The following is a 57,671-nucleotide window of genomic DNA, read 5'->3' on the forward strand; positions in this document are numbered from 1 at the left end:
TTTCATCTCTTCACTGATATTAATTTCTTGAATCCGTTCTATTTCTGCCACAACTTATTCACTCCCCGCTCTACCGACAACACTGTCCGGTTATACGTCCAAGTTAGCCTGATTCGCGAATTCTTGAATAAAGTCACGTCGTGGTTCTACCCTGTCTCCCATTAACATCTCAAACACCTGGTCTGCGTCCATCGCATCCTGAAGAGAAACTTGAAGCAGCGTACGGCTTTCCGGGTCCATTGTCGTTTCCCACAGCTGAGCCGCATTCATTTCACCCAAACCTTTGTAACGCTGCACTTCAACTTTTCCTTTCCCTTCCATCTCTTTGACAATTTCTTCTTTCATGCGGTCATTGTAGGCATAGCGGACTGTTTTTCCCTGCACAATCTTATACAGGGGCGGCTGGGCGATGTAGACATAACCCTCTTCAATGAGTGGACGCATATACCGGTAAAAGAAGGTGAGCAAAAGTGTGCGAATATGCGCCCCGTCTACATCGGCATCTGTCATGATGATGATTTTGTGATAGCGGGCCTTGTCGATATTAAAATCATCGGCAATCCCGGTTCCCAGCGCAGTGATGATGGTACGGATCTCATCATTGGACAGCGCCTTATCCAGTCTGGCTTTCTCCACATTGATAATTTTACCCTTTAAGGGAAGAATCGCTTGAAACATACGGTCCCGCCCTTGTTTGGCCGTACCGCCGGCGGAATCCCCCTCAACAATATACAACTCGCTGTCAGCCGCGATCTTGGAAGTACAATCAGCCAATTTCCCAGGCAGGGAGCTGACCTCCAGCGCATTTTTCCTCCGTGTTAATTCACGCGCTTTGCGGGCTGCTTCTCTTGCCCTGGCGGCCATGACGGCTTTTCCGATCACTTTTTTCGCCACAGCCGGGTTTTCCTCCAAAAAGATTTGCAAGTGCTCGGAAAATAGTTGCTCTGTCGCCGTCCTGGCTTCACTGTTCCCAAGCTTGGTCTTGGTTTGCCCTTCAAACTGAGGGTCGGGAATTTTGACACTGATAATGGCCGTCAAACCTTCGCGGACATCATCTCCAGTCAGATTGCTGTCATTGTCTTTAAGCAGATTGTTACGGCGTGCATAATCGTTGATCACACGTGTTAATGCTGATTTAAAGCCTGATTCGTGTGTTCCTCCTTCATGGGTGTGGATATTGTTGGCATAAGAGTAGATGTTGGAGGAAAATGAATCATTGTATTGCATGGCCACTTCTACATAAATGGACTCTTTTTCCCCTTCAATAAAGATCGGGGGAGAATGGAGAACTTCCCGGTTGCGATTCAAATGTTCGACAAATGAACGGATTCCCCCGTCGAACAAAAACGTGTTGGACTTTCCTTCCCCGCGATGATCCTCTAAAACGATCTTGACACCCCGGTTCAGGAAAGCCAGTTCCCGTAAACGGTTTTGCAGGATATCGTAATCGTAGACAGTGGTTTCTGTAAAAATTTCCGGATCTGGTTTAAAGGTGGTTTTTGTCCCGGTTTCCTCTGTATAACCGATCACTTGCAGGTCAGCTTCCGGGACCCCTCTTACATATCGCTGGCGATGGATTTTTCCTTCCCGTTTAACTTCTACTTCCACCCATTCTGAAAGGGCATTTACAACAGATACCCCGACTCCGTGCAAACCGCCGGAAAATTTGTATCCGTCTCCGCCAAATTTCCCGCCGGCGTGGAGCACTGTCATGACAACTTCAACAGCCGGACGGCCCATCTTGGGATGAATTCCGACCGGAATGCCGCTTCCGTTGTCAATTACAGTTACACTATTGTCAGCATTGATAATGACTTGAATGGTATCACAACGCCCGGCTAATGCTTCGTCAATACTGTTGTCGACTACTTCCCACACCAAGTGGTGAAGGCCGCGACCCGAAGTGGAGCCAATATACATTCCCGGTCTTTTGCGAACGGCCTCCAAACCTTCCAGTACCTGAATTTGCGATTCATCATAGTTTGTTTTTTGTACGGCCACTTTGTCACCTGCTCTCTTTCCTTATCACATATGTTTCCCTCATCATTTCAATGGCTTTTGGCTCATCTGAGCCCTCTTTTTTAACGTGATGGAGGAAATCGGTGAAGCATAGACCCTGTCACTGGTGATCACATAGGATTTGGTTTCCTCCGGAGAAATTTGTTCAATTCCTCCTTCTCTCCTGGCTGCTTCAATCAACGGGACCTTCAAAGATTGTCTCTTAGAGAAACCTGCATCCAGGATAGCAATCACTTCACGAATCCGAATCATCCGACTTCCGCCCAGGTGAATAAACACCTTTTCATCTCACCTCTGTTCCGTGATAGTCCCTTCCCTTACCTGATAAATGCGGGCCCGCTTCAGCGTTTCTGCATCAATTCCTTCTAAGCTTGTCGTTGTGACAAATGTTTGTACCCGGCCGCGGATTGCTTCCAGCAAATGAGTTTTCCTGGAATCATCCAGTTCGGAAAGTACATCATCCAACAATAAAATAGGATAATAGCCAATTTCTCGATAGATTAATTCAATCTCAGCCAGTTTCAGAGACAGTGCAGCCGTTCTCTGTTGTCCCTGTGATCCGAATGTATGCAGATCTAAGCCGGCCACCATCAGACGAAGATCATCCCGGTGGGGACCGATCAATGTACTTCCTCGCAATATCTCTTTTTTACGCACTTTCAAAAGTTCCTGCTGCATCAAGGATGCAAGTTCATCAGGTTCCATCCCGGGGGAAATGGGGGCGGAAGGCATATATTCCACCATCAGCTCTTCCTTTTCTTGCGTAATGGCACGGTGAATGTCTTTGGCCCACCCGCCCAGAGATTCCAGAAAGAGAAACCTTTTTTTCCAGATTTGTACCGATAATTGAATCAGCTGGTCATCGAGGACATCCAGCAGCTCTGATTGAGTCATATTCCGTGAGGACAGTTGTTTAAGTAAACTGTTGCGTTGACTGATCAATTTGTTCAACTGTGTTAAATGGTGAACATAGGTTGGGCTTACCTGTCCGATTTCCATATCCAGGAATCGGCGGCGAATCTGGGGACTGCCTTTCACGATCGCCAAATCTTCAGGGGCAAATAAGACAGTGGGAAGCGAGCCGATATACTGACTTAGGCGCTGCTGCTCAATCCCGTTTCGGCTCACTTTCTTCCCTTTCTCTGATAACTGCACTTCAAGGCGCAAGATCTGCTGATCTTTTCGTACTTTCGCTTTCAGAAAAGCCTGCTGCCCGCCAAACTGAATCATTTCTTTGTGGGAGCGTGTGCGGTGTGATTTTCCGAGAGCCAGTACATAAAAGGATTCCAGGATATTGGTTTTTCCCTGGGCATTGGGTCCGACAAAAAAATGGAGTTCTTCCGGGCAGGCAAGGGTTAATTCAGCAATATTCCGGTATTGTTTTAACTCTAAGGACTGTACACGCAAATGTTGGCCCTCCCTTTAACCCTGGACCACTTGAACCACTGCGTGCCCAGCGATATCCACAATATCCTGCGGATAGATCTTACGGCCCCGTCTCCATTCCACTTCATCGTTTACTTTCACTTCAATTTCCTGCAAAAAGTGTTTGGCCTGTCCCCCGCTGTCAATCAGATCAATCCTTTTCAGCAGCTGACCAAGGGTAATGAAGGGGCCATTTATCTTAAACTGTTGCACCTGCTTTTCCTCCTGTCCCGGGCTAGCGCGTGCGAATGGGGACGATGAGATGGAGGGAATCCTCCCGGTCCAATGGCTGAATAACAAAAGGAGTCATCGTCCCCGTAAATTGAATCCGAATTTCTTCACTTTCAATCGATCTCAGCGCTTCCATCATATAACGGGCGTTAAAGGAGATACTCATCTCCGGGCCGTTTACTTTAGCGATAACTTCCTCTGTCACGCTGCCGATATCCTGGGAGGCTGAATTAACTTCCACTTTTTCGTCTCTTATGGTCCATTTTATCACATTGTCCCGTCCATCCCGACTGATCAGAGAGGCGCGGTCAACAGATTGTAATAATTCACGGGTTGAGGTGACCATTTCTGTTTGTCCCTCTTTGGGGATGACCCGGTTGATATCGGGGTAAGTCCCTTCCAAAAGACGGGAATAAAACTCTAAACCATCGTTTTTTACCAGTATTTGGTTTTCGGCGACGATAATATCCACATATCCGGTTTCATCAGCCAGGGTTTTAGCCAGTTCTGATAAACTTTTGCCCGGAATGATCACATTGTTCAGTGTAAGCTCTGCGGAGCCTTCCACGGCCGCCTGCTGTCGCGACAACCGGTGGCTGTCTGTAGCAACGCAAGTAAGTGTTCCCGCTTCCAGTTGCAGATGGACACCGGTCAATACACCTCTGGCCTCAGTGGTTGCAACGGCAAAACCGGTCTGGCGGATCAGAGATTTAAGGGTGTCAGCGGAGATACTGAACATTTGCTCTGTGGATAACCGCGGCAGACGCGGGTATTCATCGGGGTCAAGTCCATTCAGCTGGAATTCTGCCTGTTCGGATCGAATCGTGGTTTGGTACCGTTCATTGACGACCCATTCCACTTCGTCGCCGGGCAGCTTCCGTACAATATCGCCAAAGATTTTACCCGGCAAAACTACATTACCCATTCTTTCCACAAATACCTGGTCTATATCATCTTTGCGTTTAGGAACACGAACTTGAATCGTAATATCTGAGTTGCTCGCTGTCAAGATTAACCCCTGTTCATCGGCCATTGCCTTAATCCCTGTTAAGATCGGGATTGTTGTTTTCTGCGAAACTGCTTTTGAGACGTGGGAAACAGCATCCACCAGTGCTGATTTAATTACACGTAGTTTCATAAACATCCTCCTTGTGTGCAAGAAAAGGATTTATCCACAAAGTTGGGGATAAGGGAGTGGAATATTTTGCGTCACATTTTCATATACTTATTTATTAAATAAAAAACAGTAATAGTAATAAGGGCTGTGGATATTGTGTATAACTGGGTTGAATCAAGCAGGACAGCCTATACACGCTGTGGAGAAGTTGTGCATAGGCTGGTGAAGTTGTCCACATTTATTCACAATCGCCTGTCAGGAGCTGCGGGATATCCGTTTTTTCAGTTCTTCGATAGCCTGTTGCAATTGAGGGTCCTGTTTAATGATCCGGCTGATCTTCTCATGTGCGTGAATGACTGTGGTGTGATCGCGTCCGCCAAAGTCTTCTCCGATTTTGGGCAGTGAATAATCTGTGAGTTCCCGGCATAAATACATGGCAATCTGCCTTGGAAAAGCGACGGTTTTGGTACGCTTTTTACTTTTTAAATCATCGATACGCAAACGATAATAAGTGCTTACTTCCTGTTGGATATCCTGGATGCTGACCACTTTTGGGCGTGACTCGGGCATAATATCTTTCAATGCTTCAGCGGCCAGGTCAGGAGTAACCGGCTGATTCATCAAAGCAGAGTAGGCGACAACACGAATCAATGCTCCCTCCAGCTCGCGGATATTGGTGTCGATGCGGTCCGCGATAAATGCCAGGACTTCACCAGGGACATCTAAATTGTCGGCAATCGCTTTTTTGCGCAGAATCGCAATCCGCGTTTCTAAATCAGGCGGCTGTACATCTGTGATTAATCCCCATTCAAAGCGGGAGCGAAGCCGGTCTTCCAGTGTAGGAATCTCTTTGGGCGGCCGGTCACTGGAGATGATGATCTGTTTATTATCTTCGTGAAGTGCGTTAAAGGTGTGGAAAAACTCTTCCTGTGTCTGTTCTTTGCCGGCAAGAAACTGAATATCGTCAATTAACAGGATATCCACAGATCTGTACTTGTTCCGAAAATGAATCGTCTTGTTGTCACGGATGGAGTTGATAAATTCGTTCGTAAACTTCTCTGAGGACAAGTAGACGACACGGCTGGATGGCGTATGCCCGAGTACGTAATGCCCAATCGCATGCATCAAGTGAGTTTTCCCCAGCCCTACTCCCCCGTAGATAAATAATGGATTATATGCCTTAGCGGGAGCTTCCGCTACTGCCAGTGAAGCTGCATGGGCAAAGCGGTTGCCTGAACCGATCACGAATGTGTCAAATGTATAACGGGGATTGAGCTGTGTTTTTTGGGGGTCCATCTCTTCAGACTCTTCTTCAGCGGCTGTTGGAGGTCCGTTTGGCTTTTCCTGTTTCTCCGCTGTATGGCTGATGATTTTGATGTCGATAATAGATCCGGTCACTTCTTTTAATGTATCCCTGATTAAATCTGCATAGCGCGATTCCAGCCACTCACGGGAAAAATCATTGGGTGCGGAGACGATCATTGTATCATCTTGAATATCAATGGCTTCTGTCGCTTTAAACCAGGTTTCAAAGCTGGGTTTGCTTATTTTTTCTTGCATTGCTTCCAGTGTTCGGGACCATAATTCTTGGATGTTCAACAAGGAATGACCTCCTTCCGGGTAGAGTGTTCTGCCAATTGGGTTATCCACAGGAATACCACAAGGATCGCGCGATGTTTCGATATTTTTCAACATTATCCACAACCTGTGGATGAATGTTTTACACAACCTGTGAATAGATACTCACATACTTATCCACAACCTGTGGATAATCCTGTCGGGGAATCCTACTTATCCACTGAGGAAACAAACTTAGAATATCAAAAGATACCAGTATTTACAATGAAAAAAGTAAAGTTATCCACAATCCACAGGGGTGGGGAATTCAGTTGTACACAGGGGTGGATATTGTGGATAATTTGAGGATATCTGTGGAATAACCAGTGGAAAAGAAAAACTTATCAACATGTGGATAAGTTTTGGCTGTGGATATCTTGGTTTCTTGACATATCCTTACTCACCCCGCTATAATGATAGAGATTGTCGTTATGTTCGACTTTAAAAATATATATTGAAGGGAGGAAGCCTGGTTCAGTGGTCGGATCTTCATATCCGGTTCACCCCACTGTCCCGTTAGCGGGGATGGGCCCGCTGGCCGGAAACTCATGCCCTGACCGGCGTGAGGGCGGGTTGATAACCAGGTAGATTTACAATGAAGCGCACTTATCAGCCAAGCAATCGCAGACGCAAAAATGTACACGGCTTCCGCGCTCGGATGAGCACTAAAAACGGCCGTAAAGTACTTGCCGCACGCAGAAGAAAAGGAAGAAAAGTACTATCCGCATAAAACGAGGCCACCTTTTCAGTGTGGCCTTTTTTCCTATATTTCAGCCTCTTGAAGCAATGAAGTTCCGGAATTTTTAACAGACCGGGACCGGTCCGGGGGCCAATGTCAAACCCCCTTTCTGTTTGTAAGATCAGAGGTTTATCCTTCCTCTTTTTTCGCCATAATGTTGGTTAACCGGCTATTTTGTACGGAAGGAGTTCTCCTTTTGCAACAAGAATATCGTCTGAAAAGACGAAATGATTTTAGAAGAGTTTTTCGGGCAGGAGAATCGTTTGCGAACCGGCAATTTGTGGTTTATGTTTATCTGCGCAGAGAGCCGGGCCCGACGCGAATAGGGATTTCTGTAAGCAAAAAGGTGGGAAATGCCGTGGTCCGCAACCGGATTAAGCGATTGGTAAAAGAAGTGGCCAGGGAATGGGTCCCGCAGCTCAGGAAGCAGGTGGACATTGTGGTCATTGCCCGAAAACCGGTTGCAGTCATGGATTATGTCCAGGTAAAGTCCAGTCTGCGGCATGTGTTTACGAGAGCCGGGGTGTTTGAGTCCGGGCCCCCCTCTCGTTAAAACCAACTGTGGGGTTGAAAACAGTGAAAAGTATTGCTCTGGGCCTTATCCATTTTTATCGGCGGTTTCTTTCGCCGTTAAAGCCGCCAACTTGTCGTTTTGTACCCACTTGTTCGGAATACGGATTAATCGCCATTCAAAGGCATGGTGTTTGGCTGGGAGGATGGTATACTTTAAAGAGGATTTGCAAGTGCCATCCCTTTCATCCGGGCGGATTTGATTACGTTCCAGAGAAGAAAAACAAACATCATTGTAAACATAGATAAGTGATGTTTGGCTATGAGGAGGAGTTTCCCTTGCAAAAACGGCAGCGCTACGTCGCTATCATCCTTTTAGTTGTTTTTGCCGTCATTGCTGTTTCCGGGTGCGCGCCAGACCCGTCTGCATACAAACCGATTGACCGTGAGCATGCGGGCATTTGGGACAAGTACCTGGTGCTACCTTTATCCGATTTATTGGACTGGTTTAAGAGCTTTCTCGGAAATTACGGCTGGTCGATCCTGATCGTAACCTTTCTTGTACGTCTGGTTATTTTCCCTCTCACTTGGAAGCAGCAAAAGAGTACAAAAGCAATGCAGGAGTTGCAGCCCCAATTGATGAAAATCAGGGAGAAATATAAAAATAACCAGCAAAAGATGCAGGAAGAGACGATGAAACTCTTCCAGGCGAACAATGTGAATCCGATGGCCGGATGTTTGCCGCTCCTGGTACAATTTCCGATTTTGATTGCTTTTTATCAAGCGATTATGAAAAACCCGCATATCGCGGGATCCAGCTTCCTGTACATGAAGCTGGGTGAACCTGACCCGTACTTTATTTTGCCCTTGCTCGCGGCGCTTACTACTTATTTGCAATTTATCGCAACGGGTGCTGGAGACAATCCCCAGATGAAAATTATGATCTGGATTATGCCGGTGATGATTTTCTTCCTGGCCTATCAGTTCCCGGCGGCTCTTTCCCTCTACTGGGTATATGGGAATATCTTTACGATCCTCCAATATGTGTTGATTCTTAAACCCAGGAAGGGAAATGTGACACAGGAGGGTACCGCCCGTTGAAAAAAGTGGTTGTGCAAGCCAAAACTGTAGAAGATGCGGTCCGATTAGCCTGTCACAGGCTCAACGCATCCCGCGACAACGTTGATGTACATGTTTTGGAACAGCCAAAGAAAGGGTTTTTCGGTCTTTTTGGAATGCGGGAGGCGAGAGTGGAAGTTGAGCGCATCTTTGACCCGGTTGAGGAAGCAGTTCGTTTTCTCGGCGAAGTGATTACAAAGATGGGCCTGTCGGCGGAGATCGAAGTGGAGTCTGCTTCTAGCTCCTCAAAACCTGTTGTTCTTCATCTCAAAGGAGACAAACTAGGCATCCTCATCGGAAGAAGAGGACAAACTCTTGAATCTTTGCAGTATCTGGTCAACATTGCAGCCAATCGCGGGGTAAAAAAACAGGTACGCTTTATGCTTGATGCGGATGGATACCGCAAGCGCAGGGAAGAAGCGCTAGTGAACCTGGCTGAGCGTTTGGCCAAACAAGTGCTTCGGACCAAAAAAGAGATTGTTTTGGACCCGATGCCACCTGGCGAGCGAAGGATTATCCATGGTGCCATACAAAAGGAAAAACGCCTGACAACTCACAGTGTTGGAGATGAGCCAAACCGTCGTGTGGTCATCAGTTGGAAAGATTAATTATTTTCTCCCCTCAGGGGGAGTTTTTTCGTATTGGCAGTTTTTTTGATTGGGTGATGTTGGTATGCTAAGATTAATTATTAGGATGTTTCTTGGGGTGAAATGATGGAAACAGATACAATCGCTGCGATTGCGACAGCGATGGGTGAAGCCGGAATCTCTGTGATCCGTGTGAGCGGCCCTGAAGCTGTTCCAATCGTCAATCGGATATATAAAGGCAAAAAATCACTGACAGAAGTACCCACACATACCATTCATTACGGTTACATTGTTAATCCACAGACGGAAGAACGAATTGATGAAGTGTTGGTCACAGTGATGAGGGCCCCTCGTACATTTACGCGGGAAGATGTTGTAGAAATCAACTGTCATGGTGGTATGGTACCGGTACAATCCACGCTGGAGGCTGTGCTGTCTGCAGGTGCACGCCTCGCCGAACCGGGGGAATTTACCAAGCGGGCTTTTTTGAACGGACGCATTGATCTCTCACAGGCGGAGGCAGTGATTGATCTCATTCGGGCAAAAACAGACCGTGCCGCGAAAGTAGCGATGAATCAACATCAAGGCCGGCTATCCCGGCTCATCCGTCAATTACGCAATGAAATTGTTGAAACTCTGGCACATCTGGCTGTCAATGTAGATTACCCCGAATATGATGCCGAAGAATTGACAGGCCGGTTTTTGCGGGAGCGGTGTGAGGGCATAGAAAAAGAGATCAATCGTTTATTGCAGACGGCCCGGCAGGGTAAAATTTACCGTGAGGGCATCGCGACCGCGATCATTGGGCGTCCCAATGTGGGAAAATCATCATTGATGAACACCTTGTCCCAGGAAAATAAAGCGATTGTCACCGAAATCCCCGGCACCACCCGTGATGTGATTGAAGAATATGTCAACGTGCGGGGAATCCCTTTACGTCTTCTGGATACAGCCGGGATTCGTGAAACGGAGGATATTGTTGAGCGCATCGGAGTGGAGAGATCACGACGGGCATTGGAAGAAGCTGATCTGGTCCTGCTGGTACTTAACTATGCAGAACCCCTGAGCGAAGAAGACCGCAGGCTGATTTCCTTGGCAGAATGCCACACGGCTGTGATCATTGTGAATAAGGTCGATTTACCGGGACAACTGGATTTGGAAGAAGTCCGCTCTTTGATTGGGGACAAGCCGCTGATCACAACCTCCCTGAAAGAGGAGAGAGGAATCGAACAATTGGAAGAGGCGATTGCCAATCTGTTCTTATTGGGTAAAGTGGAAACTGCCGAGGGGACTTATGTGAGTAATGCAAGGCATATCGACCTCCTTTCCAAAGCGAAAAACAGTATTCGTGAGGTTATTCAGGGGATTGATACCGGGATGCCGCTCGATATGGTGGAAATCGATTTGAAAAATGCATGGCAGTTCCTGGGTGAAGTGATTGGGGAAGCAGTTGCGGAAGATCTGATTGACCAGATTTTTTCACAGTTTTGTCTGGGCAAGTAAACGATCAGCCCAAGCGGGATGCTGCACAAAACTTGCTTTCATCTTCCCGCTCACACATTATAAAAAGGGGTGAAACAGATGCCTTATACAGGTGGGGAATATGATGTGATTGTCATCGGAGCAGGGCATGCCGGTTGCGAATCGGCACTGGCTGCTGCTCGCATGGGATGCTCAACCCTTCTTTTAACCCTGAGCCTGGATACGATTGCTTATATGCCTTGTAATCCTTCAATCGGCGGACCGGCCAAAGGGCACGTAGTCCGGGAAATTGATGCGCTGGGCGGGGAAATGGGCAAAAATATTGATAAAACTCATATTCAGATGCGGATGCTCAACACGGGTAAGGGGCCGGCTGTTTATGCACTGCGGGCTCAAGCGGATAAAGTGCTGTACCAGCAAGAGATGAAAAAGGTTCTTGAATCAGAGCCAAATCTTGTTTTACAACAGGGTATGGTGGAAAAGCTCATTGTGGAGAATGGAATCTGCAAGGGAGTCATTACAAAGACAGGAGCCCAATATATTTCAAAAACAGTTGTTCTCACCACGGGCACCTATCTGCGGGGAAAAATTATTATTGGTGATCTCTCATACGAAAGCGGGCCCAATAACCAACAGCCGTCGGTCGAGCTGGCCCATCACTTGATAGAACTTGGTTTTGAGACAGTTCGTTTTAAAACGGGCACTCCACCACGGGTCAATAAAAAGTCGATCGACACCTCCAGGATGGAAATTCAGCCGGGAGACGAGGAACCAAGAGCCTTTTCGTATGAAACGACTCAATTTATTACTGACCAGTTGCCTTGCTGGTTGACCTACACCAATGAAAAGACCCATCAATACATCAGGGATAACTTGCACCGTGCGCCCATGTATTCCGGGATCATCGAAGGAAGAGGACCGCGTTACTGCCCCTCGATTGAAGATAAGATTGTCCGTTTTGCCGATAAAAGCCGCCACCAAATCTTCATTGAACCGGAAGGCAGACATACGAAGGAGATGTATGTCCAGGGGTTATCCACCAGTCTCCCCGAGGATGTGCAGTTACAAATTCTCCGCACCATCACCGGACTTGAGAAGGCGGAGATGATGCGAACCGGCTATGCGATTGAATATGATGCCATTGTTCCGACACAGCTCTGGCCCAGCCTGGAAACCAAACTTGTGGAAAACCTGTTTACAGCCGGGCAAATCAACGGAACCTCCGGATATGAGGAAGCGGGAGCACAAGGAATTATGGCGGGAATTAATGCTGCCCGCAAGGTGCAGGGCAAAGAACCGGTGATCTTGGACCGTTCGCAGGCATATATTGGTGTTTTGATTGATGACCTGGTTACCAAAGGAACCAATGAACCTTACCGCCTCCTCACTTCGCGGGCAGAGTATCGTCTTCTCCTGCGGCACGACAACGCTGATTTGCGGTTGACAGATATTGGTTATGAGATCGGTCTCATTTCCGAAGAGCGCTATCGCCGTTTTACAGCAAAGCGGGAAGCGATTGAAAAAGAAATCACCCGTCTGCGTGAAACCAAAGTGAGACCCACAGCCCAGATTCAAGAGATTTTAAAAGAAATGGGGACGACGGAAATCAACAATGCTGTGGAGCTTGCCAACCTGATCAAACGCCCGGAATTAGGGTACAAAGAAATTTCGCGGATGTCACCTCCACCGGAGCCGCTGGCCCCGGATGTGGCTGAACAAGTAGAAATTCAACTGAAGTATGAAGGTTATATCAGAAAGTCGCTGCAACAAGTGGAAAAAATGCGCAAAATGGAGGAAAAGCGGATCCCTGAATGGGTTGATTACAGCAAAGTGGCGGGAATCTCCTTAGAGGCCCGCGAAAAACTGTCCCAGGTACGCCCGATTTCCCTTGGCCAGGCTTCCCGCATATCCGGTGTAAGCCCCGCTGATATTTCCATTTTGATGATTCATATTGAACAGGGCGGAAAGGCAACCTTAAAAGCATAGCAGATTGAGGTCTGATCTTTTGGGTCAGACCTTTTTTAAAGGAGGTTGAGGGTTTTTGACGGTGAATCAAGGTGAGTGGCTGAAACAACAGGTGCTTCGCTGGGGAATCAAGCTGACCGAAAAGCAGCTTGAGCAGTTTGGTGAGTATTACCGGCTGTTGGTTGAGACAAACAAGGTAATGAATTTAACAGCGATTACAGAACCGCATGAAGTATATGTAAAACATTTTTTTGATTCCCTGACCGTTGCTAAGATTCTCCCGATAAAACAAATCCATTCCCTGATTGATGTGGGAACAGGTGCCGGATTTCCCGGTCTTCCCCTGAAGATCGCCTTTCCTCATCTCCGGGTGGTCTTGCTCGATTCTTTGAAGAAGAGAATCGGTTTCCTGGAAGATGTAGTCTCTGCATTGGGATTGGAGAAAATAGAGTGTGTGCATGGCCGGGCGGAGGAATTTGCCCGCCAAACAGGATATCGCCAATCTTTTGACTTGGCTACTGCACGGGCGGTCGCCAAACTTAATGTATTAGCGGAGTATTGCCTCCCGTTTGTACGTGTGGGTGGATTTTTTGTGGCTATGAAAGGTCCATCTGTGGCAGAAGAGGTGCGGGAATCCAGGCAAGCATTACATATCCTGGGGAAAGCTTCCCATGAAATAATTTCATTTGAGCTTCCGGAAGAGATGGGAACCCGTCATCTGTTACTCATGAAAAAGAGAGATCATAGCCCGAAAGCTTATCCCCGCCGGTCAGGTATTCCCGCTAAGCAGCCGATTGTGTAAACATCCCCCATCAGACATGCTGATGGGGGATGTTTAAAAAGAAGAGAAACATACAATTGGCGGATGATTCAACCGTCCCTGATCAGGTTTTTTGATTCTTGCCTCTCCGTTTTGTTTACATATTCACTGGGGTATGGTTCGCCTTCGGGTTGATGGTTTTTAAATTGGCTTAATCGCCCGTTTCGATGTTCTCCGCCTCGAACTTTTACTATGGGCGGAAAAAGAAACAAAAGGAGCCGAGAGTCCGTTTCGGCTCCTTTTCTATCCCAGGTTGTTAATTAAATTATGCAAGCCTCGTAAGGCAATTTTTCTTTTTTCGATTTTATCCATTTCCTGACGCTTGCGGCTGTTTTGGGAGAAAGGAGTCAGGAAGTCTTCCAGTGAGCTGTATCCGCCGTACGCATCTTCAAATTCAATGTCATCCCTTTTCAAGTGGTCGTTGTTGAGTTCAGTCTCAGATTGGGGAGGTGTGTCTTTCTGAAAAGGCTGTCGTTTAAATGGCTGGATTTTTGGTGTACTGTGCTCAAATAAAGGCCCGTCAAATGATGAATTCTTGTTTTCCTGTCCATCCGGCGTCTGGGGCTCCTCCCAGGTTACAGGTTGTGACTTTTGCAATGGTTTTTTTGCTTTTTTGTCGGAAATGTGCTCGCTCTTGCGGGCAAAACGATTTTTTTTATGGGAACGGGCGCGTCTGCGGGCAGAGAACGGTTCCAATGGGTATACCCCTGGTTGTGTGTCTTCCGTGTGCTTCTCTTTTTCCTGATAAGGATGGTTTTGTGTTTGATTCGTTTCTTCTTTCTCTTGATAAATAATTTTAGGTGGTTTGTCTGCACCATTTGCCGGATACATATTATGCGAATGCTGTCCGTTGAACCGTTGATTGCCGATGAGTCGTTTTCTCAGCTTTAATTCACGCTCGCGATAGACAGGTTGTTCAAAGAAAGACAGAGTGTTTGAATGCCTGTTTCCGGGGAAGTTTTCTCCGGAATCAATGACATAAGTGGCGTTTGGATGCTCCCAGCTTTGATCATCACTGTGTGTTTCATCTTCAATTTGGATTCGTTCCAGGTTATAAACAGGGTAATCTGTTTCTTGATCCGTATCTTCATAGAAGGGTGATATTTTTTGCTCTCTGCGAATTAACTTTTCACGCAAAGAATTTTCCCTTTCCCGCAAGAAACTGTGCGGGGATTGGATTTCAGCGTCTATTTCGTTGGCTTCCAACACTTCCGCTTCTAAATCTGTTTCTTCAATCTCATGATCTTCAATCATGGTTAATTCAGAAGAGGTTTGTTCTTCTCCGGTTATGGAATAATAAGCATCTGTTTGCTTTGTTTCTTTCATTTCATGTACTTGGAATGTGTAAGTGGCTGTCTCACTGGTTCCTGTATGTAATGTTTGTTTATGAAGCCAAATTTGTGAGGATTCATCACCGATTAAAACTGGTTGCGACATATGTGAGGAGGGATGACCATTGTGGGATGGTTGCTGTGGAGATTGGCATACCATCGTGGTCACCATCTCTGGTTTCAGATCAATCAATAAAGCTGTCTTCCCTTGTTCTTTTAGAGCCGCCACAGCAGCTTTGGCAGATTCACCGGTTCCAAGAATAATCACATCATATTTTGATTCCATCTGTAACATGTTCCCTCCTTTATTCTAATTTCATTCATTTAACTATTTTATATCCGTATATTCTTCTTATCTATTATCCCTCTTTTTGGGGGGAATTGCTAGTTCCATTTTTCATAAATCAACTGCAACAGCCTCGATAAATAGTACTCCCCCAAGGACAATCCCTGGGGGATGTTCAATCATTATTTTTTGCTTACTTTTCCTGCTTTTTTAGAAGCGACTGGTTCATTGGCGGTGTCCGGAACTGTAAATTCTTGTTGAATCGTTGAAGCCGCCTCAAGTAAATCTTTATTGGGTACAGATTTGGATTTCGATTGGGAAAATTTGCAAAGTCCAAAACCGTTCGCAAATTGTGCCTCGATGCCATAGTCTTCAGCAAAGATCAATTTATCACCAAAGCGTTCTCTGTAGTATGGTTTAAACGGAATGGAAGCGCCGCCTGTCAGGATGATATAAGTGATGTCGTCACCGTAGTCGAGGCGGTTCCATACCTCGTTTACAAGTGCTTCACCCACTTCTTTGATGCATTCCTGAACAATGCTGCTTACATCGTGTACTTTGCCTTTGAAACTGATCTCACCGGAACCGACAATACGAGGCAAACTCCAAATGGGGTACTCTTTGCCATTATTGTCGGGATCAACACTTGCAGTAAACTCGTACAGGTGTTTGGACAAGCGCTGGTATACGTTTAGCATCGCATGTCGGGAAGTAAAGCTTTGACGTTTGATGATCGTTTCACCGTGAAGAGTTTCGATGTCGGAGGTGCCAAACCCAAGGTCGTTAATACTTACTTTTTGGATAAATAAGTCTTCATTCAAGAGTTTTCCGGAACGATCCAGTGCAATATGGAAAAGAGTAGCCATTGGCTGGCTGATGACATACAAATTCTCCTGTTTAATTTCAAATTCGATTTTGCGCCAGGGGAGGTTGCCCTGTTTGACTTCAAAGCTGTGTTTACCAACTAACCGGCGTTTCAGCTCATCTTTATAGTCGATATAGCTATCAGTCGGCAGAGCTACGGATACAACCGGTTCATTGTTTCCCTGGAGCATCAGACCTGTGCTGACGCGGAACATGATCAGATATTCTTGTTCTCGGAACCAGGTGGGGCTGAAAAGGCGCCGTTTGTGTGAATCGAATAATTCATCATCCCCGGATTGTTCAATGGCCAATTTTCCGCAAAACCATTCGCGGTCACCTTCATGCTCGCGATACATAATGTTGTGCGGGTCATTATTATAGGTGATTTCACCTACCCGGTTGGGAACAACCATGTTGCGGATAAACATCTTGTAGAATTTTCCGTTTGCACGGCTGACTACTTTTGTCCCGTAATATCCCTGGTCATTACCTATGTATACAGGTGTACTCATTTGTTTTTTCCTCCTAGCCGGAATTTGAGATGAGCCTCTTCTTTTAACGATTCTATCAACTATGAAGGATAAGGGTCAACCTATGATCATAGGTTTCTACATTTATTTCTTCTAGAATAATATAACATATACAAAAAAATCGATTATTTCGTTTCCTGACAAAAAAATTTAATGTTTTCTTGGGAGATCCGTCTATGTTTCACGTGAAACATGTTGGTGTGATGTGGAAGAAAAAGACCAGTGGCAGAAGGTGCTTCTGAGCGGACAGCGAAATTGTAAATATACAAGTTCACGAAATGAATCGTATAAAACGATCCTGGAACGGTTTTGCCAATTTTGGATTGAAGATTTGCTGAAAAGATCTGCCGTCTGTTTTTAGTGGGAGAAGAATAGAAGTTGCGGAGAGAAATGATTGGTGGCTTACCGAACTGATCAGGGGTAGACAGAATGTTAACACTCACTTTTCATAAAAAAAACTCATGACTTGCAGGCACAACTCTGGGATGAAAGTTTTCATCATGCCGGGGAAGCAGAAATCTGGGGAGCGATATTTGGCGACCAACCGAGCGGAAAAAACAGAACAAGGGAAAAATCGTGGCAAAACTTCATTGAATTCGCTCCCCTGCCTAATGCCTACGCCCCTTGTTTAGTTTTTTGGAGCGGCCATTTCTACTTCCTTTCAGGGCGCCAACCTGAGCGAGACAGAAAATCCTGCCCTCCCCCTGTGACACACAGCACTTTCACAGAAAAAAGCTTTTAAGGCCATATGACTAGAAGTTGATAGCAAGGTGGTGATTACCGATGAAAGAACCGTTTACCAAATTTTTCGGCCTGGCTGAAAAGGAACAAGATCAAGTGAAGCAAATTCCTGTGGAAGAAATATTGCCAAGCCCTTATCAGCCGCGTACCATTTTTAACGAAGAGCGAATCGATGAGCTGTGTCAAACCATCCGTTTACATGGAGTTATCCAACCAATCGTAGTGCGCCGAAAAGACCGAATCTACGAGTTGATCGCTGGAGAACGGCGATTACGGGCAGTGAAAAAGCTGCAAATTCCCACCATTCCTGCTGTCATACGGGAGATGACGGATAGCCAGGCCGCTTCCGCTGCCCTGATTGAGAACCTGCAACGAGAGGGATTGACTGCGATTGAAGAAGCGCACGCGTACCAAAAACTAATAGAGCTTCACGATTTAACACAGGAGAGTTTGGCGCAACGATTAGGCAAAGGACAATCCACAGTTGCAAACAAACTGCGCCTTCTGCAGCTGCCCTGGAGAGTCCAGGATGAATTGCTGAAGCGGATGATTACGGAAAGGCATGCTCGCGCCCTGCTGGCATTGAAGGAAGCCGAGTTGCAGTTGCAGGTGTTAAATGAGATTTTGCAGAGAGATTTAAATGTAAAACAGACCGAAGAGCGGGTACGTAAACTGCTGGAAAAAGAAGAGCCAAGGAAAAAAGCAAAACGTAAATCTTATTCACGGGATTTACGCATCGCAGTGAATACCATTCGTCAATCGATTAAGATGGTGAAACAAACTGGGATGGAAGTGGAGGCCAACGAACAGGAACATGAGGATTACTACCAGTTGGTGATCCGTATTCCAAAGTAACGGAAATTCCCATTCTATTTTTTTCTTTCGTTCTTTCTTCTCTATTATTAAAATAAAGGTTAGAAACACAAAGTGAAAGTGAGGCAACAGCCTCCTTTTCTTTATTGTTGCTAAAACCTGAAGAAAGGTTATTATGTGTTTTCTTCCGCTTGGCTCTAACTCTATCTACTACAACAGAGAGACTAGATAAGGGCATTTGCCGAAGAAATGTGTACACATCCTCACAGGGATGAAAATGGAAACTTATAAAGAGAGGTGAAATCATGGGTAAAGTCGTTGCCATCGCGAACCAAAAAGGTGGAGTAGGAGTGCGTCCGTAAGGGATTTGAGTATTGCCTGTTAAAGGTGCGGGATTGGAGAGAGATCCCGGTGATCAACTGACTAACCCGATGTGGAAACACTACAGGGGACCATAGCATGTCAGTAAAGCATATCGCTTGAGAAATCAGCTATCAGGCGGATGTGCGAGATCAACGGAGTGATATGGTCAAAGCTAGACTGCTTGAACCCCAGTTTCTTTGCCTTAACCGCCAGGGTGTGCGAAAGCTGGTTGTCACGCACACGGGAAAGCTTACGCGGAGTTTTCCTGCACTTACCGCGTACTCTCCGGTTTTCCCCGGCGTATCAAAAGATACGTGAAAGAAGCGAACGGGAACCTAAGTCACTCCTCTGTACTCAAAGATCCTAAACGGAGATAGCCTAAGGCGGAATGCTTCACAAGAAGCTATGAACAAACGGTCCTTCACTGAGTTCTGAATATCTGCTATGGCTACGGAGCCCTCATAGTAGTCCGGGGCAGGGAAAGCCTGCTGCAAGGCGAAGGAGGGCAGGTCGTTCAAATGATAGTATTATGGAGGTATGCGGAATGCAGAAAGCCGAAGTAATTCTGTCATTGCTAAGCCAAAAAGCCAGAAACGATGAGAATTTTGTTTTTCGGAGACTTTACCGCAACCTGTTTAACCCTGACTTTTACTCGTACAGCTACAGGCAATGGTGCAGGCTGCAAGGCAACAGTATGGCTCGAGATTCGGAAAAGATGAGTGGCTTCAACACGGCAATGGTAGATACCATCATCCAAAAGATGAAAAGTGAGACTTACTACCCAAAGTCTGCGAGCCATGTTCGCCCAAATAAGGGAATAAAGCTTCCGTATTTTGAATCCCCCGCTCTTGAAGATCACCTGGTTCAAGAGGCACTCAGGCTGATGTTGGAGGCGATCTACGAACCGGGATTTTTGGACACCTCCCACGGGTTTCGTCCCAACCGCGGTTGCCATACGATTCTTTATCAGATTAAAACGGAGTGCAAAAAGGCAAACTGGGTGTTTCAGGGGGAGATTGAAAGCTTATTTGAACAGATCAACTCTGATATTTTGATCTATCTGTTAAGAAAAAGAATAGATGACGGAAGATTATTGGAGTTGATCAGGAGGTTCCTGCATGCAGGACTTACAAAGTGTAAACAGGGAGACTGTGATTACTCGGGTGTACCTCAATGCAGCGGGATCAACTGTCTGCTGGTGAATATCTATCTTCATGAACTTGATTTGTTTATGCAACAGACGATCGACATGTACATAGACCCGAAACAAACGGACAGTGATGATTTCCGCGTTTGCAAGCCAAAAGAGAGGATTCAATATTTTCGTTACAGCGACCGTTTTATCGTTTGCGTCACTGGACCGAAGAGAATAGCGGAATCTCTCCGGAATCAGATACAAAGCTTTCTTAAACAACACTTGGCCCTGGAACTGAATTTGGAAAAGTCCCGGATTAGCAATCTGGCTCACGAACGGGTTCGGTTTCTTGGATATGATATTAAAAAAACGGTTTGTTTTTCCGGAAAGCCCCAAACGAGACAGAATGCGAAAAAGAAAAGCTATGCCGAAACAATCCAATTATTAGTTCCAAACGAAGTTATACGAAAAGCGGTAAACCCTTTTTGTCAAAACGGAAAACCTGTTTATCACAATGCCAGAATTCACTTGCCCCTTCCGGAGTTGATTGAGCAGTACAACTTTGAAATTCGCCGTCTGTACCGGTATTATTGCCTTGCCGCAGATGTAAGCGCGAAATTGAACAAGTTTCGCTACTATCACTATTACAGCCTGGTTAAGACGATTTCCAAGAAGGAGAAGTGTTCGGTTAAAAAGATCCTCCACAGATACGGAATTGATGTAAAACGAAAACAGGGCACGGGTACCAAAAAACTGCTTGGAGTTAGATACCGAACAAAAAATGGTCAGGAAAAACTGGTCACTTACTTTAATGATCCTTTGAAGAAAAAGGAAAGACCGGATCAAACCGCTTGCGATGATCTCTTCAATGCGGAATTCGGGATGGACAGGTTTCGGTGCAGTAACAGAAAATCCTCATGACCTGGGAGACACAACTCTGGCATGAAAGTTTAATCATGCCGGGGAAGCAGAAATCCGGGAAGCGCCCTTTTGGCGACCAACCGAGCGGAAAAAACGGGACAAGGGACAAAAAGCGGGGCAACTCTTCCTCGCCCCCGCTTCCCTGCCGTTTGCCTACACCTCTTGTACAATTTTTGGAGCGGCCATTTTTACTTCCTCGCAGGGCGCCGGACGGGAGCAAGACAGAATTCTGCCCTCTCCCTTAGTTACACATATTTTCATAGAAAAAACTCTCATCGTTTCCGAAAAAGTTACTTAGACCAAGATCGTAACGGGCTTAGGAACGGCTGGAGAGCCGAATACATCGAAAGGTGTACGTTCGGTTCGGAGGGGGGGCCCGGAAACCTTCCATGGCGACATGGAAAGGCGCCGGGTTTCCTACCCTACAAGACAACAACTGCAATTAACCTGGCTGCCTGCATTGCAGCCACGGGGAGAAAAGTATTGCTTGTTGATATTGATCCCCAGGGAAACACAACCAGTGGTTTAGGAATTAACAAAGCAGATGTTAAACAATGCATTTATGATGTACTGATCAATGATGCTGAGATTGAAAAAGTGATGCTTCCTACATCTGTGGAAAATTTGTGGATGCTTCCCGCTACCATTCAGTTAGCAGGTGCTGAAATTGAATTATCACAGGCAATTTCCAGGGAGTTACGCCTAAAGAGAGCACTGCAACAGGTCAAAAACGAATTTTCATATATATTTATTGACTGTCCGCCATCTTTGGGGATCATTACACTGAATGCCTTAACTGCTTCTGAATCGGTGTTAATTCCAATTCAATGTGAATTTTATGCTTTAGAAGGACTGGGACAGCTCCTGAATACGATTCGGATTGTGCAAAAACATCTGAATAAAAACCTGGAAATCGAAGGAGTCGTCCTTACAATGTTTGATGGGCGGACCAACTTATCCGTGCAAGTGATGGATGAAGTGAAGAAGTATTTTCAGAAGAAAGTGTATCAAACAGTTATTCCACGCAATATCCGTCTCAGTGAAGCACCCAGCCACGGTCAACCCATTTTAACCTACGATGCCCGCTCCCGCGGGGCAGAGTGCTATAATGAACTGGCTAGGGAAGTGGTGATGCAAAATGAGTAATAAACGATTGGGGAGAGGTTTAAATGCTCTCTTCACTCAGGTAGACGTCACGGAAGAGGATGTGGCGAATGAAGCGAGCATCAGCGACCTTCGTCCCAATCCGTATCAACCACGAAAACGCTTTGATGACGAATCTTTAAGTGAACTTACCAATTCGATTAAACAGCATGGAGTTGTTCAACCTCTGATCGTAAGAAAAAGCATTCGGGGGTACGAAATTGTTGCAGGTGAGCGCCGATTTCGCGCAGCAAAATTAGCGGGACTGGAAACGCTGCCGATTGTTGTACGGGAATTCAGTGATGAGCAGATGATGGAGATCGCCCTGATTGAAAACTTGCAACGAGAAGACCTTAATCCGATGGAAATCGCCCATGCGTATCAAAAGCTGATGAATCACCTGGGCATCACCCAGGAAGCGCTGGCGGAGCGAGTGGGAAAAAGCCGTCCGCATGTGACCAACTTCCTGCGCTTACTTCAACTTCCTGCAGAAATCCAGGATGATGTTTCACGTGGAACATTGTCTATGGGCCACGCGCGTGCCTTGCTGGGAGTGAAAGAGGTTGACTTGCAAAAGAAATTGGCAGCTAAAGTAAAAAAAGAAAAAGCCAGTGTACGTCAATTGGAAGAATGGATTCAGAAGGTCAATAAGGTTGTTCCCAAACAGGATAAACCACAGCCTAGATCCTATATTGATCCTGAGATTAAACGGTACGAAGACTTGTTGCAACAGGTATTTAGCACACCTGTCAGGATTAAACACGGCCGCAAAAAAGGGAAAATCGAAATTGAGTACTTTTCAGAGCGGGAGTTGGAAAGGCTGGTAGAATTATTAAATCAAGAAAGAGTAATCGAGTAAGTTTACAGAACTGGCACCAAAAGGGGTGAGGAGATTGATATATCTCGACAATGCTGCTTCCACATGGCCGAAACCCCCTGGCATAGCTGATGCGGTAAAAGAGGCAATCACTGATTATGGAGCTAATCCGGGGCGAGGCAGCCATCAACTGGCCGCCCGGGCAGAACAAACGATTGCCAACACTCGAAACAGGCTTTCCCAATTGCTAGGAGTGCGTGATCCTAGCAATCTTTTATTTTGTTTGAATACCACTCATGCAATCAACCTGGCACTCAAAGGCTTATTGCGTGAAGGAGATCATATCATTCTGACCGGTTGGGAACATAATGCAGTATCCAGGCCCGTGGAGTGGCTCAAGCATCAGTTGCATATTGAGGCAACCCTGATCTCAACTGCCGAAAATGAAGAGTGGGCCGGACGGGTTAAGCAGGAGATCCGAAGCAATACTCGCTTAATTGTAACCATTCACGGCTCCAATGTGACCGGAAATACCCTTCCTATTGTGGATATAGGCGAAGTGGCCCGGAAACACCGGATCTACTATTTGGTTGACGGGGCACAAACAACAGGATTGCTGCCGATCAATCTCAATCAATTGCCCATTGATATGTTTGCCTTTCCGGGACATAAAAGCTTATTTGGGCCTCAGGGAACAGGAGGATTATATGTCTCCCCCCATGTCCCGCTCGAACCCATCATTCAAGGCGGAACAGGGAGCCGCTCCGAGAAATTGGACCACCCGGCGGACCGCCCGTTAGGATTTGAAAGCGGAACTCCTAACACTCCCGGAATTGCCGGGTTGGGAGCAGGGGTTGATTTCTTGTTAAAAACAGGGGTTGAAACAGTTTACCAACATGAGATGAAGCTGATTAACCAACTGTGGGAAGGGTTGGCCCGAATTGAGGGGATTAATCTTCTGAGCCCTGCTCCCCCCGATTTACCGATCCTGTCTTTTAATATCAAAGATGTGGATGGAATCGAAGTAGCCGCTATTTTGGACCAGCATTATCAGATTGCCGTGAGAGCAGGATTTCATTGTGCAGCCCTTGCCCACCAGAGCCTGGGAACAGACAATAGAGGAGCTGTACGGGTAAGTCCTGGCTATTTTAATACACAGAAGGAAATGGAACAGTTTCTCCAGGCAATTCGTGACATCAGTCAAGTTTTTTAAGCGGGCGGTGACTGCAGCATTGTTACTGGGAACGATCGTGAACGCAATCGCTATATGCATCGGTGCCTTTATCGGCAGATGGTTGAGACGAATGGAAGAAAAAATGAATCAAACCGTCATGCAGGGAATTGCTCTGGTTATCGTAATTATCGGAATGACAATGGCCCTTGAGACAGATCAAATTCTGTTAGTTCTCCTCTCAATCGTGCTGGGCGGAGTGATCGGGAGTTTGTTGAAGATCGAAGAAAGATTGGAATACTGGAGCAAAATGCTTGAACAGAAGTTTGGCGGGGAAAGCCAATTTGCCAACAGTTTTGTTGCCGGGATGCTCGTTTTTTGCGTTGGCCCAATGGCGATCCTGGGGGGACTGGACAGCGGGCTTAGAAACCATCATGATATTCTGTTTACAAAGTCCATCTTAGATGGTTTTATCGCAGCTATTTTTTCATCTACCCTTGGTATCGGAGTTATCTTTTCTGCTATCCCGGTCTTTCTTTATCAAGGGCTTATTGCCCTGTCTGCTTCATGGATTACCCAGTTTTTCAGCCAGGCCGCGCTTGACCAAATGATTCAGCAAATAACCGCTGTAGGAGGGATTTTAATCATTGCAATCGGTTGTAATCTGTTGCGGATTACATCCATTCCAGTCGCTAATTTGCTCCCGGCCCTGTTATTGGCAGCCATTGGGGCACCTTTTATTCAGTATTGAGACGGGTTTGTAATGGCCCCCTGCGGTATATTTTCAAAGAAAACCTTCATGACTTGGCGACACAATCACGGAAAAAAAGTTTTTTCATGCCGGGGAAGCAGAAATCTGGGGAGCCATCTCTACTTCCTTGAAGGGCTCCAATCGGGAGAGAGACAGAATTCTGCCTTCCCCTTAGACACACACTTTCACAGGAAAAAGAAGCTGTTTGAAATCACTTCAAAACGGCTTCTTTTTTTTATACAGATTAGAAATAATTTTGTTGAAGGCTGCGGGTGGTTTGCGGTTCTGGTCCCTTTGTTTGAATGCTGGCTTTCATGATAGAAGCAGAAATCACTTCTGCCATGTTCATGACAATGCTTAATCGTGTGTTTTGCAGTACGAAGTATTCCATAAACCCGGCCACATTCACAATACCGGTAATATGGACTTTACCGATTGAGGGGAGGTTTTTATTCACCCCGGCCCCCGGTTTGATCGGACCTAAGCCCACTTGAATCCATCCTACGCTTTTATACTGACCCAGGCAGGCATCAACTGCGATTACAAGCGCATTTGGATGCTCTTTGTTTATATGCGAAATCGTTGACGATAAGTTGATGGCGTGAACAGGCTCGTCCAAGGTTCCGTATATCTTTAGGTGGGAAGGAGCTTCTCTGGATAACAATGTTCCCACTAAGGGTCCCAGAGAGTCTCCGGTTGAGCGGTCAGTACCGATACAAACGCAAATCATCTCAGAACAGGGCATATATTCATGCAGGGCAATATAAAGATGCTCTGCAAAAGTATCTTTGGCGTAAGGATGTGTATATTCAACCCGGTAGGGCAGAGTTGGCACATCGGGCATATTTACCGAATGAAGCTCTCTCATAGAGGGTACCTCCGGAAAATTTATCCTTATCAGTATACGGATAAATTCCGGCAAATATACATATAAGGACAACCCGCATTTGATAGAGGAGTGTTTCGATGCGATTCAGTCTATGGCAATCATTCAAGATTGGTATGACGATTGTGGGAACCACCATTGGAGCAGGATTTGCCTCAGGGAGAGAAATATGGGAGTTTTTTGGATCATACGGGGAGACAAGTCATTATAATATTATTCTTTCGATGTGTGTATTTTTTTTCGCCACCATTATATTGCTGACAATCAGCTGGCAGAAAAAAACCAACCATTATTCAGAAGTGCTGGAACAAATCATGGGTCCTTATCTCACCCGGTTATTTGATTGGATTGTTCTTTTCTTTCTTTTGTCTACAACTGTTGTCATGATCGCAGGAAGCGGGGCTGCATTTGTGCAGTGGAAGGGAGATGATTCTTTTATTTTAGGATGCATTATAATGATGATTGCTGTATTTGTTGTATTACTCTTCGATTTGAAGGGACTCATGTCCATGAATATACTGATTATACCATTGTTAATTATCATCCTCCTGATTGTCTGTGTGTGGTTTCTGCAGGTGCATCCGGGTGATTATGATATGGCGAGAACAAACTCTCATTTACCCGCTTGGCCTTCAGCGATCTCTTACGCGGCATTTAATATTATTTCTTTATTGGCTGTTCTTTCAACAATGGGTTCACAAATTCAACATCATTTGGAAATTTGGCTGGCTGCTGCTTTCAGCATGGTTTGTCTGGGCGGGATTGCTATTCTCTACAACTATTCATTGCTTAAAATTGAACATTTAATGTCACAATATGAAATTCCTTTATTTGCTCTCGTGGAAGATTATTCTCCCTTTTGGGTTTCCCTGATTACTTGTGTACTTTGGTTTGCAATCTACACAACTGCGATCAGCAATGTATATGGGCTGGTTTTTCGATTGAACAGTTTAGTTTCCTGGCCGCGGTGGATGATTGGATTGATCAGTTTACTGGTTCTTGCTCCGTTAAGCCAGTTTGGATTTACCAACCTGGTTCAATTCCTTTATCCCTTATACGGTGTTATCAATCTATTTATTTTAGCTTCTATCCTGCTATATCCATTTTCACAATCTCATCACTCCACGCAAAAGAAATGAGTATAATGGGTGTAAGAGTGTGCGAACCCTGTTTTAAAAAGGAATATGAAAATTGGAAAGGAGACTCGTCCGCAGCGATGATTTATTCAATAGCCAAGGTGTTTGTAAAGGTTTTTCTACATATCTATCATCGTGTCCGTGTGGATGGTACAGACAAAATACCGATGAGTGGCCCGCTCATTGTTGTTGGAAATCATGTGAGTAATTTGGATCCGTTTTACATTGGAGCGATGTTTCCGAGAGCAATTCATTATATGGCTAAACATGAGGTGTTTCATAACCCCATCCTTCGCCGGCTTCTCCGGATCGCCGGGGCGTTTCCGGTGAATCGGGAGAAGCCGGAAACTCAAACCATGCGCACTGCTCTTAACTATCTAAAGAATGGGGAAGTTGTCGGTATCTTTCCGGAAGGGGGGAGAAAAGAAGATCACTCCTTCCAGGAGTTGAAGCAAGGGGCGGCCTATTTAGCTGTAAAACAACAGTGCCCGGTCGTTCCCGTGTTTATCTCAGGAACAGAAGTAGCTCTGCCACGGGGAGCGAGTTGGATCAAACCGGCTCGAATTACGATTCAAGTAGGGTCACCGATCGAACCGCCGCCCACGGGTTCTGCCAAAGAGAAACAAGCCCGGGTCAGCCAACAGATTCAGCAGGAACTGGTTACCCTGAAGACGTGTAACTAAGCGGGCCAAATTGTTGAATTTCACAAGCTAACTTTCTATAATATTAGCAACCGTTAAAGAGAGAGTGATCCGATGTGCAACGAAAGCAATTTGGTCTGGGTGATATTGTGGAGATGAAAAAGCCCCATCCCTGTGGGACGAATGCCTGGAAAGTGATTCGGATGGGGATGGATATCCGGATGAAGTGCACAGGCTGTGGACACAGTGTTCTTTTGCCACGGGCACGTTTTGAACAGCGGTTAAAACGAGTGCTGTCCTCTGCCGGTGATTCAGCCGAATCCTGATTCACGATGTGTAAGCACCTTGTCAAGGGTGCTCTTTTTAATGTCTGAAATAGAATAGCGTGCATCATAACTTTCCGCTATAATGAACAAGGATTATGATGGGTGTTCCAAAGATGGTTGAAATGATTCACTCCAATTTAAAAGGGATTTTATAAATAACTCCGGCGATATGTGAAGCATGTTTCAGGTATTTGCCCGTATTTTGTGCGTACGGGACGGTTTGCATAAGCTGAAAGGCTGTTCACCTTTTCATGTTGGAGAGTTTTTTAAACCAGAGGAGGTGCCTCGATGGCATTGACAACAGGTATTGTGGGACTGCCCAATGTAGGTAAATCCACATTGTTTAACGCAATTACTCAAGCAGGAGCAGAGTCGGCCAACTATCCTTTCTGTACGATTGACCCCAATGTGGGGGTGGTCGATGTCCCGGATGAACGTTTACACCGTTTGGCTGCAATGATTCAACCGCAACGGGTGGTTCCTGCCTCATTCCAGTTTGTCGATATTGCCGGCCTGGTGAAAGGGGCCAGCAAAGGAGAAGGGTTGGGGAACAAGTTTTTGTCTCATATTCGTGAGGTAGACGCCATTATCCATGTCGTGCGTTGCTTTGAAGATGAAAACATTACCCATGTCGCAGGCCAGGTGGACCCGGCCAGCGATATTGAAACAATTAATCTCGAACTGGTCCTGGCTGATTTGGAGACGGTGGAAAAACGGATCGACCGGGTCCAGCGGCAAAAGAAAAGCGGGGACAAGCAGGCGATTGCGGAGTATGAGGTGTTGGTACGGTTGCAAGCCGTACTCGCCGAAGGACGGCCAGCCCGTGCAGCAGGTTTAGACCAAGAGGAAAAGCACATAATCAAAAGCTTAAACCTGCTCACTATGAAAAATGTACTCTATGCTGCCAATGTCAGTGAAGAAGAAATGGCCCGTGCGGATAAAAACCCTTATGTACAAACGGTGAAAAGGATTGCCGCCGGTGAGGGGGCCGGAGTCGTCACTATCAGTGCGCAAGTAGAAGCGGAGATTGCCGAACTGGAGGGGGAAGAGCGCGAGCTTTTCTTGCAGGAACTGGGCCTGGAAACCTCAGGGCTGGATCGCCTCATTTCTGCAGCCTACGGTTTACTCGGTTTGATCACCTACTTTACTGCAGGAGAAAAAGAAGTTCGGGCATGGACGATCCGTGAAGGAACCAAAGCCCCACAGGCAGCCGGTGTCATCCACTCTGACTTTGAGCGCGGCTTTATCCGTGCCGAAGTGGTTGGTTACGATGATTTGATTGCCTGCGGTTCTTTAGGGGCTGCCAGAGAGAAAGGATTACTCCGCCTCGAAGGAAAAGATTATATCGTAAACGACGGAGATATTATGAATTTCCGATTTGCTGTTTAGGTTCTTGCTTTATATCAGCCCTTTTGCTACAATGAATTATCGTACATGTTTGTACGCTGTCCATTTTGTGAAAATGTAGCTCCTTGCTCTGCGAGGCAAGCAGAGCCGCTAAGTCCAGAAGGAGGTGGAGTCAGATGCACAAGTATGAATTAATGTTCATCATTCGTCCGGATGTAGATGAGGATACCATTAAAGCCACCCGTGACAAAGTACAATCTGTCATCACGGAAAACGGCGGGGAAATCATCGACACTAATGACATGGGTAAACGCCGTCTCGCTTATTTGATTGACAAGTATCGTGAAGGCATTTACACGGTTTATACTTTCCAGGCGAAGGCGGATGTTGTGACTGAATTGGATCGTGTGATCAATATCAATGACAACATTATTCGTCACCTTGTGATTAACATCAACGAAAAATAATTACAGATAGATGAAAGTTGTAGATCACGAGAGAAACCGATCAAAAGGGAGAGGTTATTCATGCTAAATCGGGTCGTCCTGATCGGTCGGTTAACCCGTGACCCCGAACTGCGCTATACTGCCAGCGGAGTAGCTGTAGCACAGTTTACATTAGCGGTTAACCGTCGTTTTACCAATCAACAAGGGGAACGTGAAGCCGATTTTATCAATATTGTCACTTGGCGCAACCTTGCTGAAAACTGTGCAAACTACCTCAAAAAAGGTTCCCTGGTTGGTTTGGAGGGCCGTCTTCAAACCGGAAAATATGAAAACCAAGAAGGGCGTACTGTCTACACAACAGATGTAGTCGCTGATGATGTGCGGTTTTTAGAATCGCGAAATCGGAGTGAGTCTCCCTCCGACTTTAGAAGCGGCTCTTTTGGCGGCGGCAATAATTACGGCAGCGGAACCGGCTATAATCAAGGCAAACCGATGGATGATCCATTTGCAGATGACGGTAAACCGATCGATATCTCTGACGATGATCTGCCTTTCTAAAATACAGACTTAATCGAAACCGGGTGCAAAAGGAGGGAATGGGTATGGCTCGCCGTCGTGGACATAAACGCCGTAAAGTTTGCTACTTTACGGTAAACAAAATCGACTATATCGATTACAAAGATGTCGATTTGTTGCGCAAGTTTATCAGCGAACGGGGTAAAATCCTGCCACGTCGTGTCACCGGAACCAGTTCAAAATACCAACGCCAATTGACCCGTGCGATCAAGCGGGCACGTCAAATGGCTTTACTACCATATACAAACGACTGATCAATAACAAGGGGCAGGGGATCAACCCGCCCCTGTTTTCGTATATATGTTTATAATCTGCCTGTAACCCGGGCCGGTACACACTTTCACAGAAAAAAGCAGGAAAATGGCGCAGCGATGTGGAAACTTCTCCTAAATCTGTTTAAATTTGGAGGAGTGCAACAGATATGAGCCGGCCGGAACGTGGGGTGCAATTTGCCAAAAGTGTTAAAATAATCGAGTGGCTGAAGACAGAGATTTTGGATCAGATTGCCCATTTATTTAAAGGCATCCATCACGCGAACCAACATGTGATCATAGACAGCCTGTCAAGTTTAATCGTTTCCACTTATGTATTGGCACGGCGCATTGGTTTTTCTTATAGAGAGTTAGACCAGGCAGTTGTGCAAAAATTACGCGAGCATACACTGGAAGGTCACCAATTGGAAGAATGGTATGGTGATCTTTCCACTCTTGAAGAATATTTAAACAAGAGGTGACTTTCGTTTGTCGGAGCACATAAGGGAAGTGGTGAAAGATAGCCTTCTTTGCGTCGGGCTGTTTTTTCTGCTTCTTGCCTCATTGTCAATCCCGTTGATAAATCTCGGTACCCTTTGGTTCCTCCCCCTTCCCTTCCTGATCTTAACAGCCAAACAGCGCCTGACTGCAATGGTCCCGGTTATTCTGTTGTTAGGCGTTCTCATATCCATATTTTCCGGTTATACTCACGCCCCGGTGACGTTGTTCGCTGTATTTATCGGTTTAGTCATGGGATATTTGTATCACCGGAAAAACACCAGCGGAACAGATGTGGTCTTAGGCGGATTTGTCGCCGGTTTAGTTGTCAGCTGGGCCATTCTGCTTGCCGGGCAATATTTTTTTCAGCTCATGGATCGCTTGAGGAAAATCTGGGAAACGGAATGGAACCTGTTTAAGACGGCGGGGTTATTCCCGGAAGGCTTTTCTGTCCCGCCAGTGGAGACGTTTATTCCCGTTTTGCTGTTAGTTGTATTATTTCCCATGGCATTGCTGAATTTTTTGGTTGCCCGTCGGTGGCTGATGAGGAATCAATTCCCCGGGAAATATTTCCCGCCTTTTCGTGATTGGCGTCTGCCCCGCCCCCTTTTTTATTTTTATTTTGTCTCTCTTTTTATCAGCTGGTTCCTTGAGGGAGATGAAAAAAGCTCACTCCTCTTTCTGCTGATAGGAATTTTATGGGTGTTACAAATCCTGTTTCTGGTACAGGGATTTGCATTTGCCGCTTTTCTCCTCCATCATTGGAAAAAGAGCAACGCCTGGCTCATTTTGGTCTTCCTCGTTGCAATGTCTCCGCTATCGGTTATTGTACATCTTCTGGGGATTGTAGATACGGGTTCCCGTTTGCGCGAGAGGATCATTGACAGGGAGAAAGAGTAGATCATGCCGATTTGGTCAATTTTGCTTGGGTCCCGGGAGTTGCTCCTTGCGAGAACTAGGGTAAAATAGAACTAAGAACCAGCGGGAATGTTGATTGACCCAGCAAGGCGCAGTTCGAGGGGATAGGATGATGCCGAAATTTATCATTCAAAGATGGCACGGATATCACATGGTTTTTGCTATGTGTTTCTGTCTGGTATTGATTGCTTTACTTTCTACTTACAAATGGATTTATGGAATCGTTGGCCTTGTGCTGTTTACCTTTCTGGCACTCGTTTTATATTATGCGGAACGGGCCTTTCGCAAGGACTTTACAGAGTATGTCCTCACCCTGGCCCATCGGGTAAAAAATGCCAGCCAATCAGCCCTGGATCAATTGCCCGTTGGAATTCTCCTGTATGACCGGAATGGTGAGATTGAGTGGCATAATCCGTTTGTACACAAGATGAGTGAACGGGAGCGATTGGTCGGCTCTTTCGTTGATGATGTTTTTCCTGAACTGAAACAGGCGAAGTCCGAAGGAGAGGGGCCCTTCCGGATCCATTTAGGCAAAAAATCATTTGAGGTTATTCATCAACCGGAAGAACGCCTTTATTTTTTTCGTGATGTCTCCCGCCTCGATGAACTGCAAAAAAGGTATCAAGAGGAACAAACCATTCTGGGCTTTCTTCATATGGATAACTTTGACGAAGCCGGTCAAGGGCTGTCAGATCAGGAAAGCGCCCAGCTATTATCAAATCTCACCAGTGTGATCTCAAAATGGGCATTAGAGTATAATATTACCCTAAAGCGTATTGATACGGATAAAATGTTTTTTGTAACCCAGTACCAATCCTTGCAGAGATTGATTAAATCCAGGTTTGATATCCTGGACGCTGTCAGGGAAATGACCAGGCATTATAAGATTCCTGTCACCCTCAGCATTGGTGTGGCCAGTGTAGGAGAGACCATGATCGAACGGTCACAAAATGCTCAAGCAGCATTGGATATTGCCCTGGCACGCGGCGGAGATCAGGCTGCCGTTCAGTCTGAAGAGCGTGTCGTTTTCTTTGGTGGGAAAACCAATGCAGTGGAGAAGCGAACCCGTGTCCGTGCCCGGGTGATTTCACATGCGATGAGCAATTTAATTCGCGACAGTCAGCGGGTATTGGTGATGGGACATACCCAGCCGGATATGGACGCGCTGGGCGCAGCGATTGGTGTGGTTAAATTTGCTCTTATTAATGATTGTGAGGCATATATCGTCCTGGATGAAGAAAATGTCTCCATCGAAAGGCTGATGACAGCAGTCTACCAACATGAATATCTCGGTGAACATGTGATTCACCCGGAGAAAGCGTTGCTTTTGGCGGATGACCCGGATACATTGCTCATCCTTGTTGATACACATAAGCCTTCTCTGACCATAGAGCCCCGTTTATTAGAGAGAGCAGAAAGAACGGTTGTGATTGATCACCATCGCCGTGGCGAAGACTTCGTCAAGGACCCGGTCCTTGTCTATCTGGAGCCATATGCTTCATCTACCAGCGAACTGGTTACCGAACTGCTGCAATACCAGGATGGGCGCCTCGCGATGGATACGCTGGAGGCAACTGCTCTGCTCGCGGGCATTGTGGTTGATACGAAAAACTTTGCCTTTCGTGCCGGGTCGAGAACATTTGAAGCTGCCTCCTTCCTTCGCAGGCACGGAGCTGATTTAATGATGGTCCAATCACTGCTTAAAGAAGATCTGGCCCAATATGTGAAACGGGCGGAAATTGTCAAAAATACAGAGGTTTTATACGGAAATATCGCCATTGCCACTGGCGACGAAGCGGAAGTATATGATCAACTATTGATTGCCCAGGCGGCGGATACTTTGCTCAATATGCAAGGAGTGGGGGCCTCTTTTGTCATCGGCATGCGTGAGGACGGGTTGATCTCCGTCAGTGCGAGATCTCAGGGCGAGTTGAATGTTCAGCTGGTCATGGAGGAGATGGGTGGCGGAGGACACCTCACAAACGCCGCTTGCCAATTGAAAAACACGACGATACAGGAAACAAAAGAGCGGCTGTTGGAAGTGTTAAAAGAAACATTGGAAAGCGGGGGGACGCAACAATGAAAGTCATCTTTCTTCAAGATGTAAAGGGCACCGGAAAAAAAGGTGAAGTAAAAGAAGTCGCAGAAGGATATGCCCGTAATTATTTGATTCCGCGCAAGTTGGCGGTACAAGCGACAGAAGGGAACATGAACACATTAAAAGAACAGCAGAGAAGAGACAAAAAACGCAAAGCGGAAGAGCTGGAAAATGCCAAAAAACTGGGAGATAAACTAAGTGAAATCACCTTGACATTAACAGCGAAATCAGGTGAAGGAGGCCGTGTATTCGGTTCCATCACATCCAAACAAATCAGCCAGGAATTAAAGAAAAAATTTCAACTGAATGTGGATAAGAAAAAAATTCAGTTGGAAGAACCGATTCGCACTCTGGGCGTGACCAGGGTACCTGTGAAGCTTCACCCGGAAGTGACCGCAACTCTTTCTGTGCAAGTGGTAGAAGAAGTCTAGCCTAAAAAAGGCGCTCCACTCGGGATGGAAGCGCCTTTTTTAAATATGCCCGGCCCGGGTTTCATCTACAGTCCCAACTTCTGATTGGCCGGGGCAGTCGTAAGCAGTATAGTTTAAGCCGGAGAATGGGGGATTCGCCACCCCCTTATACTCGTTGGAACTGGAGGGTTTTGACTGATGAGTGATTTATTTTCAGATCGTCTTCCTCCACATAATCATGAAGCAGAACAAGCGGTGCTCGGTGCCATTATTATTGAGCCGTCTGTGCTGGTTTCCGTCAATGAACGGCTCAAGCCCGAGGATTTTTACCGGCAAGCGCATCAGCGCCTTTTCCAGGTAATCAATGATCTTGCGGAAAAAGGTGAACCTGTTGATCTGGTTACCCTGACATCGGAACTGCAAGATAAGAAGTTGCTTGATGAGGTAGGGGGAGTGACTTACCTGACCGAGCTGGCAGGTACTGTACCCACGGCTGCCAATGTGGATTATTATGCACGGATTGTGGAGGAGAAAGCGATTCTCCGGCGTCTGATCCGCACAGCTACCCAGATTGCCGCTTCCGGTTACTCGGGAAGCGATGAAGTTACGGAAGTTTTGGATGATGCGGAAAGGAAGATACTGGAGATTTCCCAGCGCCGTATGCGTGGCGGCGGATTTATTCCCATTCGTGATGTTCTGATGGAATCGTATGAGCAGATTGAAGCTCTCCATTTTAATAAAGGGGGGCTTAGTGGAATCCCGTCTGGTTATGTTGATTTGGACCGTATGACCTCCGGGTTTAAGGGGTCTGATCTAATCATTATTGCTGCCCGCCCCAGTATGGGGAAAACGGCATTCGCCCTTAACGTGGTACAAAATATTGCTGTTCGTTCAGGTAAAACCGTTGCCATTTTCAATCTGGAGATGTCTGCTTCGCAAATGGTAATGAGAATGTTGTCCGCAGAAGGAAATATTGATGCCCAGGCCTTCCGTACGGGTAACTTGAATGAAGAAGACTGGGAAAAGTTGACAATGGCGATCAGTACTTTGAGTGAGTCCCCAATTTTCATCGATGATACACCGGGCGTGACGGTGAATGATATCCGCAGCAAATTACGTCGTTTGCATGCTGAGCACGGGCTTGGACTTGTGGTAATCGACTATTTGCAACTAATTTCAGGCCGGGGTGGTGACAGCCGGCAACAGGAAATTTCCGAGATCTCACGCTCGCTTAAGCTGATGGCCCGTGAATTTGATGTCCCGGTGATCGCTCTGTCCCAGCTCTCCCGTGCGGTTGAACAACGCCAGGACAAGCGGCCGATGTTATCCGATTTGCGGGAATCGGGGTCCATTGAGCAAGATGCCGATATTGTAGCCTTTCTTTATCGGGATGATTATTATAATGAGGATTCTGAGAAAAAGAACATCGTCGAAGTGATTATCGGGAAGCAAAGGAATGGTCCGGTGGGGAAAGTGGAACTCTTATTCTTAAAGAACTACAATAAGTTTTTAAGCCTTGAGATGAGGCACAACAATTTTCCCGAATGATTATGTTATATATTCTATATAATGTTCGTTATTTAATTGACAATCCTCTCTTTATACTGATATACTTAGCATTGTTGATAAATAATGTTCGGGAAAATTGCCCCCTAGGAGGAGTGCGAAGATGTCCACGGTAGTTGTTGTAGGTACCCAGTGGGGAGACGAAGGAAAAGGAAAAATCACTGATTTCCTTGCTGAAAAAGCAGAGGCGGTTGCCCGGTATCAAGGCGGGAATAATGCGGGCCACACAATAGTGTTTGGGGGAACCCGATATAAACTGCATATGATTCCCTCAGGGATTTTTTATAAAGATAAGATATGTGTGCTGGGGAATGGCATGGTCATCAATCCTCAAGCTTTGGTGGAGGAATTGGATTATCTCCATCAACACGGGATTTCTGCCGATAACTTGCGCATATCTGACCGCGCCCATCTGATTATGCCTTATCACATTAAATTAGATTTGGCTGAAGAAAGCCGGAAAGGCAGAAGCAAGATCGGAACCACCGGCAAAGGAATTGGCCCAGCCTATATGGATAAAGCGGCACGGGTCGGGATCCGTGTGGGTGACTTGCTCCATCCTGAACAATTTGCGGAGAAATTGAAACGCAATCTGGAGGAAAAGAACCGTTTGTTAGAACGGCTTTATCAGACAGATGGTTTCACATTTGATGAGATTTATGAGCCTTATATGGCCTGCATGGAGAGAATCCGCCCATATGTAACCGATACATCGGTCGTGCTGAATGATGCAATTGATCAAGGCAGGCGAGTTTTATTTGAGGGAGCACAAGGTGTGATGCTGGACATCGACCAGGGGACTTATCCGTTTGTAACTTCCTCCAATCCGGTGGCAGGAGGGGTTTGTATTGGGTCCGGAGTGGGTCCGACCAAAATCCGCCATGTGGTTGGCGTAGCAAAAGCATATACAACCCGTGTTGGTGATGGCCCATTTCCAACCGAACTCCACGATGAAATTGGTGACCAAATCCGCGAAGTGGGGCGTGAGTATGGTACAACTACCGGACGCCCACGCAGAGTAGGCTGGTTTGACAGTGTAGTTGTCCGGCATGCCCGCCGGGTGAGCGGAATTACCGGGCTTTCCCTTAATTCCCTCGATGTATTAACAGGCCTTGATACAGTAAAGATCTGTACGGCTTACCAGTATGAAGGCAAAGTGATTGAAAATTACCCCGCCAGCCTGGAACTGTTGGCGAAATGTGAACCGGTCTACGAAGAATTGCCCGGTTGGAAACAAGATATTACAGGGGCCCGCAGCTTACATGATCTTCCGATTGAAGCCCAGCACTATATCGAAAGAATTACCCACCTCACCGGAATTCCACTGGCTATTTTCTCAGTCGGCCCCGGGCGCAGCCAAACCATTCAAGTACGTCCTGTTTATGCGTAAAACAACAAAGGATATCATGGGAGAAGCCTGGTAAAATGATGATAGTTGATTGGGCGTTCACAACTAAAAAAGGACCTATTTTCACACGGATGTTAAGTAGAGCAGAAAACCTTGATGACTCGCCGAGGTAACCCAGGGATGAAAGTTTGAATCATGACGGGGAAGCAGTATTCTGGGATGGACGGCCATTTCTACTTCCTTGCAGGGCTCCGATGGGGAGCGAGACAGAATTCTGCCTTCCCCCTTAGATACACACACTTTCACAGAAAAAGAGCTATCCGAGGGAAAAAGCGATTATTTATGATAAGTTTCCCCACGATTGATCTTGCAGGCACGGTAAATTTGTTCCAGTAGAAAAATACGGATCAGTTGGTGGGGAAAAGTCATCTTAGAAAAAGAAAGCTGTAAATCGGCACGCTTCAATACTTCAGGAGAAAGTCCGTATGAACCTCCGATGACAAAAGTAATATGGCTTTTCCCGTAAGTGATCAGCTGTTGTAATTGCCCGGCAAAAGCCGGGGAAGAAAAGGATTTACCTTCAATGGCTAAAGCGATGAGATAAGAATCAGGGTGAACCTGCCGCAGGATCCGTTCCCCCTCTTTTGAGAGGATCTGCGCGATTTCCGCATCGTAAATCGGCTCTTGTGCTTTTTCTTCGGCCAGTTCAACCAGTTCCACTCTGGCATAGGAACGAAGCCGTTTCAGGTATTCCTCAGCCGCTTGCCTCAGGTATTTTTCTTTTAACTTGCCTATGCTGATAATTTGTATTCTCATGGGCCCTCCTCTTTTTTTGTTTCTCTTCTTATTGTTCATCTTCCAGTTCTATTTCCAATTGATACTCAGGGAACCCTCCACACCAGTAACACTCTTTTTTTGATCCATTTCTCCTGTCTGAAGAATATAGCTCCATGGTAGGGGCGATCGAGAAGCGATCCACTATTTCATCAATCACAATATCAATGTGTTCACCGCAGGCATACCAAATAAGCTGTTCATAATCTGATTTCATTATTTCACTCCATTTTCACATAAAGTTATACATAGGTTATCCACATTATCCACAGTATTGGTACAGGTAATTCGCTTAAGAAAAGACTGTGCTTCGGCGTGCTGACATTCATCGAGTACAGCAGAAAAATATTGATTTTGGTTTACACCGACCACTTTTTTTGGACAAGACGATCCAAAAAAGTGCGTATGGTTTAGGCTTCCAATCCGTTCTATCGGAATGTTAAATCCGGTCATTAGAGGATGGGCACAATTCCACCAATTCGCCAATAGCAAAAGAACCTTCAACTTCGTTGATCATGCCATTCACCAACGCCTTTGGCGTTGGGCTAAACGGAGACACCCCAATAAGTCAAAACGATGGATAAGAAAAAAATACTTCAAAACCATCGGCGGAAATAATTGGGTATTCTTTGGAGAAGACAAAGGAAAAGAATTAATCCTACTACGTGCCTCTCGATTTCCTGTTAAAAGATATGTAAAGGTTAAGTTAGAAGCCAATCCATTTGATCCCAACTGGGAACTGTACTTTGAAAAACGTCTAGCTCTTAAAATAGCGGACAATCTCAAAGGAAGACGCCAACTCCTACAACTCTGGAAAGAACAACAAGGCATCTGCCCAGTTTGTAAACAAAAGATCACCAAACTTACGGGATGGCATAGCCATCACATTGTATGGCGATCACTAGGTGGTTCCGATTCGCAAGAGAACCGTGTTCTCTTACACCCAAATTGTCATAGCCAAGTCCACAGCCTAGGAATAACTGTTGAGAAGCCGCGCCCCCTACGGGGCGTTTGAAGAGGCTTGAGCCGTATGACGGGAAACTGTCACGTACGGTTCTTAGGGGGGAATGGCTCCGAAAGGAGCCTGCCCTACCCAACACCCCGAGTTACACACACTTTCACAGAAAAAGCCCCGCAAGAGCGGAGCTCGTGGTGGTTATCTAAAACTTTTCGGTGCCTCAGCCAGTTTTAGCCTGGTTGTTTCTTTTTTGCCATCCCGGTAAAAAGTCACTGTCACTTCTTGACCAATCTGTTTGTTTTTGTAGAGGTATTTTCTGAGCTCTGACGCTGTTGCAATCGGCTGATTATCGAGAGCAACGATTACATCTTTTGCTTTTAATCCTGCCAGGTCAGCAGGTGAGCCCATGCCGACACCGCGAATGACTGTTCCGCCTTCCAGATTGGCCGGGATTCTCAAGTTTTCCCAGACACTCTGTGGTAATTGCATTAAATCGATTAATTCCACTCCGAGGAAAGGTCGGGGGACATAGCCATAATGAATGATGTTTTTCATGATCGGCTGGGCATCATTGGACGGAATAGCAAACCCGAGACCTTCCACTCCGCTTTCGGCAATTTTCAAACTGTTGATCCCGATCACCTGTCCGGCAGCATTGATCAGGGCGCCCCCGCTGTTCCCGGGATTGATGGCGGCATCCGTTTGGATGACATCAGTGGCCATATACTCTGTAACGTCAATAGACCGTTTGGGAGAACTGATGACACCCACGGTTATCGATTGGCCTAATCCGAGAGGATTACCGATCGCGATGGCTGGTTCCCCGGCTTTTAAAGTATCTGAGTTCCCAAACTCGGCAACAGCAGTCACATATTGATCACTGATCTCCAGCACTGCAAGGTCAGTGGTTGGGTCACTGCCCAGCACTTTAGCGTTAACCGTTTTGTTTTTATTATCACCTGATGGGATCACGACTCTGACCTGTGAAGCACCTTCGATCACATGATAGTTTGTGACAACGCGTGCCTTTCCGTTTGCTTTTTCGAAAATAATTCCCGAACCCGTTCCTTTTTGGACTTCTTCAGGGTTAAACGGGTCTTCTGACTTTGCATAGTTGAGAATCCCCACAACAGCAGGCCTTACCCGGTCAACCGCTTTGGTGATATCCGAGGTAACATTGACACTGGTTGTTTTGGTTGGTCCTGTAATGTTGGTTGGGGCCGCAGGCTGAGGTGGAAGAGAGATGACTCCGCTTCGGAAGAGGAGAGGAGTCAATAGAAGAACGATAAGTCCGCCAATCACTGCGGAAATAATCGCAATCAAAACGGGTGACTGGCGCTTGGGCTGTTGTTGTAAATCCGGTTGATCATAGAACCCCATAAACTTTTCCCTCCTCGTTATGTATATTAGCACAAATTCCTTATAACATTATTTGATTCGCTTAAATGTATTATACTAAAATCCCTTTTGAAGCCCCGTTCAAAAAGGTGTGACATTTTTTATAAGAGAAGTTTAAAAACTAGGAAAAATGAGGAGAATGGTAGAAAATATATATAAATGGGCGTCGCTGGGAGTTGAAATGGATGGAAAAGAAAAACCGCCTCCAATCAATCGGCCCGTTCGAGCGTTATCAGGAATTGGATCTTGGCGCACAGATAGCCGATTTAAAATTGATATTTTATCAGCAGAGTCTCTTATTAAGCGCGTTAATTGATCTACTGATCGAAAAAGGCTGCATTCAGAGAGAAGAATTGGCTGAATTGGTAATGAGCATAGACGGGGAGCTGACTGTCCGGCTGGAAGAAAATACTCCCACCGAACAACGGGCACAGGAAGATGAATAAAAGGTAGCCTTATGTAAGAAGGGAGGCTACCTTTTTACTTTCATCCTTACTTCTCGCAGGGGGGTGGGGCGGTCATCATAGGTAGGCCATAAGTATACATCACGACCTACCTGAAGACCGGTATCTTCAAGAATATTTTTCACCGTCAGATGAGCAAGTTCACTGAGATTATTGTCACGGCTCAAGTGAGCCAGATACACATTTTCACCCATGCCGCGCACAATATCTGTCAATGCTTCCCCGGCGTCCTGGTTGGAGAGATGGCCCATGTCACTTAGAATTCTGCGCTTTACATTCCAAGGGTATGAGCCCATGCGCAACATATCCACATCATGATTGCTTTCCCAGATTAGTGTATCAACTCCGGTTACTTGATCAGTAATCCGCTGGTTCACATAACCCAGATCAGTGATGACGGCCAGGGTCTCGTCCGTCTTCTGCCGAAACTGAAAACCCATCGGTTCGGCGGCGTCATGGGAGACAGGGATCGATTCCACCCGTACATCTTCCAGTTCCAGAGAAGCTCCCGTTTCGATGATGTTTTGATACAACTCGGGAATTTCTCCAACACTGGAGGGAAGGTGATTCCAGGTTGCTTCATTCGTATAGATAGGAATTTGATACCGTCTGACCAGCACCCCCAGCCCTTTGACATGGTCAATATGTTCATGGGAAACAAAAACCGCTGTCAAAGTGGTTGGGTCTATTCCGATTTTCTGCAGGCGCTGTTCTATTTGTTTTCCGGATAACCCTGCATCAACAAGCACTCGCGCCCTCTCTGACTCGATGAAAATGCAGTTTCCTGTGCTGCCGCTTGCCAGTACACTAAACCTCATGATGATTTCTTTCCTTTATCTTCATTTTGTTGTTGAGGAGTCGCTTCTACATCCTCATTCAGCCCCTGGGCATTCACATCTAAGGACTTATTGCCGGCATAAAAGCGCCAGTAAGGGATGAGAATGGAATCGCCGTTGTCCACAGCGTATGTTCTTGCTTTGTAACCTAATTCCGCCGCAGTGATTTTGCTGTTTTTTTCCAGTTTCCCGCTGACGATTAAATTGTAGAGCGCATTGGAAAAGCTGATCAATTTCACAGAGGAGGGTTCTTTCAGCTCAAAGTGAACAATGCGGATCGATTGGATCTTTCCTTTTAATACACGAACTTCCAATCTCCCGTCGAAAATGGGCTTACCTTTATGCCATTGTAAAAATACGATTTTATTCGTTGTACTGTCTTTCTCTGAGAAATGAAAGTCACGGAAAACCTTGATTTGGCTGTTTAGAATCTGTTCCAGTCCGTTCATATTTTTGTAAGAAGGAAGAACAGAAAACTTTTTCACATAGCCGCCTTTCTCATCCTGTTCCCACCCCTCTGATTGCGGCATCCGGGTAATATTCGCCTTAAAGGCGTCGGTTTGCCCGATATCTTTCGGTTTAGGAGCGGCCAGCTCGATCTGGTTGGCTTTAAGAAGGTGACTGATCTGCTGTTCATTGATTTTATCGCTCTGAAGCAGGTGGGATTTTTGTTGCATCATTTGGCCTAATTGAACGGCCAGATAGAGATCAAAAAGTATAAAAGCGATGATGAGAATCGTCTTTGCACGACTCCAGTCCATATTTCATCCTCCCGGCATTATGGAGAAGGGATTAACGTAGGGGTTTGGCTGCCCTGGGTGATCACTACCCAGACAGGCTTTAAATTCACTTGTTTTTTTCCTTTAATCGTTTGAGGTTGAGCGTGATACCCGGGGAAAATATGTTCAATGGACGCCAGATTGATTTTCTTTTGCGCCAAGATCTGGAGCAATTGCTCTTTTCCGGGTAGATGTTGCACTGTGGATTCAATAGGCTGATCTTCAGACAGATAGTACATGGAACGAATATATTTGCTCGCCCCGTTTCTCCCGCCTGATTGAAGCTGAATTTGATCAGGGGTAACATGGCCGCTTTTTCCGCCCCAGTAGACAGGATAGCCCTGCTTAAACAGACGGAACGTGTACGTATATTGCGGAAAGTTGTTTTCTTCCACATCAAATTTATCAAGCAAATAGTTGCCCGGCCAGCCCCGGTGACGCTGAACAAAATCGTTGATCTGGCTAAGCTCTTCTGTCATGGTTAAAGTTTCGCTTTCATCCCGGTTTCCGGTGTCATTGTACTTGTAAATCATAAAATTGCCCTGTTTGTTATATGTCAGTACCTGTTCATCGTAGGTGTACAGATACTCGTTATTTTTATAGATGATTGGTTCGATGTCGGGATCCAAGAAAAGCCAGCCTTTCATGTTTTCAATATCAATATTATCCAGCGCATAAACAGGTTGGTTTATTTGCAGTGGTTCTGCCGGCAAGTAGAGTACACGCGAAAAGGGTTGACTGCTGTTTGCCGGGTCGGCAGGGTTTTTACCGTTGACCGGTACAGGAACCAGGGCAGGTTGATCCTGAGTGTCGGCCTGCGCAATTGCCTCAGTGAAGCCCGTATCATTTTGGGACTCGGGTTGTACCTGGATCACTTGCTGTTTTTGATCAGAGATAAACCAGATGAAATCCTGACCGTTCCCGGGGTCACGAAAAAACCATACACGGCTGATTTTTTTTGGTAGCTGTGGGTACTCGCGCAAGGCGTCACTGGAAAAAAAGGCATCCAGTTCAGGAACCGTAACATCACGGGGGAATTGCAGTTCAACTCCTGTTGCCCGGGTAAATAGCTTGTGCCAGTCCTCTGGTTTTGGAGAGACCGAAGTAACCGTGCCTGCATCCAAAATTGTTTCTTTTACCGTTTTGAGGATGTTATGGTAACTCTCATCTTCAGGCAGGGTCCAGGTTGTTTTCCCCGGTTCGTGTATAATCATCTGGTAAGGGGAAGCCAATTGGTGACCCGCTTTTTTATTGAACTTTTCACTGAAGATATACTCAGGGCCGCGGGCAAATTTTTTCTCTTCATAAGAAGGTGAACTATACCAGAGCAAACCTGTCAGGACAAAGCTGATAGAAACAAGTATGACCAGGGCGGCCGTTTTCATATGTTCGAACCATTTAGTTTTCATCGTACTACCTCCGGTTCACAGGGGGGCAGGGTAAAGGAAACGGTTGTCCCTTTCCGGTAGATGCTGTCGATCGAAATGTCCCCTCCATGGGCCCGGACGATCTCCCGGGCGATGGCCAACCCGAGCCCTGTACCGCCTAAACTGCGGGAACGCGCTTTATCAACGCGGTAAAATCGTTCAAAGATACGGCCAAGGTCTTTTTTGGGAATGCCAATTCCTGTATCGGCAATGGAAACCTCAACCATTCCGTCAGGCCGCCTTTCGGCAATCACAGCGATCGACCCGCCTTCCAGTGTATATTTGACGGCATTGGAGAGAAGGTTGTCCAATACCTGATCCAGTTTATCCCGGTCGGCATAGATACGCGGCAATGATTCAGTGATATGGAGAGACAGTTTGATCTCTTTTTGTTTGCACTGGAAGGCAAAGCGATCAACCACATCTTCCAGCATCTCTTCCATATGAATGGCTTTTTTATGAAAACGGGACTGTTTGGCATCCAAGCGGGAAAGTTGTAACAAGTCGTGGATGAGACGGGTCATGCGGTCCGCTTCTTGCCGGGTGACCTGCAAAAAGCGGGAGGCCAGCTCCGGGTCATTGACAGCACCGTCATCCAGTGCTTCAAGATAGCTCTTTATGGTTGTCAGCGGTGTGCGCAATTCATGGGAAACATTGGCCACAAAATCTTTTCGCTGCCGGTCCAGTTTTTCCTGTTCTGTTACATCTTCCAACACAGCAACCAGGCCCACCATTTCAGATCCCTGCAACCGGATTGGCGTAAAAGTGATTTTAACGATGGTATGCTCTTCAGGGTCATCGGTATTCATTTCCAAAAACGTCTGCCGCTCTTCCGGCAAAGGGAAAGAAATCGGTTCGGTTAAGGGGAGAACTTCGTCAATCCCGCTGCCTAACTCAATATCCCGATTTAACAATTTTTCTGCCCAACCATTTTTAACGATTACTTTTCCCGTACTGTCTGTGGCGATCACACCGTCGCTCATGTTTGCCAGGACCGATTCAAGTTTTTCTTTTTCCTCTTCTTTTTGCGAAAGTGCTATACGCAAATGTGAGGCCAGGTGGTTAAAAGCGATCCCTAACCGGCCGATTTCATCTTCGCTGCGGACATCCACTTTGCGGTCAAAGTCGCCTGCCGCCATAGCGGTTGCCTGTTCTGTAATCTCTTTAACCGGTGTCGTAATGGTCCTTGCCAGGATGACTACCAAAAATCCGGTGATCACAAGAGCAAGGGCCGTGATACTGATCAGGATTTTGCTGATTGCCCGTATCGTCTTGTAAGTCTCTTCCAACGAGGCTTCAATATAAATGCTGCCGACCATGCGGCCCTCTCCGTTTTTGATGGGCCGATAATAAATTTGATAGTTATCGCCGCTGGTGGGGTCGTTCACAATGTTAAACTGTTGCGTCTCGGTAAGGGATTGGGTTAAAAAAACAGGTTTCTGCTTTAATTCATTTTTATTGGATGCAGTGGTCGCGATCACAAGATTATCTTTGTCCATAATGCTGACGACCACTTTATCTTTTGTTGTGTTGCCTTTCTGGTTAAGATAAACCAGTTCCCTTAGCAAACCGTTGATTCGTTTGCTTCTTTCGTCATTGCTCAGGCGTTTGTTGAGGGTATCCCCGACTTTGTCATGAAGCAGGGAGGCCTGGGTTTTGAGGTCTGTCCTTAAATCCCCCATGTAGTAGTTTTCGAGCCGACTGATAAAATAAACGCCGATTAACTGCATGGCGATAATGAGCAGCAAAATATAAATAATCACCAGTTTCCATTGTATACTGTTTACGAGTTGCATCCATTTTTTCATCTAATCACCGTTCATTGAGGGGATCGCGCATGGTGTAACCAATTCCGCGGCGGGTAATAATATATTTTGGTGCCCCCGGATCATCTTCAATTTTTTCACGAAGGCGCCGAACGGTCACATCGACGGTACGGACATCGCCAAAATAATCATAACCCCAGACCGATTGGAGCAAATGCTCCCGTGTCAGCACCTGATTGACATGCTTGGAAAGATACAACAAAAGTTCAAATTCGCGATGGGTTAAATCAATCGTTTTGCCTTTCTTCGTAACCACAAAGCTGTTCGCATCGATAGAAAGTTCTCCAATCGTGGTTGAAGTTTTATCTTCCTGGGGTTCAGGAGAGGGGGCGGCTTGAGAACGCCGTAAATTGGCTTTGATGCGAGCTAACAGTTCACGGTTGCTGAAAGGCTTGGTCACATAATCGTCAGCCCCGATTTCCAGACCCAGTACTTTATCTAACTCGGAATCCTTGGCAGTGAGCATAATGATTGGGAACTGATACTTTTGCCTGATGCGGCGGCACACTTCAATCCCGTCGGCTCCGGGCAGCATCAGGTCTAACAGCATTAAATCAGGCGGTTCGGCAAGTGCTTTATTAATCGCCTCATTGCCGTCATGGATACAATCAACGGTGTATCCTTCTTTTTCAAGATTAAATTTAATAATATCGGCAATCGGCTTTTCATCTTCTACGACAAGGACCTTTGGACTCAAGAGAATAACCTCCCTATCTTGGATTCAATATCGGCAAAATATGAATCAAGCCATTGAATGAACAGGCCCAGAATGGTAAACCGTTTGCTTTTGCGTTCACTGGGAGAAATATTCCTCCCTCGTTTATTAGGAAAACTGTTTTGTTCCGGTGTCTTGGCTGATTAGTACAATACTACCATTTTATCATCTTGTACCTATTTTAGCAGAGGAAGTTTACAGAAGTGAAAGGTCGAGGTTTTCATATTAAAAAATGGGCAGTTTTACAGATGACTCGCTGTGGGAAACGCGAATAATATAAAAGAGCGGAAATGAGGGAGCAGGGAATGGGGTATCCATATCAGCAAATTGCCAGTAAAGCGTTAAAAACCATGGTGCTTCAAAAAAATGAACGGATTTTTCCATATCTTCCGGAGACGTACTGGTATCACCCCGCAAAATTGAAACAGATGCTGGACGAGTACGAGTTTGTTTTTATTAAGCCAGATAAAGGCGGGGGCGGAGGCGGGGCCATTCGCATCAAAAAATGGAGCGATTATGAGATCGTTTGCCATACCTTGTACAGCCGTAAGGTGCTGGCTTCATCCGAGGTTGCAGGTTGGATCGAAAAAAGATTAAAACCCGGGAAGCGATATATCATGCAGCAGGGGATTCGCTTGATGAAGGTGCAGGGGCGCCCGTTTGACCTGAGGATTCATATGCAAAAAGTGGGGAAAGAATGGACATTCAGCGGAATTTGTGCCAAGTTGGCGGCGCCGGGAAAAATTGTGACCAACTATTGTAAAGGAGGGCAGCCTTACGAAGCATATAAAGCCCTGCTTGAGATCTCTTCATATAATCAGAAAAGAGCAAAAGAAATATTTGTAGAGTTGTATTATCTTTCTAAAGAAATTGCTAAAACATTAAATAGTCGTTTTACGGGTTTAAAGGAATTAGGAATTGACGCAGGGATTGATGAACAATTGCGCATTTGGATATTTGAGGTAAATACACGCCCGAATTTCAAAATGTTTCGAGATCTGCCCAGTTTGCATATGTATCGAAGGATTAAGAATATACGATATCACCGGGTTTAAATTTCAGTGATTATTTTATTAAGATGGATTAAATTTCAAGCCTTAACTTTCTTTGGACAAATAGATCCAACATGCTCAATGCATGTTTTTTTCGTTTCCGAGCATATATAACAGGATTCGACAAAGTATTCTGTTGACGTTTTGATCTGGAACCTGCTACCATTAATATTAATTCGAGTAATTAAAAATTTTTCAATGCTCTTTGGAGGGATAATGATGTCTTCAATTACTGTTGGAGTATATTTGGGAAAAAAAGATCGTCTGGTGCGTTATTGGTATGAGATTCTCCCCAAGGGTCAGTTCCCGATGTTAGTAAAATATTGCATCCAGTCGTATCTGAGAAACAATTACTTTCCGTTGCAGTCCATCTGTGATCCCCGCTCTTTAAAGGAACAAATTCAAATGAGAGGGGATTATGTACCCACTCAAAGAAATGTCACCTTCACTCCCGAAGACGGGCCGGTATATCAATGGATTAAAAGCCTGGAAAGCGGTTATCGCAGTGAAGAGATTAAAAACATCCTGAAGGAAACGGTGGTACATACTCTGCTCAATGATCAGCCGCTGTTTCCCCCGCGAAGTATCGGACAAGCTCCGTACAACACCGTTGAGTCCCATGAGTCGCAAGGAACCTATCACCCGTATCCAGAAGAAGCACAAAAGGTGACAATGTTAAAGAGAGATCAGGTTCAGCTGGAGGAGCCTTATTCCAGTGAGTTAGAAGTAAAAGAGAAAGCATCAAAAGGGTTCAGCCATTTAGTCAATTATCTTGGTTAAATGCTCCGTCCATAATCTAATCATTGATTCTGCATGAAAGTGCAACATGAAGTTCAGATTCTGGTCAAAGCGTTGTGTCCCCTCTTAGATAAAAGGGAGGTTTGATCAAAAATAGCAGAATTGAATGAAAGGATGAACGGGATGACGTAAAAGGAGTCCGTCATGTGTACAACGGACTCCTTCACATTTATCCCCGCCGGGGCTATAGTTGCAATGCATCCGCAACACGCCCTTTTGCCCGCTCCAGGCGGTGACGTGCTTCTTCAGGTGTTACATCGGCCAAAATCATGACCATCGCTGTTTTCACTTCATCACCACAGGCGAGCAGCGCCCTATCCGCTTCCTGTTCATTCACTCCGGTTGTTGTCCGGATGATGCGCAGTGCTCGATCCTTCAGCTTAAAGTTACTTGGTTTTAAGTCCACCATAAGATTTTGATATGTTTTCCCGAGCCGCACCATGGAGGCAGTACTCAGCATATTGAGAATCATTTTTTGCGCCGTTCCGGATTTGAGACGGGTTGAACCGACAAGCACTTCGGGTCCCACATTTACTTCCAGTTTAAACTGAGCCATTTGCCCGAGAACGGAACCCGGATTGCAGGTGATGGCTGCTGTTTTTGCCCCTATTTGATTTGCGTATTGAACTGCGCCGCAAACATAGGGGGTTCGGCCACTGGCAGCCAAACCGACTAAAAAATCACCGGCAGAAAAGGAGCGTTCCTGTAAATCCCGGACTCCCGCCTCTTCAGAGTCTTCAGCTCCTTCAACCGCGGAACGGAGAGCGACATCTCCACCGGCAACGATTCCTTGAAACAATTCCGGCTCCGTGCGAAAGGTGGGAGGGCATTCAGAAGCATCCAATACACCTAAACGTCCGCTGGTTCCCGCGCCGATATAAAAGATCCGTCCTCCTTTCCGAATCGTATCTGCGATTTGGTCCACCGTTTTTGCGACCTCTGGTAAAATGCTTTGAATCGCTTTAGGTACTTGATGGTCTTCTTCGTTCATTAATTGGACAATTTGCAGGGAATCCATCTGATCGAGCTGTTTTGACCTTTCGTTTATTTGTTCAGTCACCAATCTTGACAGGTCGGAGTTCATGCTGATAACCTCCTTCGCATAATATTTTAACTGTATACAACAGGATATTTTCTCACATTAAAATCCGCCAACCTGTAACAGGCGGCGGATGGGTCCATTCAATGGAAAGGGTTTTACATTTTCACTCCTGTTCCTTCCGGAACATCCGGAGCGAAGTTTTTGGCCATCTCTTCTTTAAAACCAAAGAAGTAGGTGAACGCGAATCCCGCTGCATAGGAGATGAGCACACCCAGCAGATACATCAGGATCTGCCCCGGTTTAATGAGAAGTGCCAACGGAATTCCCGATACCCCAATCGCGATGGAGGCGATTTTAAATACAGCCTGGAAAGCACCTCCTACAGCAGCACCGAGGCATGCGGTGAGAAACGGCCGGCCGAGAGGAAGAGTGACACCGAAAATTAATGGCTCACCGATCCCGAGAATACCTACGGGAAGGCTTCCTTTAATTACATTGCGCAGGGTTCGGTTTTTCGTCTTGATATAAACAGCAATCGCCGCTCCTACTTGCCCTGCACCCGCCATAGCCAGGATCGGGAGGAGGGGATCCAGTTTCGTTTGTTGCAGCAATTCCAGGTGGATCGGGGTTAAACCCTGATGCAGACCGGTAACCACCAGCGGGAGGAAGGTTCCTGCAAGTACGGCCCCCGCAAGAATGCCGCCTTGATCAAGCAGGAAGAGAAGTCCCTTGGTGATCCCGTCAGAGATAAATCCGCCGATGGGCTGTAAAGCAAAATAAGTGACCAAGCCGGTTACCAGGACGGCGATCGTAGGTGTGACGATAATATCAATCGATTTGTGAACAAATCGTCTCACGTATCTTTCCACGATGGTGATAAACCAGGCGGCGAGCAGGACGCCAATTAAACCGCCGCGCCCGGGGATGAGGGCATCACCGAACAGCGTGATTTTTTCAAGATCCGGCAAGTAGATCAAACCGCCTGCGACTCCGCCGAGAGCAGGGGTTCCGCCAAATTCCTTCGCGGTATTGATACCCACAAAAATAGCAAGGTAAAAGAAGATCACTTTGCTGATCACTTGTAATAATGAGATGATGGCACTCTCTTTTACATCAAAAGAGTAGATGATGACATTGGTCAATCCGCTGATCATTCCGCCGGCGACAATTGCCGGAATCAGCGGTACAAAGATATTGGCAAGCTTGCGTAAGAAGAAGCGAAGAGGATTGTTTTTCCGGTCTGCGGCAAAAGCCTCAGGGTCTTCCACTTCTGCGGAAGTTTTTCCTGTTACTTTGGACAGGTGTTCGGAAACCCTGTTTACAGTTCCCGGCCCCAGGATGATCTGGTACTGTCCGGAAGCTTCGACGACCCCCATCACACCTGTGAGCGCTTTCAGTTTGTCCAACTCAACTTTGGAAGAATCTTTGACACCCACCCGGAGCCGTGTCATACAGTGCCCGAGGCTGCTGATGTTCTCAGCGCCACCTAAGAGCGGCAAGATGGATTCCGCCAGTTTTATTTCTTTCTGTCCCATGTTCCCCCTCCTTCAGTATGCCGAAGGTTCACAAAAATGAGATAAAAAAGTCACAAAAGATTCAAAAGACAGTTATCTGATGATTAGATTATCACATCATTGGGGTTTAGTCAAAAACAAAAAACAGGTCGATGGCTCGAAATTTGATAGCTTTTGTCGAAGGCGCAACTTGTGAAGGATTCTTTCCTTTACAAGTTGAAGAAATCATGCAGGATGCTCGTTTACGCTTGTCGTTGGAGGTTGAAACATGCAACTTTGTGAGGGCTAAGGAGTGGGCGTGTTGGGCCATTACCATTATCATGAGACGAAATTGCTATATCATATCATTAGCGATTATTTTTCCGTATATCCCTCCTTTCATTGGATTTGCGTAGGCATTGTGACGGCTTTGCTTCTCGGCCTCCTCTTTGTAGACCAGAGTCTTTTGAGGAGATTCCCGACTTATGGATATATGTCCGTACTCTTATTGTTGATTGCCCTGTTGGATATTCTGACCCAGATTATTCCGCTATTGACCGTTTATCTCATTGTTTTGGGTTATGTGCAGTTTAGAACCCGGGATGAAAATCCCCATATTGTAACCGCTTCTTATGCTGTGACTTATCTCATCATCAATGTGCTGACCTGCTGGCATCAGCTTATGGTTCTCGAACTGGTCAGCCAGAGCCTGTTATTTGTCTGGATGGGCTGGTTAAGCGACCAAGTGCGCCGCTCTTATTTTGAAGTGAGAAAGTTTAAAGAGAAAAACTGCCACCTGGTTGATAAAATCCAGGAAGCGCAAAAGCGGCTGCATGAGTATAATGATGAAATTGAAGAATATTATCGTCGGGATACCCTGACGGGCTTGTATAATTTTGGTGCTTTTCAGGAACAGGTAACCCGCAGCCTTGCCCGTTGCGGCATGAACCAGTCTTATCATGTGATTTGCCTTGATTTAACAGATTTTCTGCAAGTGAATATGCAGAAAGGAATCGACGCCGGAAATCAGATTCTGATACAAATCGCCCGCCAGTTGAAGAAAAACCTTCCTCCCTCTGCCAAAGTAGCACGGTATGACGGGGATCAGTTTGCTGTTGGTGTGATGGGGGATTATGCCGTTTTTCGGCGCTGCCTGGAAATCATTGAAAAGGTGATGGCTGATCTGAAAGAGGAACGTAAGTTAGTCAGCTATTGTTTGGGTACCGCTTCCTATCCCCGGGAAGTAAGCTGCGGAGCCGAATTGATCCGTTTAGCCGAACAGAGGCTGATGATTGAGCAGCGCCGCTTGCGCCATCAGCAGGAGGAACGGAGAAGACACCTGGAAAAACTGTCTGCCGTCGGACAGCTGGCGGCCGGACTTGCACATGAGATTCGCAATCCGCTCACATCGATTCGCGGATTTGTTCAGATCTCTGCCAGTGAGTCGGAAGCGGTCAAAAAGTGGGAATCGATCATCCTGCCGGAAATTGACCGGATTAACGACCTGCTGAAACAGTTTTTAAATCTGAGCGAAACAAGGCCGGCCCGCTTTACCAGATTTAATTTAGATCAATTGATGAACGATGTTTTAAGCCTTTTGCAACCCAAATCTTTTTTGATGGGCCATGAATTGATCGCTCATCCCCCTCCCTCTCCGGTGGATATTGAAGCTGATGCGGAGCAGATTAAGCAAGTACTGATCAATTTGATCCAAAACGGCCTGGAATCCCTTGAGGAAAAAGGAAAGGTGGAAGTGCGGTGGAAGGAGTTCCGCGATCGGGTTAATATCCGGGTGCAGGATAATGGCAGCGGAATCAAACCGGAACACTTGACCAGAATTTTTGATCCTTTCTTTACTACAAAAGGTGAAGGAACCGGAATGGGTTTATCTGTCTGCCATCGCATTATTACAGAACACGGAGGCCAAATCTATGCGGTCAGCCAGCCGGGGCGGGGCACAACTTTTAATATTCATTTGCCGGTTTGCCAAAGTTTAAAAGAGCTGCCCGTATCCGAAAAGAAGGTGCCGCAGTTACATGCTGACTCTCCTGAAAAGCCGCCAAAATCTACGGTTTCTTTGCACCCGGATTAAGCCTTGGGATAAAATAAGGGGGAGGAGGCTGAAGAGGCATGGCAAACAAAAAAAATACACAGTTTAACATTATCAGCAATAACTCCACCACCCACGGCGGCTACTATACAGGAACCATCAGCTTGAGCAATTTGTCTTCGGTATTGATTGACGGCGATCATGCCAAAATTGATTTAGGACTGATTCATGCGAAAAGTGCAGTTGAACGGGGGATCAAGTTTACTGCCAACAAAGAAGAAGTTCCGGGCGGAAAGCATTACTGGGTGGTTTGGGTAGCCGTGGACCGTGATGAAAATGGTCCCTACTATGCCGGGGTAACGGCTTGTCCCATGATTGTGGACAAAGAAAACAGAAGGGGTTGGAAAAACCTGGCTGAACATGTAAACCGAATGGATGATGCCCTAAAGCGGAGAATTAAACTGACTGTTTTAGGGGAGACAGAGAAAGAAGCATTAAAAACATTACTGATCAACCATAATCCGCAAATGTGGGAAAATAGCAGGCAGGAACTAAAAGAACAACTCTCTTAAAAATGAATTGTATGTGAACAAATTCTTTCTAATCTTGTCGCTCAGTATGAGCAGGAGTACACTTAGTATATGGTTTCGGAACCTTTTGCTAGGACACAAAAATGGCGAACCCCCAAGGTTCGCCATTTTTGTGTCCTACGATCCTTCTGTCTGTCATTCCCTGATATTTCATCTTGCTTTAGCCCAAGCTAAGGGCTAGAGGAGGTGAACACCTGCTGCCCAAAGCTTAAGTAAGGGGTGAAAGAAAAGCAGCAGGAACAGAGAATGTCTTATCGGCATCGATTAGATCATTATGCCCGTCACGGAGGCGTCCATTTTACCCTGAACGTACCTGAAGAGGAAATGAACCGCTATGTGAGGGAACTCCCGGAACAGAAGCGGGAAAGTATGTTTCAGGTGATGAAAGAACTGGAAAATGCCGGTTTGATCACTGTATTCAACGATGGTGAATTTGCCGACGGTGAGGGGAAAATTGGCGGAAGCAGTGAATGTTAAAATGGGAAAGCTCAGCACTCCGCAGCGTGAAGGAATGCTGAGCTTTTTTATTTGCGGAATTGTGATTAAAAGCTGTTCCACCAGTCGATGAAACGCTCCCATAACGAGGGATCATTTCCGCTTCTTTTAACAGGTCCGGGATGCTCAGGGCAGGTTTGCCTCGGTTCTGTTCCTCTTACAAAAAATTCCAAACGGGTATGTTTGCAAAACGGAGTTGCCAGATAGCCTGTTTCTATATCAATGTAGACCCCTTTAACCCCTTGCGGGACGGGGAAAATCCGTGCCGGCTGGAGCGCGGTGGCTTTTTTCATATAAGAGCCCCAGATATATTGGGATAAACGCGCTTCATGGTGGGGAAGTTTCCGGCTGTGATCATATCCCACCCAGACGGTGGTAACTAAGTCGGGGGTAAACCCGGATAACCACCCGTCCCAATCGGTGGTCCCCGTTTTGCCTGCGGCGGCTCGCAAAAACATTTGCCGCACCCGATGACCGGTTCCCCCTGAATCAAACACGCTCGTCAGGAGTCGGGTTAACACATATGAGTGGGCCGGAGAGGTAACGCGGATCGGATTTGTCTCGTTTTCAACCAGGACCTTCCCGTACGAGTCCACGATTTTCCGGATTCCCGTCAGCGGATGCCGGATACCCCCGTCAGCAATAGTGGCATAAGCCTGGGCCAACTCATATGGAGTGATCGGATAGCTTCCCAGTGCCAGAGACGGGGTGGGCCTAAGAGGGCTTTTAATTCCCAGTTTCCGCGCCATGTCAATTTCTTTGTTGATTCCGATATGAAACAGGGTACTGACAGCATAGATGTTATCCGAACGGGCAATCGCTTCACGCAAAGTGATGGGGCGATTGGCATACTGCCCGCGATAATTGGACGGACGATAAATCCCCCCTTCGTAAGCAAAGGCGGTGGGACGGCTGATGATCTGTGTCAGCGGAGTAAATCCGTTTTCCAGAGCACTCAAGTAAAGGACCGGCTTAAAGGAAGAGCCCGGTTGGCGTCGGGCAAACACCCGGTTGTATTGAGATTTGCTGTAATCTTTCCCGCCCACCATCGCTTTGATGTGTCCGGTATGGGGGTCGGCGGAGATGAGCGCTCCCTGTAAATCCTTTTTGTCTCCCAAAAATTGTTTTACTGACTCCTCTGCATATTTCTGCATCCTTGGGTCCAAAGTTGTATATATCTTTAAGCCGCCACGGCGGACGACTGATTCCTCAAGGCCGTATTGCAGAACAGCTGTCTGAATCACATAATCACGGAAATAACTGGCACGAATTTGCTGTGGCTTGGAAGGCTCTGCGATTGCCAGAGTGGTTTGCTTGGCCTGTTGGGCCTCTTGTGCCGTAATCATCTGATTGCGAACCATCAGGTCCAGAATATAACGCTGCCTCTGCCTGGCGCGGGGTAAGTGGAAATAAGGAGAGTAGTACTGCGGCCCTCTCGGAATTCCGGCCAAAAAGGCAGATTCAGCTAAATTGAGCTGTTCCACATTTTTATTGAAGTAAACTCTGGCTGCCCTGCCTACGCCGTAAGCTCCATGGCCATAGTAGATTTCGTTCAAATACATTTCCAGAATCTCATCTTTTGTATAATGAAGTTCCAGCTGAACCGTCAATATGGCTTCTTTTATTTTGCGCGACCAGGTACGGTCATGCGTTAAGTACAGGTTTCGCGCCAATTGCTGGGTGATGGTGCTCGCCCCCTGTACCACATGTCCGGCTTTCAGATTGGCGATAACAGCCCGGATGATCCCGGTCAGTGAAAATCCCCAGTGATGGTAAAAGTTTTTATCCTCGGCTGCTAAAGTAGCTTGAATCAAAGATTGGGGGACTTGTTCCAACTTAACGGGTTCCCTGTACTCTCCTTCATCAATCTGGCCGATGTAACGCCCTTTTGCATCATACAATTTGCTGGAAGAAGAAATCTCCGGAGGAGGGAGAGGTTTGGATTTGAGATAAAGAATCGCAACCCCTAATGCGGCACTGCAAATCAGTGTGATGATAAACATCCAGCAAAAAATCCGATATGTCCATTTGATCAGGCGCCATACGGGAAATTGGTTCAGTGGCGGGTGGTCTGGCGTTGTTTTTTGTTCACCCATTGCTGGTAACTCCTTCTGCTCCGGTTTTATCCACTTTTTAGCAAATCAGGCAAGAATATTATGCGAAAGGGGCAGGAAAAATATACCTTCAAAGGATAATTTTTTATGTGGAATGTTCGGTTCAGTCACCTGAATCAGGATGGAAGCCCGCATATTTGTTTTTGAAAATGGATCATTGTATCAGGCAGGAAGTTGCATTATTCTTAGTAAGGGTGTTAAAGATTCCGAAGCGGATGAAATAGATCAGGAAGGGGCTCATCACAGAGATGGAAATGGAATTATGGTATACGGAAAAACAAACGAAAAACCATGGAATCACGACCAAAATAAAAAGAAGCGTCTATCATGACCAGTCAGAGTTTCAAACTTTGGACATAATAGAAACGGCTGAATTTGGCAATATGCTCGTGCTGGACGGAATGGTAATGACGACGGATCGGGATGAATTTGTTTACCATGAAATGATTACACATGTAGCCATGAATACCCACCCCAATCCTAAAGATGTGCTGGTGGTAGGCGGCGGTGACGGGGGGGCCATCCGTGAAATCCTCCGCTATCCCAGTGTGGCAAATGCTGTTCTGGCTGAAATTGACGGCAAAGTGATTGAAGCGTCACAAAAATATTTTCCAAAGATTGCAAGCGGTTTATCCGATCCCCGTGTCAATATTCAAGTCACTGACGGAATTCGCCATATCCAGGAAAACAAAGGTACATATGACGTTATTCTGGTTGACTCTACTGAACCGGTCGGGCCGGCGGTCGGCCTTTTTCAAAAGCCGTTCTATGAAGGGATTTACGAAGCTCTGAAAGAGGATGGAATCATGGTGGCACAGACAGAATCTCCATGGTTTAATCAGGATCTGATTCGCCAGGTGTTTAAAGATATCTCCAATACATTCCCGATCACCCGCCTGTACACAGCGAGCATCCCCACTTATCCGAGCGGACTGTGGAGCTTTACGGTCGGTTCTAAAAAATATGATCCGTTGCAAGTAGACGAATCCGGGCTTCAGTCATTCGATACCCGTTACTATCGTCCGGAGATGCACAAAGCCCTGTTCCAACTCCCGGCCTTTGTGCAAGAGTTGTTAACTGATAAGGGGGAATAAAGAATTGCGCTTTGATGAAGCTTACTCGGGCAATGTGTTTATCGGAGCCGGTTCTGACCTGGAGAAGGCACAGGCGGTTCTTTATGGAATGCCAATGGATTGGACGGTAAGTTTTCGTCCGGGCTCCCGCTTCGGCCCGGCCCGCATCCGTGAATCTTCCCTTGTCCATGAAGAGTACAGCCATTATCTGCGGCGGGAACTGACTGAAATTGCTTATTATGATGCCGGGGATATTCCCCTCGCTTTTGGAAATCCGGAAAAGAGCTTGTCACAGATTGCAGAGTTTGTCAGCCGTCTGTTGGATTTGAAAAAAGTTCCGATTGGCATGGGCGGGGAACATCTTGTCACATGGCCGGTTGTGCAGGAAGTGTACAAGCATTTTCCCGGTTTGGCTGTGATCCATATTGATGCCCACGCTGATTTGCGTACCGATTATGAAGGGGAACCTTTTTCCCACGCTACCCCGCTCCGCAAAATTTCCGAGCTGATCGGCGGTGAAAATGTGTATCAGTTCGGCATTCGTTCAATGACCAAAGAGGAAGTTTCTTACGCTGAAGAGGCGGGAATCCATTTTTATCCTTTTGATGTACTGGAACCTTTGCGAGAGTGCCTTCCGGAACTGGCCGGCCGCCCGGTATATGTAACCATTGACATTGACGCACTCGACCCGGCACACGCTCCGGGGACCGGGACGCCAGAGCCGGGCGGGATCACCTCGAAAGAAATGCTCGCAGCCATCCATGCGATTGCCGCTTCAGAAGT

Annotated in this window: 56 protein-coding genes and 2 pseudogenes (2 of these 58 cut by a window edge); 36 read left to right on the plus strand and 22 right to left on the minus strand. The window is 46.3% G+C overall.

The annotated features are described in order from the left end of the window. The 7 genes from gyrA to dnaA all read right to left on the minus strand — a co-directional run. Positions 1-6: the 5' end (the start) of a DNA gyrase subunit A gene (gene gyrA / locus I8U27_RS06820; protein ID WP_220185911.1), read on the minus strand. It extends 2,406 nt beyond the left edge of the window; 6 of the gene's 2,412 nt are visible here — the first part of the coding sequence; it begins with the start codon at positions 4-6; the stop codon falls past the left edge of the window. A gap of 84 nt (positions 7-90) precedes the next feature. Next, complete coding sequence (gyrB, locus tag I8U27_RS06825) at positions 91-2,001, minus strand: DNA topoisomerase (ATP-hydrolyzing) subunit B (protein WP_181751359.1); 1,911 nt, start codon at positions 1,999-2,001, stop codon at positions 91-93. A gap of 42 nt (positions 2,002-2,043) precedes the next feature. Continuing rightward, positions 2,044-2,298 carry an extracellular matrix regulator RemB gene (gene remB / locus I8U27_RS06830; RefSeq protein WP_181751358.1) on the minus strand — a complete coding sequence of 85 codons (255 nt, stop codon included), beginning with the start codon at positions 2,296-2,298 and terminating at the stop codon, positions 2,044-2,046. Positions 2,299-2,307: 9 nt separating this feature from the next. Further along, a complete protein-coding gene (gene recF, locus I8U27_RS06835; protein WP_181751357.1) occupies positions 2,308-3,426 on the minus strand; it encodes a DNA replication/repair protein RecF in 1,119 nt (372 codons plus the stop codon). A 15-nt stretch (positions 3,427-3,441) separates the two neighbouring features. Then, the gene (gene yaaA, locus I8U27_RS06840; RefSeq protein WP_181751356.1) at positions 3,442-3,657 is read right to left on the minus strand and encodes a S4 domain-containing protein YaaA; all 216 of its coding nucleotides are present in this window, start codon (positions 3,655-3,657) and stop codon (positions 3,442-3,444) included. Between the two features lie 22 nt (positions 3,658-3,679). Further along, positions 3,680-4,813, minus strand: a complete 1,134-nt coding sequence (gene dnaN / locus I8U27_RS06845) for a DNA polymerase III subunit beta (protein WP_181751355.1) — start codon at positions 4,811-4,813, stop codon at positions 3,680-3,682. A gap of 234 nt (positions 4,814-5,047) precedes the next feature. After that, entirely contained in the window at positions 5,048-6,352 is a 1,305-nt protein-coding gene (gene dnaA / locus I8U27_RS06850; protein ID WP_374057915.1) for a chromosomal replication initiator protein DnaA, read from the minus strand. A 652-nt stretch (positions 6,353-7,004) separates the two neighbouring features. Here dnaA and rpmH point away from each other — a divergent pair. The 8 genes from rpmH (at position 7,005) to rsmG (ending at position 13,613) form a co-directional block, all read left to right on the plus strand. Continuing rightward, entirely contained in the window at positions 7,005-7,139 is a 135-nt protein-coding gene (gene rpmH / locus I8U27_RS06855; RefSeq protein ID WP_181751353.1) for a 50S ribosomal protein L34, read from the plus strand. A 205-nt stretch (positions 7,140-7,344) separates the two neighbouring features. Then, positions 7,345-7,701: a ribonuclease P protein component gene (gene rnpA, locus I8U27_RS06860; protein WP_181751352.1), complete on the plus strand. Its 357-nt coding sequence runs from the start codon at positions 7,345-7,347 to the stop codon at positions 7,699-7,701. A 23-nt stretch (positions 7,702-7,724) separates the two neighbouring features. After that, complete coding sequence (gene yidD, locus I8U27_RS06865) at positions 7,725-7,967, plus strand: membrane protein insertion efficiency factor YidD (protein WP_181751351.1); 243 nt, start codon at positions 7,725-7,727, stop codon at positions 7,965-7,967. 30 nt (positions 7,968-7,997) lie between these two features. Continuing rightward, on the plus strand, positions 7,998-8,759 hold the full coding sequence (locus tag I8U27_RS06870) for a YidC/Oxa1 family membrane protein insertase (protein WP_232345290.1): 762 nt from the start codon (positions 7,998-8,000) through the stop codon (positions 8,757-8,759). Between the two features lie 5 nt (positions 8,760-8,764). Next, positions 8,765-9,385: an RNA-binding cell elongation regulator Jag/EloR gene (gene jag, locus I8U27_RS06875; protein WP_309506113.1), complete on the plus strand. Its 621-nt coding sequence runs from the start codon at positions 8,765-8,767 to the stop codon at positions 9,383-9,385. A gap of 105 nt (positions 9,386-9,490) precedes the next feature. Then, complete coding sequence (mnmE, locus tag I8U27_RS06880) at positions 9,491-10,867, plus strand: tRNA uridine-5-carboxymethylaminomethyl(34) synthesis GTPase MnmE (protein ID WP_181751348.1); 1,377 nt, start codon at positions 9,491-9,493, stop codon at positions 10,865-10,867. Between the two features lie 78 nt (positions 10,868-10,945). Then, complete coding sequence (gene mnmG, locus I8U27_RS06885) at positions 10,946-12,832, plus strand: tRNA uridine-5-carboxymethylaminomethyl(34) synthesis enzyme MnmG (protein ID WP_181751347.1); 1,887 nt, start codon at positions 10,946-10,948, stop codon at positions 12,830-12,832. Positions 12,833-12,893: 61 nt separating this feature from the next. Then, complete coding sequence (gene rsmG / locus I8U27_RS06890) at positions 12,894-13,613, plus strand: 16S rRNA (guanine(527)-N(7))-methyltransferase RsmG (protein WP_374057914.1); 720 nt, start codon at positions 12,894-12,896, stop codon at positions 13,611-13,613. A gap of 261 nt (positions 13,614-13,874) precedes the next feature. Here rsmG and I8U27_RS06895 read toward each other — a convergent pair whose 3' ends face one another. Next, entirely contained in the window at positions 13,875-15,248 is a 1,374-nt protein-coding gene (locus tag I8U27_RS06895; protein ID WP_181751345.1) for a hypothetical protein, read from the minus strand. A 182-nt stretch (positions 15,249-15,430) separates the two neighbouring features. Beyond that, positions 15,431-16,624, minus strand: coding sequence for a ParM/StbA family protein (locus I8U27_RS06900; RefSeq protein WP_181751344.1), 1,194 nt, complete (start codon positions 16,622-16,624; stop codon positions 15,431-15,433). Positions 16,625-17,425: 801 nt separating this feature from the next. On the opposite strand from I8U27_RS06900, the gene noc reads away from it, so the two are divergent. The 6 genes and pseudogenes from noc to I8U27_RS06930 all read left to right on the plus strand — a co-directional run bounded on the left by noc (position 17,426) and on the right by I8U27_RS06930 (position 24,497). Next, positions 17,426-18,238 carry a nucleoid occlusion protein gene (gene noc / locus I8U27_RS06905; RefSeq protein WP_181751343.1) on the plus strand — a complete coding sequence of 271 codons (813 nt, stop codon included), beginning with the start codon at positions 17,426-17,428 and terminating at the stop codon, positions 18,236-18,238. An 865-nt stretch (positions 18,239-19,103) separates the two neighbouring features. Next, positions 19,104-20,615, plus strand: a complete 1,512-nt coding sequence (locus I8U27_RS06910) for a reverse transcriptase/maturase family protein (RefSeq protein WP_181751342.1) — start codon at positions 19,104-19,106, stop codon at positions 20,613-20,615. 426 nt (positions 20,616-21,041) lie between these two features. Beyond that, positions 21,042-21,761 (plus strand): annotated as a pseudogene (locus tag I8U27_RS06915) (ParA family protein); the annotation flags it as partial. Further along, positions 21,754-22,617, plus strand: a complete 864-nt coding sequence (locus I8U27_RS06920; protein ID WP_181751341.1) for a ParB/RepB/Spo0J family partition protein — start codon at positions 21,754-21,756, stop codon at positions 22,615-22,617. The pseudogene I8U27_RS06915 and the gene I8U27_RS06920, both read left to right, overlap by 8 nt. A gap of 25 nt (positions 22,618-22,642) precedes the next feature. Then, on the plus strand, positions 22,643-23,788 hold the full coding sequence (locus I8U27_RS06925) for an aminotransferase class V-fold PLP-dependent enzyme (RefSeq protein WP_181751340.1): 1,146 nt from the start codon (positions 22,643-22,645) through the stop codon (positions 23,786-23,788). 7 nt (positions 23,789-23,795) lie between these two features. Beyond that, entirely contained in the window at positions 23,796-24,497 is a 702-nt protein-coding gene (locus I8U27_RS06930; protein ID WP_181751339.1) for a DUF554 domain-containing protein, read from the plus strand. Between the two features lie 244 nt (positions 24,498-24,741). Here I8U27_RS06930 and yyaC read toward each other — a convergent pair whose 3' ends face one another. Continuing rightward, positions 24,742-25,365 (minus strand): spore protease YyaC, encoded by a 624-nt coding sequence (gene yyaC / locus I8U27_RS06935; protein WP_232345291.1) that lies wholly within the window; start codon positions 25,363-25,365, stop codon positions 24,742-24,744. Positions 25,366-25,463: 98 nt separating this feature from the next. Here yyaC and I8U27_RS06940 point away from each other — a divergent pair, with 98 nt between their 5' ends. From I8U27_RS06940 to I8U27_RS07000, 13 genes are all read left to right on the plus strand, one after another. Beyond that, complete coding sequence (locus I8U27_RS06940; RefSeq protein ID WP_181751338.1) at positions 25,464-26,522, plus strand: YkvI family membrane protein; 1,059 nt, start codon at positions 25,464-25,466, stop codon at positions 26,520-26,522. 77 nt (positions 26,523-26,599) lie between these two features. Beyond that, positions 26,600-27,202: a lysophospholipid acyltransferase family protein gene (locus I8U27_RS06945; protein ID WP_181751337.1), complete on the plus strand. Its 603-nt coding sequence runs from the start codon at positions 26,600-26,602 to the stop codon at positions 27,200-27,202. A gap of 74 nt (positions 27,203-27,276) precedes the next feature. Beyond that, a complete protein-coding gene (locus tag I8U27_RS06950; RefSeq protein ID WP_181751336.1) occupies positions 27,277-27,486 on the plus strand; it encodes a DUF951 domain-containing protein in 210 nt (69 codons plus the stop codon). Positions 27,487-27,774: 288 nt separating this feature from the next. Then, the gene (gene ychF, locus I8U27_RS06955; RefSeq protein WP_181751335.1) at positions 27,775-28,875 is read left to right on the plus strand and encodes a redox-regulated ATPase YchF; all 1,101 of its coding nucleotides are present in this window, start codon (positions 27,775-27,777) and stop codon (positions 28,873-28,875) included. Between the two features lie 134 nt (positions 28,876-29,009). Further along, on the plus strand, positions 29,010-29,300 hold the full coding sequence (gene rpsF, locus I8U27_RS06960; protein ID WP_181751334.1) for a 30S ribosomal protein S6: 291 nt from the start codon (positions 29,010-29,012) through the stop codon (positions 29,298-29,300). A 60-nt stretch (positions 29,301-29,360) separates the two neighbouring features. Then, entirely contained in the window at positions 29,361-29,837 is a 477-nt protein-coding gene (gene ssb, locus I8U27_RS06965) for a single-stranded DNA-binding protein (protein ID WP_181751333.1), read from the plus strand. 44 nt (positions 29,838-29,881) lie between these two features. Further along, complete coding sequence (rpsR, locus tag I8U27_RS06970; protein ID WP_181751332.1) at positions 29,882-30,109, plus strand: 30S ribosomal protein S18; 228 nt, start codon at positions 29,882-29,884, stop codon at positions 30,107-30,109. A 167-nt stretch (positions 30,110-30,276) separates the two neighbouring features. Then, positions 30,277-30,588 (plus strand): MazG-like family protein, encoded by a 312-nt coding sequence (locus I8U27_RS06975; protein WP_181751331.1) that lies wholly within the window; start codon positions 30,277-30,279, stop codon positions 30,586-30,588. Positions 30,589-30,595: 7 nt separating this feature from the next. After that, a complete protein-coding gene (locus I8U27_RS06980) occupies positions 30,596-31,504 on the plus strand; it encodes a DUF2232 domain-containing protein (protein WP_181751330.1) in 909 nt (302 codons plus the stop codon). A gap of 130 nt (positions 31,505-31,634) precedes the next feature. Further along, on the plus strand, positions 31,635-33,605 hold the full coding sequence (locus tag I8U27_RS06985) for a DHH family phosphoesterase (protein WP_181751329.1): 1,971 nt from the start codon (positions 31,635-31,637) through the stop codon (positions 33,603-33,605). Next, entirely contained in the window at positions 33,602-34,051 is a 450-nt protein-coding gene (gene rplI / locus I8U27_RS06990) for a 50S ribosomal protein L9 (protein WP_181751328.1), read from the plus strand. Before I8U27_RS06985 ends, rplI begins: the two co-directional genes overlap by 4 nt. Before the next feature lie 177 nt (positions 34,052-34,228). Further along, positions 34,229-35,578, plus strand: a complete 1,350-nt coding sequence (dnaB, locus tag I8U27_RS06995) for a replicative DNA helicase (RefSeq protein ID WP_181751327.1) — start codon at positions 34,229-34,231, stop codon at positions 35,576-35,578. Positions 35,579-35,699: 121 nt separating this feature from the next. Next, positions 35,700-36,986 carry an adenylosuccinate synthase gene (locus I8U27_RS07000; RefSeq protein WP_181751326.1) on the plus strand — a complete coding sequence of 429 codons (1,287 nt, stop codon included), beginning with the start codon at positions 35,700-35,702 and terminating at the stop codon, positions 36,984-36,986. 294 nt (positions 36,987-37,280) lie between these two features. Here I8U27_RS07000 and rlmH read toward each other — a convergent pair whose 3' ends face one another. The 3 genes and pseudogenes from rlmH to I8U27_RS20545 form a co-directional block, all read right to left on the minus strand. Continuing rightward, positions 37,281-37,760 (minus strand): 23S rRNA (pseudouridine(1915)-N(3))-methyltransferase RlmH, encoded by a 480-nt coding sequence (rlmH, locus tag I8U27_RS07005; RefSeq protein ID WP_181751325.1) that lies wholly within the window; start codon positions 37,758-37,760, stop codon positions 37,281-37,283. 28 nt (positions 37,761-37,788) lie between these two features. Further along, positions 37,789-37,995, minus strand: a complete 207-nt coding sequence (locus I8U27_RS07010; RefSeq protein WP_181751324.1) for a CxxH/CxxC protein — start codon at positions 37,993-37,995, stop codon at positions 37,789-37,791. 68 nt (positions 37,996-38,063) lie between these two features. Further along, positions 38,064-38,211, minus strand: a pseudogene (locus tag I8U27_RS20545) (BlaI/MecI/CopY family transcriptional regulator); the annotation flags it as partial. Between the two features lie 3 nt (positions 38,212-38,214). Between I8U27_RS20545 and I8U27_RS21290 the strand changes: the two are divergent. Next, positions 38,215-38,793, plus strand: coding sequence for a group II intron maturase-specific domain-containing protein (locus I8U27_RS21290; protein ID WP_181751323.1), 579 nt, complete (start codon positions 38,215-38,217; stop codon positions 38,791-38,793). A gap of 141 nt (positions 38,794-38,934) precedes the next feature. On the opposite strand, the gene I8U27_RS07020 is transcribed toward I8U27_RS21290, so the two are convergent. Beyond that, positions 38,935-40,116 (minus strand): S1C family serine protease, encoded by a 1,182-nt coding sequence (locus tag I8U27_RS07020; protein WP_181751322.1) that lies wholly within the window; start codon positions 40,114-40,116, stop codon positions 38,935-38,937. A 203-nt stretch (positions 40,117-40,319) separates the two neighbouring features. Here I8U27_RS07020 and I8U27_RS07025 point away from each other — a divergent pair, with 203 nt between their 5' ends. Beyond that, positions 40,320-40,580, plus strand: a complete 261-nt coding sequence (locus I8U27_RS07025) for a hypothetical protein (protein ID WP_181751321.1) — start codon at positions 40,320-40,322, stop codon at positions 40,578-40,580. 26 nt (positions 40,581-40,606) lie between these two features. Here the strand turns inward: I8U27_RS07025 and I8U27_RS07030 are convergent, their stop codons facing one another. From I8U27_RS07030 to yycF, 5 genes are read right to left on the minus strand one after another with little or no spacing between them, the layout of a single operon-like run. After that, positions 40,607-41,416: an MBL fold metallo-hydrolase gene (locus I8U27_RS07030; protein WP_181751320.1), complete on the minus strand. Its 810-nt coding sequence runs from the start codon at positions 41,414-41,416 to the stop codon at positions 40,607-40,609. Next, positions 41,413-42,195: a two-component system regulatory protein YycI gene (gene yycI / locus I8U27_RS07035; protein ID WP_181751319.1), complete on the minus strand. Its 783-nt coding sequence runs from the start codon at positions 42,193-42,195 to the stop codon at positions 41,413-41,415. Before yycI ends, I8U27_RS07030 begins: the two co-directional genes overlap by 4 nt. 17 nt (positions 42,196-42,212) lie before the next feature. Next, positions 42,213-43,622: a YycH family regulatory protein gene (locus I8U27_RS07040; protein ID WP_181751318.1), complete on the minus strand. Its 1,410-nt coding sequence runs from the start codon at positions 43,620-43,622 to the stop codon at positions 42,213-42,215. Beyond that, positions 43,619-45,448: an ATP-binding protein gene (locus tag I8U27_RS07045; RefSeq protein ID WP_198065854.1), complete on the minus strand. Its 1,830-nt coding sequence runs from the start codon at positions 45,446-45,448 to the stop codon at positions 43,619-43,621. The genes I8U27_RS07040 and I8U27_RS07045 overlap by 4 nt, the downstream gene beginning before the upstream one ends. Before the next feature lie 4 nt (positions 45,449-45,452). Then, positions 45,453-46,163, minus strand: a complete 711-nt coding sequence (gene yycF, locus I8U27_RS07050; protein ID WP_181751316.1) for a response regulator YycF — start codon at positions 46,161-46,163, stop codon at positions 45,453-45,455. Between the two features lie 323 nt (positions 46,164-46,486). Here yycF and I8U27_RS07055 point away from each other — a divergent pair, with 323 nt between their 5' ends. Both I8U27_RS07055 and I8U27_RS07060 read left to right on the plus strand, forming a co-directional pair. Then, positions 46,487-47,236 (plus strand): YheC/YheD family protein, encoded by a 750-nt coding sequence (locus tag I8U27_RS07055; protein ID WP_181751315.1) that lies wholly within the window; start codon positions 46,487-46,489, stop codon positions 47,234-47,236. Positions 47,237-47,452: 216 nt separating this feature from the next. Beyond that, a complete protein-coding gene (locus tag I8U27_RS07060; RefSeq protein WP_181751314.1) occupies positions 47,453-48,013 on the plus strand; it encodes a hypothetical protein in 561 nt (186 codons plus the stop codon). A 202-nt stretch (positions 48,014-48,215) separates the two neighbouring features. On the opposite strand, the gene murQ is transcribed toward I8U27_RS07060, so the two are convergent. Together murQ and I8U27_RS07070 are read right to left on the minus strand one after the other, a co-directional pair. Next, positions 48,216-49,115, minus strand: a complete 900-nt coding sequence (gene murQ, locus I8U27_RS07065; RefSeq protein WP_181751313.1) for an N-acetylmuramic acid 6-phosphate etherase — start codon at positions 49,113-49,115, stop codon at positions 48,216-48,218. A gap of 113 nt (positions 49,116-49,228) precedes the next feature. After that, positions 49,229-50,608, minus strand: coding sequence for a PTS transporter subunit EIIC (locus tag I8U27_RS07070; protein WP_181751312.1), 1,380 nt, complete (start codon positions 50,606-50,608; stop codon positions 49,229-49,231). Positions 50,609-50,888: 280 nt separating this feature from the next. Here I8U27_RS07070 and I8U27_RS07075 point away from each other — a divergent pair, with 280 nt between their 5' ends. The 3 genes from I8U27_RS07075 to I8U27_RS07085 all read left to right on the plus strand — a co-directional run bounded on the left by I8U27_RS07075 (position 50,889) and on the right by I8U27_RS07085 (position 53,683). Then, positions 50,889-52,658, plus strand: a complete 1,770-nt coding sequence (locus I8U27_RS07075; protein ID WP_181751311.1) for an ATP-binding protein — start codon at positions 50,889-50,891, stop codon at positions 52,656-52,658. Positions 52,659-52,696: 38 nt separating this feature from the next. Further along, positions 52,697-53,188, plus strand: a complete 492-nt coding sequence (locus I8U27_RS07080; protein WP_181751310.1) for a YwhD family protein — start codon at positions 52,697-52,699, stop codon at positions 53,186-53,188. 264 nt (positions 53,189-53,452) lie between these two features. Beyond that, positions 53,453-53,683, plus strand: coding sequence for a hypothetical protein (locus tag I8U27_RS07085; protein ID WP_181751309.1), 231 nt, complete (start codon positions 53,453-53,455; stop codon positions 53,681-53,683). Positions 53,684-53,748: 65 nt separating this feature from the next. On the opposite strand, the gene I8U27_RS07090 is transcribed toward I8U27_RS07085, so the two are convergent. Beyond that, a complete protein-coding gene (locus I8U27_RS07090; protein WP_181751308.1) occupies positions 53,749-55,797 on the minus strand; it encodes a transglycosylase domain-containing protein in 2,049 nt (682 codons plus the stop codon). Positions 55,798-56,069: 272 nt separating this feature from the next. Here I8U27_RS07090 and speE point away from each other — a divergent pair, with 272 nt between their 5' ends. Together speE and speB are read left to right on the plus strand one after the other, a co-directional pair. Then, on the plus strand, positions 56,070-56,909 hold the full coding sequence (gene speE, locus I8U27_RS07095) for a polyamine aminopropyltransferase (protein ID WP_181751415.1): 840 nt from the start codon (positions 56,070-56,072) through the stop codon (positions 56,907-56,909). Between the two features lie 4 nt (positions 56,910-56,913). Continuing rightward, positions 56,914-57,671: the 5' portion of an agmatinase gene (gene speB / locus I8U27_RS07100; protein ID WP_181751307.1), read on the plus strand. It continues 115 nt past the right edge of the window; the window shows 758 of its 873 coding nt (coding positions 1-758); its start codon is at positions 56,914-56,916; its stop codon lies beyond the right edge, outside the window.

It is taken from the genome of Paenactinomyces guangxiensis (assembly GCF_016055185.1).
Taxonomy (GTDB): Bacteria; Bacillota; Bacilli; order Thermoactinomycetales; family Thermoactinomycetaceae; genus Paenactinomyces; species Paenactinomyces guangxiensis.

Bases quoted from the DNA above. Each gene is read 5' to 3' on its own strand.
- dnaN (WP_181751355.1), bottom strand. From the start codon at position 4,813: ATGAAACTACGTGTAATTAAATCAGCACTGGTGGATGCTGTTTCCCAC.
- dnaA (WP_374057915.1), bottom strand. From the start codon at position 6,352: ATGCAAGAAAAAATAAGCAAACCCAGCTTTGAAACCTGGTTTAAAGCG.
- rpmH (WP_181751353.1), top strand. From the start codon at position 7,005: ATGAAGCGCACTTATCAGCCAAGCAATCGCAGACGCAAAAATGTACAC.
- mnmE (WP_181751348.1), top strand. From the start codon at position 9,491: ATGGAAACAGATACAATCGCTGCGATTGCGACAGCGATGGGTGAAGCC.
- mnmG (WP_181751347.1), top strand. From the start codon at position 10,946: ATGCCTTATACAGGTGGGGAATATGATGTGATTGTCATCGGAGCAGGG.
- I8U27_RS06895 (WP_181751345.1), bottom strand. From the start codon at position 15,248: ATGGAATCAAAATATGATGTGATTATTCTTGGAACCGGTGAATCTGCC.
- I8U27_RS06900 (WP_181751344.1), bottom strand. From the start codon at position 16,624: ATGAGTACACCTGTATACATAGGTAATGACCAGGGATATTACGGGACA.
- noc (WP_181751343.1), top strand. From the start codon at position 17,426: ATGAAAGAACCGTTTACCAAATTTTTCGGCCTGGCTGAAAAGGAACAA.
- I8U27_RS06910 (WP_181751342.1), top strand. From the start codon at position 19,104: ATGCAGAAAGCCGAAGTAATTCTGTCATTGCTAAGCCAAAAAGCCAGA.
- I8U27_RS06920 (WP_181751341.1), top strand. From the start codon at position 21,754: ATGAGTAATAAACGATTGGGGAGAGGTTTAAATGCTCTCTTCACTCAG.
- yyaC (WP_232345291.1), bottom strand. From the start codon at position 25,365: ATGAGAGAGCTTCATTCGGTAAATATGCCCGATGTGCCAACTCTGCCC.
- I8U27_RS06940 (WP_181751338.1), top strand. From the start codon at position 25,464: ATGCGATTCAGTCTATGGCAATCATTCAAGATTGGTATGACGATTGTG.
- I8U27_RS06945 (WP_181751337.1), top strand. From the start codon at position 26,600: ATGATTTATTCAATAGCCAAGGTGTTTGTAAAGGTTTTTCTACATATC.
- ychF (WP_181751335.1), top strand. From the start codon at position 27,775: ATGGCATTGACAACAGGTATTGTGGGACTGCCCAATGTAGGTAAATCC.
- rpsF (WP_181751334.1), top strand. From the start codon at position 29,010: ATGCACAAGTATGAATTAATGTTCATCATTCGTCCGGATGTAGATGAG.
- ssb (WP_181751333.1), top strand. From the start codon at position 29,361: ATGCTAAATCGGGTCGTCCTGATCGGTCGGTTAACCCGTGACCCCGAA.
- rpsR (WP_181751332.1), top strand. From the start codon at position 29,882: ATGGCTCGCCGTCGTGGACATAAACGCCGTAAAGTTTGCTACTTTACG.
- I8U27_RS06975 (WP_181751331.1), top strand. From the start codon at position 30,277: ATGAGCCGGCCGGAACGTGGGGTGCAATTTGCCAAAAGTGTTAAAATA.
- I8U27_RS06985 (WP_181751329.1), top strand. From the start codon at position 31,635: ATGCCGAAATTTATCATTCAAAGATGGCACGGATATCACATGGTTTTT.
- rplI (WP_181751328.1), top strand. From the start codon at position 33,602: ATGAAAGTCATCTTTCTTCAAGATGTAAAGGGCACCGGAAAAAAAGGT.
- dnaB (WP_181751327.1), top strand. From the start codon at position 34,229: ATGAGTGATTTATTTTCAGATCGTCTTCCTCCACATAATCATGAAGCA.
- I8U27_RS07000 (WP_181751326.1), top strand. From the start codon at position 35,700: ATGTCCACGGTAGTTGTTGTAGGTACCCAGTGGGGAGACGAAGGAAAA.
- rlmH (WP_181751325.1), bottom strand. From the start codon at position 37,760: ATGAGAATACAAATTATCAGCATAGGCAAGTTAAAAGAAAAATACCTG.
- I8U27_RS07010 (WP_181751324.1), bottom strand. From the start codon at position 37,995: ATGAAATCAGATTATGAACAGCTTATTTGGTATGCCTGCGGTGAACAC.
- I8U27_RS21290 (WP_181751323.1), top strand. From the start codon at position 38,215: ATGTTAAATCCGGTCATTAGAGGATGGGCACAATTCCACCAATTCGCC.
- I8U27_RS07020 (WP_181751322.1), bottom strand. From the start codon at position 40,116: ATGGGGTTCTATGATCAACCGGATTTACAACAACAGCCCAAGCGCCAG.
- I8U27_RS07025 (WP_181751321.1), top strand. From the start codon at position 40,320: ATGGAAAAGAAAAACCGCCTCCAATCAATCGGCCCGTTCGAGCGTTAT.
- I8U27_RS07030 (WP_181751320.1), bottom strand. From the start codon at position 41,416: ATGAGGTTTAGTGTACTGGCAAGCGGCAGCACAGGAAACTGCATTTTC.
- yycI (WP_181751319.1), bottom strand. From the start codon at position 42,195: ATGGACTGGAGTCGTGCAAAGACGATTCTCATCATCGCTTTTATACTT.
- I8U27_RS07040 (WP_181751318.1), bottom strand. From the start codon at position 43,622: ATGAAAACTAAATGGTTCGAACATATGAAAACGGCCGCCCTGGTCATA.
- I8U27_RS07045 (WP_198065854.1), bottom strand. From the start codon at position 45,448: ATGAAAAAATGGATGCAACTCGTAAACAGTATACAATGGAAACTGGTG.
- I8U27_RS07055 (WP_181751315.1), top strand. From the start codon at position 46,487: ATGGGGTATCCATATCAGCAAATTGCCAGTAAAGCGTTAAAAACCATG.
- I8U27_RS07060 (WP_181751314.1), top strand. From the start codon at position 47,453: ATGTCTTCAATTACTGTTGGAGTATATTTGGGAAAAAAAGATCGTCTG.
- murQ (WP_181751313.1), bottom strand. From the start codon at position 49,115: ATGAACTCCGACCTGTCAAGATTGGTGACTGAACAAATAAACGAAAGG.
- I8U27_RS07070 (WP_181751312.1), bottom strand. From the start codon at position 50,608: ATGGGACAGAAAGAAATAAAACTGGCGGAATCCATCTTGCCGCTCTTA.
- I8U27_RS07080 (WP_181751310.1), top strand. From the start codon at position 52,697: ATGGCAAACAAAAAAAATACACAGTTTAACATTATCAGCAATAACTCC.
- I8U27_RS07085 (WP_181751309.1), top strand. From the start codon at position 53,453: ATGTCTTATCGGCATCGATTAGATCATTATGCCCGTCACGGAGGCGTC.
- I8U27_RS07090 (WP_181751308.1), bottom strand. From the start codon at position 55,797: ATGGGTGAACAAAAAACAACGCCAGACCACCCGCCACTGAACCAATTT.
- speE (WP_181751415.1), top strand. From the start codon at position 56,070: ATGGAATTATGGTATACGGAAAAACAAACGAAAAACCATGGAATCACG.